The sequence below is a fragment of the Herbaspirillum camelliae genome (assembly GCF_001929405.1).
GTDB lineage: Bacteria > Pseudomonadota > Gammaproteobacteria > Burkholderiales > Burkholderiaceae_D > Herbaspirillum > Herbaspirillum seropedicae.
This window is the reverse complement of the sequence record NZ_KV880769.1, coordinates 4570346-4628016: the sequence shown is the minus strand read 5'-3', so window position 1 is coordinate 4628016 and position 57671 is coordinate 4570346. Positions and strand designations below refer to the sequence as shown.

Genomic DNA, 57671 nt, shown 5'->3' with positions numbered 1-57671 from the left:
TGGCCGGCTCGGCAGAATATTGCATCGCCATAGGGTCAACCACGTGCTCGGTCAGCACCGGTTCGCCCACGATGGGCACCCGCACGACCGACGAGCAGCGGGTGCCATAGTCGGGCGAGCGGATGAAGATGGGAGAGAGCATCCTTTCCTTTTCCAGCCCGATGCCGGTGTCGGGCAGGCGGCAGTCGTTGGCGCGGGTGGCGTCGGTCAACATCTCGAAGAAGGTTTCTTCCGGCGCTCCCTGGCACAGCAGGCTGGCGAACTGGGCCTTGGCGCGGGTGAGCTTGGGCCAGGGCGTGTCCAGCAGGGCGTTGGAGACGCCATAGACGCCATAGTCCAGCGGCTGGCCATTGCGCGGATCCTGCTGGCCGCGGTTGGAATACCACAGCATGGTGTCGCGATTGCCCAGCAACAGGTTGAAGCCGTTGTACTGCTGCGCTTGCGCTTCGATCTGGCGCAGATAGGCCTGGGGATCGAGGTTGCCGGCCAGGTAGTCGGCCACCAGCTGGCCACGGGTGGGCGCGTCCGTTCGTCGTTCCGAGGGCGCGCGCACATTGGTCAGCGCCGCAAAGCGCCCGTCACGCGTTACCCCCAGCCAAGTGCCGCCTCCTTGCAGGTCGCGCCCGGCGTAGATGTGCGGATGGTCTTGCCACCAGCCGGCATCGACAGCCGGGCGGGCATAGAACTCGTCACGGTTGGCCGCCATGATCAGCGGCATGCCGGGGATGACTTTCCAGGCGAAGATGATCAGGCACATGGCGCTACATCCTCGAACTGTTCGACGTGGCGCTCGCCGCTGATGAGCTCGGTGGCGCCTGAGTCCTCCAGGGCCTGCGCCAGGGTTCGCTTGAACGCGTCGGCTTGCGCCGGCGGGATGTCCGGGTAGATTTCCATCCAGGTCTGCAGGCCGTCCTGTTCGCCGGGGCGACGCTTGAGCGCGCCGGCGATTCCCAGGCGCGCCTGCAGCATCGCCTGCACCCCCTTGATCTTGCCGAACAGGCTGCTCGCGTGCGTGGTCCCGACCCGGTAATAAATGTAGAAATCCATGGATGCGTCCCTATGGCTGCGGGTGGCTGCTAGGCTGCGCGCCGCTTATTGCGGATCGGCCAGCTCATAGGGCAGGGCATGGAAGTGCAGCGCAGGGCCATCGGCCGCGCCCAGGTGGACGGCGTCCTCGGCGGCTGCCAGCTTCATTTCCACCAGGGCCAGGGCGTGGCCGTCATCGAGCGGCTCGGCATTGACTACCATGCCGCAGGGCTGGCCGGGATCGGCGGCGGCGAAGACTTCCTGGCCGGCACGGGCGGCGGCGCTGGCGATGGTGGCCAGCATGGTGCGACGCTTGAGCTTGCCCAGATACTGGCTGCGCGCCACGATTTCCTGGCCGGGGTAGCAGCCCTTCTTGAAATTGACGCCGCCGATCAATTCGAAATTGATCATCTGCGGCACGAACTGCTCCTGGGTGGCCGCGACGATGCCCGGCACACCTGCGCGGATTTCCGACAGACGCCAGGCCAGGCTGGCCGTCGGGGTGAGATGCTGGGCCAGCCTGGGCCAGGCGGCGGTAAGGGTGTCGACGGTGGCGATCCACTGATAGCGCGGGCTGCCGGCGGCGTCGGCCAGGCGGATCAGGGTGCCGTGGCTGTTGTCGATCTTGTCATAGGGGGCTGCCGGCAATACCGGGAACCACTCGGCCAGTGCGTTGGCAGTGGCCGGGCCAGCCAGGCCCAGCAGGCCGCGCTCGGTGCTGGCGTCAGCCAGTTTGGCCTTGGCGCGCATGACGAACATCTGCAGACGCTTCTGGATCGCTGGCTGCAGGCTGCGCGGCAGCTGCAGCCAGATGGCCTGGTCGTCGCGCCACATCAGCAAGGTGGCCAGCAAGCGCCCCTTGGGCGAGCAATAACCGGCCAGGCGCGCCGCGCCGGTGTCCAGATGCTGCACATCATTGGTGAGCTGGCCGTGCAGGAAGCTGGCGGCGTCCTCGCCGGTGACGGCGATCAGTCCCAGCGAGGTCAGCGGGGCCATGAAGCTTTCCAGGCTTTGCGGCGCCACCGCCGTGGGGCCGAAGCCGATCACGTCGGCATGGTCGTCACTGTCGGCCGCGAACTGGGCGCCTTGTTGCGCCAGGAAGTCGCGCCAGGCGGAGGGCGATGAAGTCATTTCGGTCATAGGAAATCTTTTACGGATTACATCTTGCCAGGTCGGTCTGTCCGGCAAATTAGGCAACTGTCGTGCCAGCGATTATCATTGATGCCTCGATTATAGTGATCTCCGAAAAAACGCGTCGGAGCAACAAGGATTTCGCCTCTGGTATGAAGAAGTTATTTGTGACATTGCTGGTGCTGGCCGCCCTGGTGGCCGGGGCCGGCTTCTACTGGTCCAAGCAGCCCATCGTGGACCCCAGCGGGCAGGTCATCGCCTTTACCATCACGCCGGGCGCCGGTGTGAACGGCGCGGCCCAGCAGATTGCCGCGGCCGGCGTGCCGGTCAACCCCGACCTGTTTGCCCTGTATGCGCGCTTGTCGGGCGAAGGCGCCCGCATCAAGGCCGGCAGCTACGAGATCAAGCCCGGCTACACGCCGCAGCGCCTGCTGCAGCAACTGGTGCGCGGCGAGTTCGCCCAGGAAGCGCTGACCGTCATCGAGGGCTGGACCTTCAAGCAGATGCGTAAAGCCATCGCCGAGCAGCCCGCGCTCAAGCACGATACCGCCACCTGGACCGACCAGCAGATCCTGGCCAAGCTGACCAACGAATATACCTATCCGGAAGGCCTGTTCTTCCCGGATACCTATCTCTTCGCCAAGGGCGCCAGCGACATGCAGGTCTACAAGCAGGCCTTTGCGCTGATGAGCAAGAAGTTGAACGAAGCCTGGGCCCGGCGCGACCTGTCGCTGCCGTACCGCACGCCTTACGAGGCGCTGATCATGGCCTCCATCGTGGAGAAGGAAACCGGCCAGAAGTCCGAGCGCGGCATGGTGGCGGGCGTCTTCGTCAATCGCCTGCGCACCGGCATGCTGCTGCAGACCGATCCCACGGTGATCTATGGCATGGGCGAGCGTTATCAGGGCAAGATCCGCAAGGTCGATCTGCTCACCGACACGCCCTACAACACCTACACTCGCGCCGGCCTGCCGCCCACGCCCATCGCCTTGCCGGGGGCGGCCTCGCTGGCGGCGGCCTTGAACCCGGACAAGACGGAAGCCTTATACTTCGTGGCGCGTGGCGATGGCACCAGCCATTTCTCCAGCAACCTCAACGAGCACAACCAGGCCGTCAACCGCTATCAGCGCTGAGGCCTGTTCTTGTCCCTTTACCGTTTTCATTGAGTAGCGATTCCTTCATGGCATCAGGCAAATTCATCACCTTCGAAGGCATCGACGGCGCCGGCAAGTCGACCCATATTCCTTTCGTCACGCAGTTGTTGCGCGAGCGCGGCCTGACTGTGGTCGCCACCCGCGAACCCGGCGGCACCGAGCTGGGCGAACGCCTGCGCGAGCTGGTCCTGCATCACAAGATGCACCTGGAAACCGAGGCCCTGCTGATGTTCGCCTCGCGCCGCGAACACCTGGCGCAAGTGATCGAGCCGGCGCTGGCGCGCGGCGACTGGGTCATCTCGGACCGTTTCACCGACGCCACCTTCGCCTACCAGGGCGGTGGCCGCAAGCTGGCGCTGGACAAGCTGGATCGCCTGGAGCAATGGGTCCATCCGCATCTGCAGCCGGACCTGACGCTGCTCTTCGATGTGCCGCTGGAAGTGGCGCGCGCGCGCCTGGATGCCGAGCGCACGCTGGACAAGTTCGAGCAGGAGAAAGCCGATTTCTTCGCCAACACCCGCGCCGAATACTTGCGCCGCGCTGCGCAGTTCCCGCAACGTTTCCGCCTGATCGATTCCACGCGTCCCATCGCCGTGATCCAGGAAGACCTGCGCGCCATCGTGGCCGCGCTGTAAGGGAGATCGCATGTCCTTGACTTCTTCCGACGTGTTGCTGCCCTGGCAGGGCGAGAGCTGGCGCCAGCTGCAACAATTGCGCGAACGGCTGCCGCATGCGCTGCTGTTCTATGGCGCCGCCGGCACCGGCAAGACGCAGTTCGTCGAAGCCTTCGCCAAGTCGCTGCTGTGTGAATCGCCCACGTCCGAGGCCCATGCCTGCGGGGTGTGCGCCTCCTGCAACTGGTTCTCGCAATCCAATCATCCGGACTACCGGCGCGTGCGTCCGGAAGTGCTGGACGACGAAACGGCCGATGACGAGGCTGGCGAAGAAAAGAAAACCGCCAAGGCCAGCAAGGCGCCTTCCAAGGACATCAAGATCGACCAGATCCGTGCGCTGGCCGATTTCATGAACGTGTCCACCCACCGTTCGGGCTTGCGGGTGGTGATGCTCTATCCGGCCGAGGCGCTCAATACCGCCGCCGCCAATGCCTTGCTCAAGACACTGGAAGAGCCGCCGCCGGGGACCATGTTCCTGCTGCTGTCCAATCGCCTGGATCGCTTGCTGCCGACCATTCTCTCCCGCTGCCGCAAGTTCGCCCTGACCGCGCCCGGCCATGACGAGGCGCTGGGCTGGCTCAAGCAGCAGGGCGTCAAGGACGCCGACGCCTGGCTGGCCGAGCAGGGCGGCGCTCCACTGGCCGCGCTGGAAGCGGCCCAGGGCGAAGGTCGTGAGGCGCTGGATGAATTGCTGCGCCATTTGGCGCAGCCTGGGGTGGACGGCGCCTTGCGCGCTGCCGACAAATTGCAGAAGACGCCCGCCGCCGATCTGGTCGGCTGGGTGCAGCGCTGGCTGTATGACCTGCTGTCGCTGAAGTCGGCCGGCGTGGTGCGTTATTACCCGCGCTATGGCAAGGAGCTGGGCCGGCTGGCCGAGCGGGTCGATGCGCTGGCCCTGTCCAAGGCTTTGCGCGGCATGGGCGATCGTCGCGCCATTGCCGACCATCCCTTGTCGGCCAAGCTCTTCATCGAGGAAATGCTGATCGATTACGCAGGCCTGTTCGACTGAAACCTTTCGCCCGCAGCACGCAAGATCGCCCGGTCCCCATGTCATGGGGCCGGGCGATTTGTCTTGAGCGCCGTGCTTAGAAGGCCACCGAGACCGAGGTGCTGAACGTACGCGGATTGCCCGCCACCAGATAGCCCGAGTTGGAGGCGCCGCCGGCAGACTGCCAGTAGTTGCGGTTGGCCACGTTGTCGATGGACGCGCGCAAGGTCACGGCGTGACCACCGATGTCGGTCAGGTAGCGTGCGCCCAGGTCATAGCGCACCCAGGACGGCACTTCCAGCTGGTTGGCTGCATCGACGTACTGGGTCGAGGTGTAGGTGGCACGGCCATTGAGGGTCAGGCCGCGCACGCCCGGCACATCGACTTCCAGGCCGGCATTGGCCTGCACGCGAGGCACGCCGATGGCGTACTTGCCGTTGTTGGCGCTGCCGTTGGTCTGCACCTGCTTGGCATCCAGGAAGGTCAGGCCCGACAGCAGGCGCACGCCCTTGGTCACTTCGCCATAGGCGGTCAGTTCCACGCCGCGGTTGCGCTGCTTGCCATTGGTGGATTCGATGTTGGTGAGCGCATCCTTATAGGACAGCGGCCGGTCGGTGGTGAAGAAGGCCGCGCCCAGGCCCAGGCCACCCAGTTCATACTTGACGCCGACCTCCTTCTGCTTGGATTTGTACGGGGCCAGCACCTGGCCATAGTTGGCTGCGGTGGTGTCGGTGATCTGCTTGCCTTGCTGCAGGCCTTCGATGTAGTTGCCGTACACGGACAGCGTCTTGCTCAGCTTGAAGACCACGCCTGCCATGGGCGAGGTGGCGCTCTGGTCGTAGTGGGCCGTGTTGGCCTGGGTGTTGTAGGCGTAGGTGTCCGACTTGAGCTGCTGCTGACGCACCCCTAACGTGACCAACAGACGGTCATCGTAGAAGCCCAGAGTGTCGGAGACCACGGCGCTGAGCAGATTGGTCTTGATGGTGGTCTGCGGATCAGCCAGGCTGTTGCCCAGCGAGGTCAGCGCAGGCTGGGCATAGTTGATCGGGTTGTACAGATTGGTGGCCAACGCGTAGGACGGCGAGAACCCATAGGCATTGCGCGAGTTGAGTGAATAGGCCGAGGCGGCGGCGACCAGCTTGTGCGAGACCGCGCCGGTCTGGAGGTGGGTGCGTACGCCCACTTCGCCGGTGGCCACGTCATCCTGGCGGGCATTGTCGAAACGGTAGGTGGCGGCGGCGCCGGTGCTGGCGTTGGTCACCCGCACGCCCGACAGCGAATTGTTTTCCGTTCCCTGGCGCGCGCCAAAGGCTGCCCAGGCGGTCGTGCTGGACGAGAGATCCCATTCGCCGCGTACGGTGCCGAAGAGGTCGCGCGCATTGGAATAAGACCAGGGCTGGCCGTAATTGGCGGAGCCGCTGGGCGCTGCGGGCAGGCTGGTCAGGCCGGCGCCGAGGGTGATGCTGGGGCGCACGTTGGACAGGTTGTTTTCCTGCAGCCCCAGGTCGGCCGAGAGGCGGAAATCATTGCCCCGGTAATCCACGCCCAGCGAGAACAGGTTGGTCTCGCGCTGTTCATTGGCCACACCCGTGCCGCCGGCATGGCGCGCGGCGTTGATGCGCACGCCCAGCCGGTCTTGCGGGCCGAAGCGGCGCGACACATCCAGGGCCGCGTATTTGCCGTTGCCTGATTCATAGCCCAGGGTGAGGTCGGTCAAGGGTTCATTGGCCGCCCGCTTGGGGACGATGTTGATGGTCCCGCCCAGGCCGGCGTCACCCGGTGTAGCACCGTTGAGGAAGGCGCTGGCGCCATAGAGCACCTCGACCCGTTCCATCATCTCGGAGGCCACATACTGGCGCGGCAGGATGCCGAACAGGCCGTTGTACATCAGGTCGTCCGAATTGGCGATGAAGCCGCGGATCATGTACGACTCCTGGAAGTTGCCGAAGCCCCGCGTGGTGCGCACCACCGGATCGTTCTTGAGCACGTCGCCCACGCCATGGGCCTGCTGGTCGGCGATCAGTTGCTGGGTGTAGGCGACCGAGCGCACCGGGCTGTCCAGGTTGTCGACGTTGCCCAGCACGCCCAGACGGCTGCCGCGTGCGACCTGGCCGCCGGCGAATTCGGCGGGCAGGCCATCGGCGGAGGCGTCGGCCGAGGCATTGACGGTGACGGTGGGCAAGGCTTGCTGGTCCTGGGTGGTGGCCTGGGCCAGGACTGGCAGCGGGGCGAGGAAGATCAGCGCCACAGCGGCGGCCAAGGGATGAAGCGTGAGCGGGGTAGAGGAAGTCATGGAAGGGTAAGGAAATCTCAACAACTGAAGGGGAACGTAAAAAATAGTAAATGCTAATGATTATCATTGGCATTAATTTGGCAATTTTACGTTACTTTTGAGAATCTGGCGCTTACCCGAAGAGATAGTTGCCTCACTGCGTGGGCCGTATAATCCCCGCATGTTTTCTTCTACCCGCCCGCGTTCGCCTGCCTCGCCGCTCCCGACCCAGCATGTGCTGCTGTCGCGCCTGTTCTGGCTGCGCTGGGCGATGGTGGCCGGGGAGTTGCTGGTGCTGGCGGGGGCGCATGGCTGGCTGCACATCGCGTTGCCGGTGCCGGAACTGCTGGCGTTGATCGGCCTGCAGACCCTGATAAACGGGGCAACCTGGTTGCGGCTGCGCTGGACACGGCCGGCTGAAGAGAGCGAGTTGTTCCTGCAATTGCTGCTGGATCTGGCGGTGCTGACCGCCCTGCTGTATTTTTCGGGCGGATCGACCAATCCCTTCGTCTCGTTCTACCTGCCCGCGCTGGCGGCCGGGGCGGCCAGCCTGGCCTGGCCGTATGCGCTGCTGCTGGCGCTGTGCGCGCTGGGAGCGTATTCCGGGCTGGTCTATGTCTATGAGCCCTTGCACATCCACGACCAGGGGCAGGCCATGGCTTATCACCTGGCCGGGATGTGGATCAATTTCTCGATTTCGGCACTGCTCATCACCTGGTTCGTCAGTCGTATCGCTGCCGCGGTACGTTCACGCGATACCGAGCTGGCGCGCGCCCGCGAGCGGCAATTGCAGAGTCAGCGCATCCTGGCGCTGGGGACCCAGGCGGCCGGCGCGGCGCATGCGCTCAATACGCCCTTGTCCACGGTCGCGGTGATCGCCGGGGAACTGCGCCGCGACATGGCCACCCAGCCGGCGCTGGCCGCCTATGACGAAGAGCTGCGCGTGGTCGAGGAGCAGATCGCCGTCTGCAAGGCGGCGCTGGAAAGCATGCGCCAGGACGCCGACGCCCAGACCCGCAATGAGGACAGCGCGCCCATCACGCCGTGGCTGACCACCTTGCTGGAGGGATGGCGATTGCGCCATCCCGCCGTCCTGCTCAGCGCCGAGGTGCATCAGCCCGGTTGGGTAGCGGCGCGCCTGGAAGACCTGTCGCAGATATTGCTGACTTTGCTGGACAATGCCGCGCATGCGGTGCGCGAGCGCGGGTCTGAGGGCCGGGTCAGCATCCGCATGCGCGCCGCCGATGAGCCCGCGGGCAGTCCGGCGCAAAAGGCGGCTATCATTGAGATCGCCGACAACGGCAGCGGGATCGCCCCCGAGCTGTTGCAGCGCCTGGGCCGCGCCCCGGTGGCCAGCAGTTCGGGCGGCGCGGGGATCGGCCTGATGCTGGCCTTTGCCAGCGCCGCGCATCTGGGTGGCAAGCTGCGCCTGCATTCCACGCCGGGGCAGGGTACTTGCGCGGAGTTGCGCCTGCCTCTGAGCGCCATGCCGAGTCCGGGTCCGGCTGATTGAGTTTTATATTTTTTATATCATTTGCAGATTTTTCGATGAGTGCAGCTTTCCTGATCCTCGACGACAACGACGTCTTTGCCGGCACCCTGGCCCGTTCGCTAGCGCGGCGCGGTTTTCGCGCAACCGTGGCGCACAGCGGCGAAGCGGCGCTGGAAGCGGCTCGCCGCGAACGTTTCGATTACGCCACCATCGACCTGCAACTGGAAAAGGATTCCGGCCTGCAATGGGTCTCGCCGCTGCGCCAGGCCCTGCCTCATGCGCGCCTGCTGGTGCTGACCGGTTACGCCAGCATTGCCACCACGGTGCAGGCGATCAAGTCCGGGGCCGACAACTACCTTGCCAAGCCGGCCAATGTGGATTCCATCCTCTCGGCGCTCAGCCACAGCGGTGACGGCGAGCAGGCTGCCGAGACGCCGCTGCCGGTGGAAGAGGCCTCGCCGCTGTCGCTGGAGCGGCTGGAGTGGGAGCACATCCAGCGGGTGCTGGCCGAGCACGAGGGCAATATCTCTTCCACGGCGCGGGCGCTGAACATGCACCGGCGCACCTTGCAACGCAAGCTCGCCAAGCGTCCCGTGGCGCGCTGAGGCAGGACAGCCGGGCGGCATGGCTTTACAATAGCGGCCATGTATATCGATTCCCATTGCCACATCAATTTCCCTGACCTGGCGGCGCGTCTGCCGGAAATCTTCGGCAAGATGGCCGAGAACCAGGTCAGCCACGCCCTGTGCGTGTCGGTGGACCTGCCCGACTTCCCGCAGGTGTTGGCGCTGGCCGAGCAGTATCCCCATGTCTATGCCTCCGTGGGCGTGCATCCCGATTACGAGGACACGCCTGAGCCCAGCGTTGATGAGCTGGTGCGCCTGGCCGACCATCCGCGCATCGTCGCCATCGGCGAGACCGGGCTGGACTACTACCGCCTGCAAGGTGACCTGGAGTGGCAGCGCGAGCGCTTCCGCACCCACATCCGCGCCTCGCGCGCCACCGGCAAGCCGCTCATCATCCACACCCGCGCCGCATCCGAGGACACCATCCGCATCCTGCGCGAAGAGGGCGCAAGCCCGCAAGCCGGCGGCGCGGCTGGCGTGATGCATTGCTTCACGGAATCCCAGGAAGTGGCCGACGCCGCCATCGAGCTGGGCTTCTACATCTCGTTCTCGGGCATCGTGACCTTCAAGTCGGCCAAGGACCTGCAACAGGTGGCCCGCACGATCCCGCTGGAGCGCATGCTCATCGAGACCGATTCTCCTTACCTGGCGCCGGTGCCTTTCCGGGGCAAGACCAATGAGCCCGGCTATGTACGGCATGTGGGCGAGTTCATCGCCGACCTGCGCGGCATTGCGGCGGCCGAGGTGGCGCGCCAGACCTCTGACAATTTCTTCAAGCTGTTCGGAATCAAGCCATGACCTTGCTGGAAAAGCTACGCCTGCGTTGCCGCGGCCTCGGCCGCATCGTTCTCTACACCTCGCTGCTGTTGCCGGGTGCCGCCCGGGCCGGGGCCTATGAGGAATACTTCCAGGCCATCCGCATGGACAACGTCTATTTCCTCAAGCAACTGATGCAGCGCGGCATGGGGCCCAACCTGATCGAACCCAAGCGCGGCTACACCGGCCTGATGCTGGCCATCCGCGAAGATTCGATGAAAGCCTTCGACGTGCTGGTCAATGCACCCGACGTCAATCTCGAAGCCCAGGCCACCAATGGCGATACCCCGCTGATGCTGGCCTCGTTCTACGGCAATGCACCGGTCGTCAAGCTGCTGCTGGCGCGTGAGGTCGAGGTCAACCGGCCCGGCTGGACGGCCTTGCACTACGCCGCCATCAACGGCAGTTCCGAGATCGTCAAGCTCTTGCTGGATGCCTCGGCCTATGTGGACTGCGAGTCGCCCGATGACAAGATGACCCCGGTCATGCTGGCCGCCATGCGCGGGCGTGTAGCCGCCGTGGAGGTGCTGCGCGACAATGGCGCCGACCTCAGCCTGAAGAACAAGGATGGCCTGACCGCCATGGACCTGGCCAAGCGCTACGGCCAGGATGGCGTGATCGACGTGCTGGCCCAGCCGCCGCGCCAGTAAGACGCCTGGGTGGCCGTCATTGGCCGCTGCTGCAATGAAGAAGTGAAAAGGTCCCGGCCACCTTGCGGTGAACCGGGACCTTGTCTATGGGGGATGGGCCAGGGGCAATCCGCTGATCAGGGAATCAGGATCTGCGGCCCCACATCCTTGATGTCCTTGGTGCCGGTCAGGGCCATGCTGACATCGAGTTCCTTGCGCATGATCTCCAGCATCTGCGAAACGCCTTCGCCGCCCATGGCGCCCAGGCTGTAGAGGAAGGCGCGGCCGATCATGGTGCCGCGCGCGCCCAGGGCCACGGCCTTGAGCACGTCCTGGCCAGAGCGGATGCCGCCGTCGAACCAGACCTCGATCTGGTCGCCCACGGCCTGGGCGATGGCCGGCAGGGCTTCGATGGACGACATCGCGCCATCGAGCTGGCGGCCGCCGTGGTTGGACACCACGATGGCGTCAGCCCCGCTCTGCACGGCCAGCTTGGCGTCTTCGACGTCGAGGATGCCCTTGAGGATCAGCTTGCCGCCCCATTGCTGCTTGATCCAGGCCACGTCGTCCCAGTTCAGGGTGGGATCGAACTGGCTGGCGGTCCACTTGGAGAGGGTCTGCACACCACCGGCACCTTCGCCGCCCTTGATGTGGCCGGCCAGGTTGCCGAAGGTCTTGCGCCCGCCCAGTGCGCGCAGCGCCCAGCCGGGCTTGCTGGCCAGGTCCAGCAGGGTTTCCAGGGTCAGCTTGGGGGGCACTGACATGCCGTTTTTCAGGTCCTTGTGGCGTTGGCCGAGGATCTGCAGGTCCAGCGTCAGCACCAGGGCCGAGCACTTGGCCGCCTTGGCGCGTTCGATGAGCGACTTCACGAAGCCGCGATCACGCATCACATAGAGCTGGAACCAGAACGGCTTGGTGGTCACGCTGGCCACGTCCTCGATGGAGCAGATGCTCATGGTCGAGAGCGTAAAGGGGATGCCGAACTTCTCGGCGGCAATGGCGCCCAGCATTTCACCGTTGGCCCATTGCATGCCGGTCAGACCGGTGGGGGCGATGGCCACCGGCATGGTGACGTCATGGCCGATCATGGTGGTGCGGGTGCTGCGTTCATCGACATTGATGGCCACGCGCTGGCGCAGTTTCAGCGCCGCCAGATCCTTGCTGTTGGCGCGATAGGTGCTCTCGGTGTAGGAGCCGCTGTCGGCGTAGTCGTAAAACGCTTTGGGGACCCGTTTCTTGGCGAGCAGGCGGAAGTCTTCGACACAGGTCATGACCGGCATATTATTTTCTCCGTAGATATCAAACGCGGCTGGATGCCGCCGGGCGATGGTCGGGCAGGCACGAACCGGAATCGGGACTGCTGAGCATTGCAGATTGCTCAGTATCCTAGTGCATCACCGCCACAGATGGGGTGAATCCCTTTACCGCCATCCATGAAAATTTTACGAGGGCTCAGCCTCAGCCCGCCAACTGCCTGGCCGCCGCCATGGCGCTGCGCACCGCACCTTCCAGTGTGGCCGGGTAGTCGCCGGCGACATAATCGCCTGCCAGCGCCAGCCCGGCGGGCAGGTCGGTGCTGTCGGGACGGACCAGGCCTGGCGTGCAGGCGAAGGTGGCGCGCTTTTCGGTGATGACCCGGCTCCAGCCCGGTGTCGCCAGGGCCGGATCGGCAAAGTCGCTGGCCAGTTGGCGGATGATGCCCTCGGTGAGTGCGGCCTGGCCATCGGTGATGGCCTGCCCGGCAGCGCTGACCACCACGGCCAGCAAACCCGCCTCGCCGCCCAGTTGCCCGCGATCGAAGACGAACTGGCCCCAGGCCTGGCGCTGTGGGTCGTCTGCCAGCGCCAGGAAGGGCGCCGGCAAGCGCACGCCCTGCGGGTAATGCAGGTAGCAGGTGGTGATCGGTTCGTGCTGCAGGCTCTCCAGCAGGCTGGTGTCATGCAGGCCTTGCAGGAGATGCGTGGCGGCCTCCGGGCCGGTGGCCAGCACCACGCCGGCGAATTCGCCCAGGCTTTCGCCGGCGCGGTCTTGCAGCCGCCAGGTGGTTGCCTGTTGGCCGGGCAGCAGGCGCGATACGGCCACGCCGGTCTGTACCAGGCCACCGCGCTTGCCGAGGAAGGCTGCGGCGGCGTCGGGCAGCAGGGCGCTCATGTCCAGCCGGGGGATGAGCATGTCGGAGGCGGCGCGGCGCGCACCCAGGCTGTCGCGCAGCACGTTCAGGAAGACTTGCGCTGACGCCCGTTCGGGCGGCGTGTTCAGGGCGGCGATGCAGAGCGGTCGCCACATCAGGCGGATCAGTCGTGGCGTCTGGTCAAAGCGGGCCAGCAACTCGCTCACGCTGCAGTCCTGGTGCAACTGCCAGCCCATCCAGCGCGCTGTGGTCGAAAAGCGCGCCAGCGCCATCTTGTCTTCCCGCGTGAGGCCCTTGGCGCGCAGCAGGGCCACGGCCACATGCCAGGGCGCAGGCAGGCGCGGCGCCACGAAGTCCATGCCCTCGGCGTTGCCTTGCAGCGGATAGCGCATCTGCAGGGGCAGGCGCAGCAAGGCGCTGGCGGGATCCACACCGACCTGCTTCATCAGGGCCAGGGTGGCGCGATAGGCGCCCAGCAGGATGTGCTGGCCATTGTCCACCACCCGCTCATCCAGCTCGACCCGGCGCGCACGACCGCCCAGGGTGCGCGCGGCCTCGAACAGGCTGACCCGGTGGCCGCCGGCCGCCAGCGCCACGGCGGCGGCGCAGCCGGCCCAGCCGGCGCCGATGACGGCGTAGTGGCGCGGGGCGTTGCTCATCGGACGGAAGGCTGGTCAGCCGAAGACATAGGTCTTCCAGGCCAGCCAGAGCTTGCGGATGGGCGTGAGCGAAATACGCTGGTGGAGGACGTGGTAGCCGTCACGGGCGATTTCGTCCAGCAGGGTGCGGTAGATGGCCGCCATCATCAGGCCGGGGCGCTGGGCCCGGCGATCTTCCCTGGGCAGCAAGGCGAAGGCTTCGTCATAGACGGCCTGGGCGCGCTCGACCTGGAACTTCATCAGCGCCTCGAAACGCTCGCTGTGGCGGGCGTTGAGGATGTCGGCAGCGGTCACATTGAATTGCTGCAATTCGTTGACGGGCAGGTAGATGCGGCCCTTGCGGCCATCTTCGCCGACGTCGCGGATGATGTTGGTGAGCTGGAAAGCCAGGCCCAGCTTCTCCGCAAAGAGCAGGGTACCGGGCTGGGTATGCCCGAAGATGCTGGCCGAGAGCACGCCCACCACGCCGGCCACGTGCCAGCAATAGCGCTGCAGGCCCGGATAGTCGAGGTAGCGGCTCTGGTCGAGGTCCATTTCCATGCCGTCGATGACGGCCTGCAGGTGCTCGCCCTTGAGCCCATAGGTCGCCACATGCGGATGCAGCGCCTTGGTGACCGGGTGGGTGGGCTGGCCTTCCAGCATGGCGGCGATCTCCTTGCGCCACCACATCAGCTTGGTGCGCGCCACCATGGAATCTTCGATCTCATCGACGGTGTCGTCGACCTCGCGGCAAAAGGCATACAGGGCCGTGATCGCCAGCCGGCGCTGCGGTGGCAGGAACAGGAAGCTGTAATAGAAACTGGAACCGCTGGCGGCGGCCTTCTGCTGGCAATATTCGTCTGGAGACATGGGTGGCGTGGCTGCGGTGGATGCGTGGCCGGAGCTGACTGGGCGGCAAAGTCCGGCAAAGGCGCTATGCTAGCCGAGTGTCCCCGACAGGGCAAATGTGTCAGGCCAGTGACAGATTGCCGTATTGCGGCTGCCCGCGTTGTCCATTAAGCTCAGAGCAGCAGAATTGCAGAAAACAAAGTCGCATGGCATCAAAAAGAGGTGAACCATGCCGATAATGGAGCAAGGTCGGAACAAGACCCCGAGCAGGATTGCAGTGGAGCAGGGCCGTAACAGCGCGCCAGCCGGACGATGCGGTGCAGCAAAATCGTCCGGATTGGCAAACCACAGGTGCATTGGAGGCTGGAGACATCATGGACAGACTGGAAATCTTTCGCAATATCGCCTCACAGGCCGGTCGTGGGGAGCTGGTATTCCCCGCCAACGTCAGCGCCTCGATCAAGCTGCAGAAGGCGCTGGCTGATCCGGATTGCCACCTGGAACTAGCGGCCAAGCTGGTGATGGCCGAGCCGCTGGTGTCGGCGCGCACGGTGGCCATTGCCAATTCGGCGGCCTACAACCGCTCCGGCGGCGAGATCAACAATGTGCGGGCGGCGGTGATGCGGCTGGGCTTCCGCACCCTCAACACCATCACCACCTCGGTCATCGTGCGCCAGCTCGGCCGCACCATCAACAATCCCGGCATGCGGATCAAGTCGGCCCAGTTGTGGGAGCATTGCGCCCACGTGGCCGCCACCGCCTACGTGCTTACCGCCAAGCTGACCAAGGCTGACCCTGAGACGGCCATGTTCGCGGGCATCGTGCATGAGGTCGGGGGCTTCTACCTGCTGTCGCGCACGGATGATTTCCCGGGTCTGCTCGACGGCGGCACCGAGGACTGGATGGAATACGGCGAAAAGATGATCGGTCGCGCCGTGCTCAAGAAGCTGGGCGTGCCCCAGCCGGTGGTCGATGCCATCGAATCTCTGTGGCACGGTGTGCGCGTGCTGCCGCCGCAGACCATCGGCGACGTGCTGCTGCTGGCCAAGGAGCTTTCGCCCGTGCCTTCGCCCCTGCAGCGCAGCGTCGTGGCCGAGGCGGGTGTGGGTGGCGAGAACCTGGTGGATGACTACATCGGCGATCATTCGCTGCGCGAACTGCTGGACGACTCCGAAGAGCAGATCCGCAGTCTCACTGCGGCCTTGCTGGTCTAAGGGCCGGGAGCAGGCTGCGCATCTTCGACGCTGTTCTACTACATCGTCAGGGCGCGCCAGCCTATGGCCAGCCAATCGGCCTTGCCCAGCTTGGGGCGATGGCCGAACACATCACCCTGGACGCGCTCGACGCGCGCCAGGATGCGCAATCCGCCTTGCACCACCAGACGCAGTTCCCAGCCGATGCGGCCCGGCAGGCGCTTGGCCAGCGGCGCGCCGGCGAGCATGAGTGCGCGGGCGCGTTCGACTTCAAAGCGCATCAACTGCTGCCAGCGACCGTCACAGCGACCGGCGGCAATATCCTCTGGCTTCACGCCGAAACGGGCTAAATCCTCCAATGGCAGGTAGATGCGTTGCTTTTGCCAGTCGATGGCAACATCTTGCCAGAAGTTGATCAATTGCAGCGCGCTGCAGATGGCGTCCGAGTCGCGCAGGTTCTCTTCACTGGCCGCGCCGTACAGATGCAGCATCAGCGCGCCAACCGGATTGGCCGAGCGCCGGCAATAGTCGAGCAGGTCGGTGTAGTGCGCATAGCGGGTGGTCACCACATCCTGGCAGAAGGCCGACAGCAAGTCGCGCAAGGGTTGCAGCGGCAGGTCGTGGCGGGCGATGGTTTGCCGCAGCCGTTCGAACATGGGCGTGGCGCAGGGCTGCTGCCGGGCGATCAGGTCCAGTTGCGCTTCGTAGGCGTGCAGGCTCGCCAGGCGTTCTTCAGGGGTGGCGTCGCCTTCGTCGGCGATGTCATCGGCGCTGCGGGCAAAGGCATAGATGTCGGCGACGGCCGGGCGCAGGCGGGCCGGCAGCAGCAGCGATGCGACGGGAAAGTTCTCGTAATGGTCCACGGCCATGAGGCGGCTCCTGCTTGAGGGCGGGGATCAGTCGAACTTGTCCTTGAGCAGCGCCTCGATGGTGGCGATGCGGGTTTCCACGGTCTCCAGCAGCGCCTTGGGCATGGCGCCGCCGGCATCGAGCTGGGCCGCCAGCGAGCGGGCGATGCCCATGGCGCCTTCAGTGAACTGCTTGCCATCCTTGGACAGGACGGCCGCCGCCGTGAAGAGGGTGGAGAACAGGATCTGGTCGGCCGTATTGTTCTCGATGAACTTGTTCAGGAGCGCGTTGTGGCTTTGTTTCAGGGCGTCGAATTCTTCCTGGGTGGGCATGGGGTCCTCGCATGGTGGAAATGGCTGGCGCAAGGGTGGCTCCCTCGCCATCGCCAGCAACGGCGCGGATTGTAGCAGTTCAGCACGCCGCTGCGCACAGGCGAGGCGCAATCGGCCCGGCTCGCGTGGATCGTTGCAAAAAAAGCCAGGATATGAAGTTTTCTCCGGTAGCCCCTTGCCGTGCCCACCGGGGGCAGCAGCCTCGGGAGCTGGTGAAGCAAATTGCAAAAAAACAGAAGCCGGCAGCGAGGTCTGACTCGCCACCGGCTTGCCTGGTGCTAGCCGTTCAATGCGGACTGGCCCCAATCTGCCCCGTCATCAATGGCTGGCCGCCAGCAAGACCTTGCCGTCGCCGCCCTGCGCCTGTGCCCAAGTGGTCTGGGTAGCCGAAGGCGGGGCGAAGCTGGCCATGGCTTGCACCAGCTTCTCGACATCGGTGTCCAGCAGGGATTTGCCATCGGCAGTCTTGATGCGCTCGATGTGGTTGTCGGTCGTCCCGGCAGCGCCGGCATACCAGTCCTTCACCGTCACCTGGTCGGTCGTGCCCAGCACCTTGATGCGCAGGTCCTGGCCGGCCTTGCTGAACCACAGATTGTCCTGCCGGGCGTCGGTGAAGCTGATGGTGTCGACATTGCCCTTGGTGGCATCGTGGTCGTAGACCGCATCCTGGCCGTCGCCCTTGGCGAAGCGATAGCTGTCGTTGCCAGACCCGCCGATGAGCAGGTCATTGCCCTTGCCGCCTGTGAGGACATTGGCTCCGCCATTGCCGGCCAGGATGTTGTCAAGGTCGTTGCCGGTGGCATTCACGTTCTGCCGGGAGAGCTTGACCGCCTGGTCGGTGGTCAGGGTGTCGGCCGAGGTGACATCGGTGGCGTAGCGCAATTGCCGCAGCGTGACGTAACGGCTCATGTCGTCCGCTCTGCCGCGTCCGGAGTCGGCAATGAAGAAGCCGGCAATCTGCTCGGTATCGACCGAGTAGGCCACCCCGGTGACCGTGATGCAGTGGTTGCTGCGGTTGTTGCTGGCCATGGGCATGTCCCAGAGCCGGCTGGCATTGACGCTCATGCCGACCGCCTTGCCCTCCTTGATGCTCCGGGCGACTGCCATTTCATCGAAGCCATGCGTGATGGTAGCGTCAAGACCGAAATCCTTGAGCAGGGCTTGCTGGCCCTCCGTGTAGGTACCGCCCCGGTGCTCCGGCAAGGGGTCGATGATATCGCAGAGCATTTCGTCGATGGCGCGGGTGACCACTTCCTTTTCCGTGAGGGGCCGGCCGGCCAGGACGCTCATGTTGGCCACGACCGTCTCGCCGCATGTGCCCAGGAAGCCGGGGACGGCATCGCCCTGCGCGTAGTCCAGCTGGTAGGACTTCGGCATGCCGTACACCAGCACGTTGACGCCATTGACCACCGCGCTCTGCGGCTTGGTGGCGTCGATCAGGACCAGGTTCTCGACATTGTCGGCAAGCGTGGTGCTGACCGTCGCATAGACCGTATCAATGCCTTCGCCCGCCTTCTCGACCACGCGGTCGCCTCTGTTGTCGACGTAATAGCTGTCATCGCCCTTGCCGCCGGTCATGGTGTCGGCACCGCCCAGGCCATCGAGGATGTTGTTGCGGTCGTTGCCGGTGAGTCGGTTGTTCTGCACATTGCCGGTGGCATCGAGGTTGTCTGCTTCCAGTGCCAGGTCCTGCTTGTCGTTGGCCAGGGCGATGTGCTTCCTGACCTTGACGCCGGGCAGTTTGTGTTGCGAGCCTTCGTCGTCGCCGAACGGGGCGGGAGCGGTGAAGCTGTCCAGATAGTGCGCTGCCAGTGCATTGCCACCGGATGCGGCAGGCTTTGCCGGTGCGGTCAGCCCGGTCTGGGCGGACAGCTTGCCATCGGCTGCGGCTTGATCCAGGGCGGCGCCGGCCCCTCCATTGGCCCTGTTGAAGGGCTTGATGGCGTCGTTGGTGGTGATGGTGACGGAGCCGCTGGCGTTGGTGCAATCGCGCAACGTCTGCAAGCTGATGTAGCGGCAAGTGTCGTTGGCGAAACCCCGGCCGGAATCGCTGATGTAGAAACCGTCCACCTCGCCGCTTTGTGCACCGTAGCCCACGCCGACGATGGCGATCATGTGATCGGTCATGCCGACGTTTTCCGGAATGTTCTTGGCCCAGAGCGTGCTGCCATTGACCGTGACGATGACGCCTTTGCCCGCGAGGATGCTACGTGCCACGGCGTTCTCGTCGAAGCCCTGCGCCAGCGTGGAGGCCAGGCCGAATTCCTTGAGCAGGATCAGTTCGTTTTCCGCACTGATGGCGCCGCGCTTGGTAGTGGATTTGCTGGTGGTATCGCACAGTTTTTCGGCGATGGCCTTGTTGACCACGTCCTTTTCCGTCACGGACATGCCGGCGATGGTGGCCAGGTTGGCGATGCAGACCTCGCCTGACGTGCCTTCATAGCGTGCGACCGCATCCCCTTGTTGGTAATCGAGACCATGGAAGGCAAAGGGATTGCCATAGGTCAGTACATCCGGACCGGTGATGAGCTTATGTTGCGGTTTGGCCGGGTCGGCCATCCTGGGATCCTCGGGCAGCGCCAGCTTCTTGATCGGATCGACCGTATAAAAACCCGAGCAACCGGACTGGAAGTGCGCGGCCTTGTCCAGTTCGCTCAGTGAAACGTAGCGTGCAGCATCGCCGGACCGTCCGCGTCCCGAGTCGACAATATAGAAGCCTTGCAGGGCACCGGTATCGGCCGCATAGACAGCGCCGGTCAGGTTGATCATGTGATTGACGTTGATCAGTTCCAGCAATTTCTTGTCCAGATCGGCACCCCACAGCGCATAGCCGTTCACGCCCATGAGCACACCTCTGCCCTCCTTGATGAGGGCGGCCAGCTTGTTGGGATCGTAGTCCGTGATGGCCTCGACGGGCATGCCATAGCTTTCCAGTAGCAGGCGCTGCAGCCCGGAGACGGTACCGCCGCGCCGGCCGGGATCGGAGCTGACGGTGTCGCACCAGCCGTTGTTGATGGCTCTCTGGACTACGTCCTTTTCGGTCACATCCCGACCGGCGATCATGAGCAGGTTGGCGATGCTGGTTTCTGAACAGGTGCCCATGTAGCCCGGGACGGCATCGCCCTGGCAATAGTCCAGATCTTGGTAGGACTTCGGGTTGCCGTAGACCAGCACGTCCTTGCCGTCGATCTTGTCCCGCTGTGCCGGCATGGTGGTCGCTGCCGCCGGCTTGTCGGTGCTGGCGGGCTTGAGGCTGGCCGGGGCAGCGGTGGTGGGCTTGCTGATGCTCACCGGCGGTGTGGCAGCGGCCTTGGTGCTGGCAGCCGTGGGCGTGATGGCCGGTTTGACACTGGCGGGTGGCTTGACGCTGATAGGTGGGCTGCTGACCGCAGGGGTAACGTCAACATGCTTGTCGCGGGTGACTGGAGTGACACTGACCGGTTTGTGGGTGTCCGCTGGCGGATGTGGGATGGCTGCTGCAGGTTTGCTGGGCTTGCCCGGCTGCAGCCCGCCCGCGTGGGCGGCGCCCGGATTGTCCGATGACTTGAACAGCTTAACGGCGGGCGAGATCGGTGAGAAAACCACTTTGAAGACGCTGCCGGTTCGAATGCTCACAAAGCGCTCATCGATGCGTGTGATGATGGGATCGGGGAGGCTGGAAGTTGAGCTGCCTTGGTTCCGCGTGGAGGATGATGTTGACACGATTTCCCTTTCAAGCGCCGTTGCGGCGATCGCGTTCGGGGAAAGTCTGCGCAGGTAGCGTCTCCCCCCGGGGACGTTTTATTTGCAGCGCTGGCTGTCCCGGACACTGCGTGGAATGCGCATTGCCGGAGCAGGCCAGACGCCGCAAGATTGCTGTATGAATTTGTAGTCCCGCGACGATTCAATAGGATTGAATTACTTCGGTAAATCGCACAAAAGTGCCGTTGGTCGGTTGGCAAGTCATAAGCAGAGGGTGAAGTGCCAACGTGAGACAACTGAAGGTCATTCAAACCGGTGAGGGTGATGTTTTGATGGGAAGTGAGCGGAGATGAGAAATTTTTCACCCCGGAGCGCTGGCGCTGTAAAACTGGAGGAGGGGGCTGCTTCAGCGCGCGGTCACCGCATCCGACGCGGATTGGCCCAGGCGCTTGAACAAGGCACGCCGAGACCGGGTAGGTAGCGGCAGCCATGACGGCAAACCTTGGTTTTAAACGGATTGTCTGGTGCGAGGAGGGGGACTCGAACCCCCACACCATTGCTGGCGTCAGGACCTAAACCTGGTGCGTCTACCAATTTCGCCATCCTCGCTGAAGGTGTCGGGCATCGGTGCGAAAGCAGTCTGGCAGCGGGCTTGCCGCAGAGTTGCCGCTACCGATGCAGGTAGCATTTTGTCAAAGCGCGCCATTGTACTGCAAGCCGTTGACCCTGTGGGCGTTTTTCTGTGCGGCTCATGTCAGGAGAGTCTGGAGAGATTCGCGCAGCCGGTCATCGGTAGTACCATGCCGCCTCACTGTTCAACACACTCAGCAGGAAGCGGGAAGCGCATGACACTGTATCGTCACTACAAGGGTGGTATCTATGAATATATCGACGAGGCCATCCTGGAGGCTGACCTCACGCCCATGATCGTCTATCGCGCCGCCGATGGCCGGCTGTGGCTGCGTCCGCGTGAGGCTTTCTTCGAGATGGTGGAGGTCGATGGCAAGCAGGTGCAGCGCTTCCAGAAAATCGAAGACTGAGCAGGCTGTCTCTATCTTCATGGCCGGGAGCGCAAGCTGAACAATGTGCGCTCTGGCCGGTCTATCTCATCCGTTCACCATTCCCGGGCATTTCCATGAAACCTCAAGCACGCGCCCTGGTCGGGGCCATCCTGTCTGCCGTCAGCCTGACGGCGGTCCTTCCGCAATCCGCTTCGGCCGAGGAGCTGGCCGACGTCAGCACGGCCTTCCGCTGGCTGGGCAAGAACGACCGCGTGGTCATCGAAGCCTATGACGACCCCAAGGTGGTCGGCGTGACCTGCTACGTTTCCCGCGCCCGCACCGGGGGCGTGAAGGGCACGGTGGGGCTGGCCGAGGACAAGTCCGAGGCCTCTATCGCCTGTCGCCAGGTCGCGCCCAGCCTGCAGTTCAAGGACAAGCTGCCGGTGCAGGAAGATGTGTTCAGCGAGCGCATGTCCATCCTCTTCAAGCGCCTGCATGTGGTGCGGGTGGTTGATGCCAGGCGCAATACCCTGGTCTACCTGACCTATTCGGACAAGCTCATCGACGGCAGCCCCATGAACGCGGTGACGGCCGTGCCGGTGTCGCCGGCCACGCCCATTCCGGTGAAGTAGCAAGAAATTCTCTAAATTCTTTACGTGGCGGCGCGGCTGGGCGGCAGCTCAGCCGCCTCGCTGCGGCTTGGTGATCCGCGCCAGGCCTGGCGGAGCAGCCTGTAGCGGGTTTTTGCCGGTGTTTGCAGCCTGGCAAGGCCAATTTTGGACTATCGGCGCTTTTTCCGTATAAAATAGCGAGCTTTAGCGCGGCCGGGCAGGGCGCTTGTCGTCTGCAGTCATCCATCTGGGTTGATTGGGACGTGGCGGAAACGCTCCGGCTTACGGAATTCTTAACATTTGGACGATTTAAATGGCAACTGCTGTCGAAACCCTGAGCAAACTCGAACGTCGTATGACCCTGTCTTTCCCGCTGGCCGATGTTCAGGCTGAAGTGGAAAAGCGCCTGAAGGTGCGTGCCCGTACCGCCAAGGCGCCGGGTTTCCGTCCGGGTAAAGTGCCGATGAAGATGGTTGCCGCCCAGTTCGGCTACCAGGTCGAAACCGAAGTCCTGAACGACAAGGTCGGCCGTGCCTTCAACGACGCCGCTGTCGAAAACAACCTGCGCGTGGCAGGCTTCCCGCGCATCGAACCCAAGACCAGCGAAGAAGCCGGTGAAGGCAAGCTGGCCTTCGACGCCACCTTCGAAGTCTATCCCGAAGTGACCCTGGGCGACCTGTCCGGCGCCGAAGTCGAGAAGACCATCGCTGCTGTCTCCGACGCTGAAATCGACAAGACCATCGACATCCTGCGCAAGCAACGCGTGCACTACCACGTCAAGGGCGAGCAAGGCGCGCACGGCGACGGCGGTGCTGACCAGTCGGCCCAGAACGGCGACCGCGTGACCGTGGACTTCGTCGGCAAGATCGACGGCGTGGAATTCCAGGGCGGCAAGGCCGAAGCCTTCCCGTTCGTGCTGGGCGAAGGCCGCATGCTGCCGGAATTCGAAGCCGCCACCATCGGCCTGAAGGTCGGCGAATCCAAGTCCTTCCCGCTGGCCTTCCCCGAGGATTATCACGGCAAGGACGTGGCCGGCAAGACCGCTGAATTCACCATCACCGTCAAGAAGATCGAATGGGCGCACATGCCTGAAGTCGATGCAGTCTTCGCTCAGTCCCTGGGCATCGAAGACGGCGATCTGACCAAGATGCGCGAAGACATCAAGAAGAACCTGGAGCGCGAAGTCACCGCCCGCACCAAGGCCAAGACCAAGGACAGCGTCATGAACGCCCTGATCCAGGCGTCGGAACTGGAAGTGCCCAAGGCCCTGATCGACCAGGACGTCGAGCGCCTGTCCGAAATGGCCCGTCAAGACATGGCCCAGCGCGGCATGGACCCCAAGGTCATGCAACTGCCCAAGGAACTTTTCACCGCCCAGGCCGAGCGCCGCGTGCGCCTGGGTCTGATCCTGGCTGAAGTGGTCAAGCAGAACAAGCTGGAAGCCACCGAAGAACAGGTCAAGGCCCAGATCGAAGATTTCGCCCAGAGCTACGAAGATCCGCAACAAGTGCTGAAGTACTACTTCTCCGACCGCCGCCGCCTGGCCGAAGTCGAAGCTCTTGTTTTGGAAGAAAACGTCGTCAACTACGTTCTCGGCAAGGCCAAGGTCTCGGAAAAGCCGGTTTCGTTCGATGAACTGATGGGTAATCAGGCGCAAGCGTAATCCGGTTTTCTCTAGTAGTATCAGAAAACTCTTACGCTTAAGGATGCATACATGACTGGTCTGATGAAGCAATCTGCACTGGATACCCAAATGCTCGGCATGGTGCCGATGGTGATCGAACAGAGTGGTCGGGGCGAGCGCGCCTACGACATCTATTCGCGCCTGCTGAAGGAACGCATCATTTTCCTGGTCGGACCGGTCAATGATGCGATGGCCAACCTGATCGTGGCCCAGCTGCTGTTCCTGGAAAGCGAAAACCCGGACAAGGATATTTCCCTGTACATCAACTCGCCTGGCGGTTCGGTTTCGGCCGGCATGGCGATCTTCGACACGATGCAGTTCATCAAGCCGCAGGTGTCGACGCTGTGCACGGGTCTGGCCGCCTCCATGGGCGCTTTCCTGCTGGCCGCTGGCGCCAAGGGCAAGCGTTTCTCGCTGCCGAACTCGCGTATCATGATTCACCAGCCTCTGGGCGGCGCCCAGGGCCAGGCATCGGATATCGAGATCCAGGCGCGTGAAATCCTGTACCTGCGTGAACGTCTGAACACCATCCTCGCTGAGAAGACCGGCCGTAGCGTCGAGCAGATCAGCAAGGACACCGATCGCGACAACTTCATGTCGGCTGACGCCGCCGCGGAGTATGGCCTCATCGATAAGGTGCTGACTGAGCGTGCTTGAGCTGTTGGCAAGCTCAGCGTCGTAAGAACGCGAAAAAATGCCCGAACGATATTCCGTTCGGGCATTTTTTTTGTCTTTTCTCGCTATTTTTTGACGAAATCGGCACAGAGCGGCTTTTTGGCTTCTGTTTGCTTGATAAACGGCACCCGCAGTGACATATAACGGTCATATTGCAGTCCTGTGAAGCATTGTGGGGCAGCAATCATGACCAGGCCGTGACGAATCCGGATTTCGCGGGTATGATCGGGTCGTAACTTCTATCCTAGTAGCTCTATGTCTGAGAAAAAATCCTCCAGCGGCGAAAAACTGCTTTACTGCTCCTTCTGCGGCAAGAGCCAGCATGAAGTCAAGAAGCTCATCGCCGGTCCTTCGGTCTTCATCTGCGACGAATGCATCGACCTGTGCAATGACATCATCCGCGACGAGGCCGCCAGCGTGGAAAACGTGGCCGGCGCCAAGTCGGACCTGCCCACGCCCCAGGAAATCACCGAACTGCTGGACCAGTATGTGATCGGACAGGCTACGGCCAAGCGCATCCTGTCGGTGGCGGTGTACAACCACTACAAGCGCCTGAAGCACCTCGGCAAGAAGGATGATGTCGAGCTGGCCAAGAGCAACATCCTGCTGGTCGGCCCCACCGGCTCCGGCAAGACCCTGCTGGCGCAGACCCTGGCGCGCATGCTCAACGTTCCCTTCGTGATCGCCGATGCGACCACGCTGACCGAAGCCGGCTATGTCGGCGAGGACGTGGAAAACATCATCCAGAAGCTGCTGCAGAACTGCAATTACGAAGTCGAGAAGGCCCAGAAGGGCATCGTCTACATCGACGAGATCGACAAGATTTCCCGCAAGTCCGACAACCCCTCGATCACCCGCGACGTGTCTGGCGAAGGCGTGCAGCAGGCCCTGCTGAAGCTGATCGAAGGCACCATGGCGTCGGTGCCCCCGCAAGGCGGCCGCAAGCATCCGAATCAGGACTTCGTGCAGATCGACACGACCAACATCATGTTCATCTGCGGCGGCGCATTCGATGGCCTGGCGCGGATCATCTCCGACCGTTCCGAAAAGAGCGGCATCGGCTTCTCGGCCAGCGTGAAGAGCCAGACTCAGAAGAGCAATTCGGAAGTGCTGCTCAACGCCGAGCCGGAAGACCTGGTCAAGTTCGGCCTGATTCCCGAGTTGGTGGGCCGTCTGCCGGTGATTGCAACCTTGAACGAGCTGGACGAGGAAGCGCTGATCCAGATCCTGATCGAGCCCAAGAACGCGCTCATCAAGCAGTACGCCAAGCTGTTGCAGATGGAAGGCGCCGAGCTGGAGATCCGTCCCGCGGCCATGCACGCCATCGCCAAGAAGGCGCTGGCCCGCAAGACCGGCGCGCGCGGCCTGCGTTCCATCCTGGAACACGCTCTGCTGGATGTGATGTATGAACTTCCGAGCGAGCAGAACGTGGCCAAGGTAGTGGTCGATGAAAACACCATCACCAATGGCGCCAAGCCGCTCTTGATCTATCATGACCAGCCGAAGGTGTCGGGCGGCTGATTGCCCGGCGACTGAAGGAAAAGCAGTAGAGGAAGGCATCCGCTTTGGATGCCTTCCGGTAGCAAGAAGCCACCACGAAGTCCGGTCACCGCAAACACGGTAAAATAAACCGGCGCACATTATCTGGCTTCCATCGAAAAGCCACCCGGAGCTAGCTTCGCGTGTGGCTTTTTTATTTTGTTGCGATCATGACAACGCGCAGCCGGTGAATTTTTAGTCAGCCGGACTTGTGTTTTGGTCACTCGTGCCAACATCATTCACAGTACTTATTGATAAGGCCCGCCATGACGACTCCGATACTTACAGAACAATCGCAATTGCCGCTGTTGCCCTTACGGGATGTGGTTGTCTTCCCGCATATGGTGATTCCGCTCTTCGTCGGCCGCCCGAAGTCGATCAAGGCGCTGGAAGCGGCCATGGAGCAGGGCAAGAGCATCATGCTGGCGGCGCAGAAGGCGGCCGCCAAGGATGAGCCCTCGGCTGAAGACATCTACGAAATCGGCTGCGTGGCCAACATCCTGCAGATGCTGAAGCTGCCCGACGGCACCGTGAAGGTGCTGGTCGAAGGTGCGCAGCGCGCACGCATCCATCACATCAGCGAACTGGACACCCACTTCGTCGCCGACCTGACCCCGGTGGAATCCGAGCAGGGCGATGATGCCGAAGTCGAAGCCATGCGTCGCACCATCGTGCAGCAGTTCGACCAGTACGTGAAGCTGAACAAGAAGATCCCGCCCGAGATCCTGACCTCGCTGGCTGGCATCGACGACGCCGGTCGCCTGGCCGACACTATCGCCGCGCATCTGCCGCTGAAGCTGGAGCAGAAGCAGGTGATCCTGGAGATCTTCAACGTCGCCAAGCGTTACGAGCACCTGCTCGGCCAACTGGAAGGCGAACTCGATATCCTGCAGGTGGAAAAGCGCATCCGTGGGCGCGTCAAGCGCCAGATGGAAAAGTCGCAGCGCGAGTACTACCTGAACGAACAGGTCAAGGCCATCCAGAAGGAACTGGGCGAAGGCGAAGACGGCGCCGATCTGGAAGAGCTGGAAAAGAAGATCGCTGCGGCCAAGATGCCCAAGGAAGCCCTGGAAAAGGCCCAGTCCGAGCTGAAGAAGTTGAAGCTGATGTCGCCCATGTCGGCTGAGGCCACCGTGGTGCGCAACTACATCGACACCCTGGTGGCGCTGCCCTGGAAGAAGAAGTCCAAGGTCAACAATGATCTGACCAACGCCGAGAAGGTGCTGGAAGGCGATCACTATGGCCTGGAGAAGGTCAAGGAACGTATCCTGGAATATCTCGCCGTGCAACAGCGCGTGGATAAGCTGAAGGCGCCGATCCTGTGCTTCGTCGGTCCGCCGGGCGTAGGCAAGACCTCGCTGGGCCAATCCATCGCCCGCGCGACGAACCGCAAGTTCGTGCGCATGGCCCTGGGTGGCGTGCGTGACGAGGCCGAGATCCGCGGTCACCGCCGTACCTATATCGGTTCCATGCCGGGCAAGATCCTGCAGAGCCTGTCCAAGGTCGGCGTGCGCAATCCGCTGTTCCTGCTCGATGAAATCGACAAGCTGGGCATGGATTTCCGTGGCGATCCGTCGTCGGCCCTGCTGGAAGTGCTGGATCCGGAGCAGAATCACACCTTCTCCGACCACTACATCGAAGTCGACTTCGACCTGTCGGACGTGATGTTCGTGGCGACCTCGAACTCCTTCAACATCCCGCCGGCGCTGCTGGACCGGATGGAAGTGATCCGCCTGTCGGGTTACACCGAGGACGAGAAGACCAGCATTGCGCAGCGTTACCTGCTGCCCAAGCAGATCAAGAACAACGGCCTGAAGGAAGGCGAGATCAGCGTGGCCGAATCGGCTATCCGCGACATCATCCGCTACTACACCCGTGAAGCCGGCGTGCGCTCGCTGGAACGCGAAGTCTCGAAGATCTGCCGCAAGGTGGTGAAGCTCTTGCTGCTGAAGAAGCAGGAAAAGAAGGTCACCGTCACTTCGCGCAATCTGGACAAGTTCCTGGGTGTGCGTCGCTTCGACTTCGGCATCGCCGAGAAGGAAAACCAGATCGGCCAAGTAGTTGGCCTGGCCTGGACCGAGGTGGGTGGCGACCTGCTGACCATCGAAGCGGTGAACATGCCCGGCAAGGGCCAGATCATCCGCACCGGTACGCTGGGCGATGTGATGAAGGAGTCGATCGAAGCTGCACGCACCGTCGTTCGCAGCCGTGCCCGCAAGCTCGGCATCAAGAACGAAGTGTTCGAGAAGAGCGACATCCACATCCACGTGCCGGAAGGTGCGACGCCCAAGGACGGTCCGTCTGCCGGTATCGCCATGACGACGGCGCTGGTGTCCATCTTCAGCGGCATCCCGGTGCGCGCTGACGTGGCCATGACGGGTGAAATCACCCTGCGCGGCGAAGTGCTGCCCATCGGCGGTCTGAAGGAAAAGCTGTTGGCGGCGCATCGCGGCGGCATCAAGACCGTGCTCATTCCCGAGCAGAACGTGAAGGATCTGGCCGAGATTCCGGACAACGTGAAGAACAAGCTGGAGATCATCCCGGTGCGTTGGATCGACAAGGTGCTGGAAGTCGCCCTGGAACGGCAGCCGGTGCCCCTCAGTGAAGACGAGGCGATCGTCGAAGCGGCGGTGGCACCCAAGGAAGGGGCGACGGACCCGGTCGTGAAGCATTGAGCTTATCCTTCATCTTCGTCTCAGTAGTAGTGAAGAGCGCCTCCTTGGAGGCGCTTTTTTCTTATATGCTGGGGTTCCCCAAGGTTTTGTTGACCAAGCGATAAAGAAGCTCACTGAAAATCGCGGCATAGGCCGCAAACTCGCTTGACACCTGGGTTAGCGGCTTGTTTAATACGCGCTGCGGAATTTTTCCGCAAGGCAAGTGACGGTGAGGGGGCTCTGTCGTTTGGTCGCACGCTGTCACTTGAAATGAAATCAAACAATTACTTGTTCGAGGGGCGTAAGTGAATAAAGGCGAACTGATTGAACACATTGCCGGCGAAGCAGACATTTCCAAGGCAGCCGCGGGACGTGCAGTAGACGCATTCATTGGTGCAGTAAAGACCACGCTGAAGAAGAATGGCACGGTGACGCTGGTGGGTTTCGGCACTTTCGCCGTGGGCAAGCGCGCAGCCCGCACCGGCCGCAATCCGCAGACTGGCGCAGCGATCAAGATCAAGGCAGCAAAGGTTCCGAAATTTAAAGCTGGCAAAGCTTTAAAAGATGCTATAAAATAATGTTCTTTCGTTGCTGAGGTAACAATGCAGCGAGACTGTTAAGGTTGCCGGGCGCTTAGCTCAGTTGGTAGAGCGGAGCCCTTACAAGGCTTAGGTCGGGAGTTCGAGCCTCTCAGCGCCCACCAGCATCTTGCGGTCAGCACCAGTTTAGGAGCGGTAGTTCAGTTGGTTAGAATACCGGCCTGTCACGCCGGGGGTCGCGGGTTCGAGCCCCGTCCGCTCCGCCAAATAAAATGCCCTGTTCGCAAGAACAGGGCATTTTTGTTTTTGCGCAGCAAAAACTGCGGAGCGGAGGGAGCCGCCTGCGCGGCTCCCGGCGGGGCGAGAAGGGAATCGCTTGCAAGCGATTCCGCGGCCTGCGCTTGTGTAGGAGAGCCCCTGCCGCTGCGCCAGAAAAAACGCCTCGTTCGCAAGAACGGGGCGTTTTTGTTTTTGCGTAGCAGAAGCTGCGTCCAGCCGGGTCCTTGATCCAGGGCTGATCCTCCACGCAATCCTTTCGGGACGGCGGCCATCTCGCACGCAACAACCAGCGCCCCCGGATCAGGACGAAAAAAAACGGTGTACTTCTTCATGAAGTACACCGTCCACCCCCTCCGGTTTCCCCGGTATTGCGTATAGCTGATGTTGTAATCCCCGCCTTGCCTGGGCGTCAAGGTGCAGTGCGATAGCGGCGCCGTGATCCTTGCGTCAAAAGCGCGCCAGGCCTGGCATCAGCCATTCATTGATTCAGTAGGTCAGTGTCACGGTCACGGTATCCGAATAGGAGCCGGCCAGCGGTGTCTGGGCGGCCGGGATCTGGCCGTACACGGTCAGGGTCTGGGCCAGACCGCTGCCGGTGCCGGTCAGGGTGTCGGTGCCGATGGTCGAGCCCCAGTTGCTGCTGCGGGCCGAGTCACGGTACAGGGCATAGTTCAGGGTGCCGCCGCCGGACGCGCTCATCTTGCGGTTGCCTACCGTAGCACCGGTGCCGGTGCCGGCATCCAGACCCACGTTGTAGGCAGTGCCGTTGGTGCACTGGACGGTGATGCTGCCGGTCTGGTTCACCACGGTCTGGTTGTAGGCACCGAAGGCGATCGAAGAACCCACCACGGTGCAGGAAGCCACCACTGAAGCGCTGATGGTCAGGGAGGCGCTGGCCGTTGCTGCGAAAGAAGCTGGAGCGGCGCAGGTCAGGGTAGCGGCAGCCACGCAAGCGGCGATGAAGCGGTTTTTCTTGGTAACGAACATGTTGGTTCTCCTGATGTCTGGCTGCCCCGTTCGCGCCCCTTGCGTGAACTTCCCTGTGCAGCTGGTATGGAGACACTTTAGCGGCAGGGCCGAGGAGACAACATCCGGGTATTCCTTAAGAACCTGCCAATACTCCTCGGGAAAAACCTGATGCGTGGCAAACATGCAGCAGACCTGTCCTCTGTGCCACGCTTCAGTAGGTGATGAGGATGGTAAGCGTATCCAGGTAACTACCCGCCTTCACATTCTGGCTGCCGGGCACCCGTCCATAGACGGTGTAGTGCTTCACCACCGGCGTGAGCACCTGCAACAGGTAGCCGTCGGTGATGAAGCTGGTGCCGGAGGAACCGTCACCCCAGATGCTGCTGCGGGCCGCATCGGTATAGACCTGATAGTTCAGGCTGGTAGCCCCACTGAGCATCTTGCGCTGCGTCAGTGCGCCGCTGTTGCCGCTGCTGAGCTTGACCGTGTAGGCCATCAATAGCGACACCGTCGCCTGGCAGGTCACGCTGATGCTGCCGGCGTTGTCGATGGTGGCGCTGGATTGCGGATCGTAGAGGCCGAAGGAGACCGGACTGGACGACGCCGAGCATACCTGCTGCGCACCCGCAGGCGTCTAGGCGGCCAGCAGCAGGGCCAGTATCGCGGCGCTGGCGATTCTCATGCGGGCTCCCTGGCAAAGACGACATTCATCGGCACACCACCACTTCATTGGCCATCCCCCCCTCGGTGCGCACCGGCGGCACCAGCGTGGCATGGCACTGGTCGCCGGAGGGCAGCAATACATCCAGCGTATTGAGCGGCGCCAGCTCTTGCAGATAGCTCACGCCATCGTAGCCCACGGGTGCCTGCAGGCCCGTTTCCCTGACCCGGATGCTTGACCCGATCGGGATATAGTTGCCGGTCGCATCCTTGAGGGTGAGCGTCACGTCCGAGGCGCGCCGTGCATTGAAATGGACGATGACGCCGGAGCGATCACGCGGCTTGACGTACTGGTCGGACTGATCCAGTTGCAAGGTCAACGGCAGGTCCAGGACGTCCACCGAGATCTTGTTGACATCGTAGGCGCGCAGGTCGGTCAGCAGCAACTGACCATTGTCGTCGGTGCGTCCGGCGTAGCGGTTCTCGTTGTAGATGCCGACATTCTTCACGCCGCTGGCATTGACCACGGCGAAGCTGTCGTCGATCCAGTCCGAGGCGAAGACGCCGCCATCCATGAAGGCCAGCGCGCCGCGCGCACCCAGGCGCTGGCTGGAAATGGTGCCGCCCTGTGAGACGCCAGCGCTGAAGCTGCCGACGCGGCTCTTGTAGTTCACCTGGGCCAGGCGTTGCTGATAACTGCCTTCAGTGTCCTGCAACTGCCAGCCGAGGTCGCCGATGGCGACCGTGGAACGGCTGGCCTGCAGCGAGGCGGTGCGTTGGCCATTGTTGTTGTTCACGCTGGCGCCGACCACATCGCGCCCGCCCAAGGGAATGATGAGGCCCACCGAGACGCCATGGCCGCTGTTGCGGAAATCCCGGTAGCCGGTCAGGTACATGCTGGCCGTGCTGCCTAGCGACTTGAAGTAGGTGAGCGTCAAGGTCTCACTGTCGGCCAGGCCCGTGGTGCCGAGGTCGGTGAACAGCAGCGGGCTCTTGCTGCGCGCATACGCCATGCTCAAGGAGCCAGCGCTGCCCAGGTTCATGCCCAAGGTGGCCACGGTGGCGCTGCGGGACACGGGCGCACCCTGAAGGGCGCCAATGTCCTGGTAGTCGCGGGTGGCCTGGGTGCGGCTGAGCGACAGGCTCAGGGGATCGGCGTTGCGTTCGATCGCCAGCGAGAGCTGCTGGCCCGAGCCGCTGGCCGCGCTGCTGGCCGATAGCGCCGAAGCCAGCACGGCGCGGTTGCCCAGGTTGAAGACGGCGCCGCCGCCCCCCAACCTCAGGTCGTGCATGGCTTCGGCGTGACCCTCCAGAGTCAGCCAGTCGCTCACGCCGTGGCGCGCTGTTCCCGACAGCGCGAATTGTCCATAGTCATTGCTGCGCAGCCCGTAATTGCGGCGCACCCAGCCGCCTTCGGCCGAATAGGAGGACAAGCCGGGCTTGAGAAGCCGGTCCGTTGCGTAGAAATTCACCGTGCGCAAGGTCTGCCGTCCCAGCTCATCGGTCACCGCCACGGCAATCTGCCCCGCGCCGCTGGCAATGGGCGGCTGGCGGATTTCAAACGGGCCGGGCGGCACCGGCTGCGACAACTGGCGCACGCCATTGACGAACAGGTCGACCGTCGACGGCACCACCGTTTCCCCGCCCAAGGAGGGCGTAGGGAAGCGCACCAGGTCGGGACGCAGGTTGAAATCCGAGGCGTACTGGAATCCCCCGAGCCGCACCGAGCGGCTCCACGCCAGGCTGCTGTTGATGACGTCGCCCAGGCGGTAACGCGTGAGGCTGGCCGGCTGGGAATAGGTCAAGGTGCTTTCCAGTCGCGCCGAGACGCCGCCGCTGTTGCCGGTGTAGCCCAGGGCGCTGGAGCTCACGACAGCGCTGCCGGAGAACCAGCGCGCATCGAACAGTCCGCCCAGCGCGTGCTGGCCCTGGCCGGAGCTGGCCAGCACGTCGTAGTTCAGCACGGCGCCCTGTGCACCGGGCGAGAGCGCCACTCTGGCCGTGGCGCTGTTGGCTTCGATGTCGGTGATGTTCATGAAACGCGGTGCAATCTCCAGGTTGACCTTGGCGGCAGCTTCGTCGAGCTGGATGCGCGAGGCCAGGGCGCGGATGGCGATGAGCTCGTCATCTCCGCCGTCCACGCGCAGGTTCAGGCTGCGCAGCTCTGCGGCGCTGGCATACAGCTCCCGCTGGCGGCGCGTGAATTGCGCCACCAGGTTGGTGTCGCGCCCGTTGATGGCGACCTCCAGCAACAACAGCTCGTCGCCCGGTTCAGCGGCCCAGCCCGGCAGGCAGGGCAGCAGCAGGATCAAGGGCAGCAGCCAGAGCGGCAGGCGTCTCAAGGCGCAACGGTCAGTTCGGCATCAATCGGCCCGGCATCGCTGTTCGCAGTCAACTTGACTTTGCTGCCAGCGGCCAGCGGGGTCTCCGTGTCGATCAGGTACTGGCGGGTGAGCCCTGCCAGGGTGTAGGGATTGCCACCGGCCGGGGCGTTGATCTTCTTGCCGTTGGGTAGCGTCAGGGCCAGGTCCAGCAGGCGGGCGCGGCGATTGCCGCTGTTTTGCACCATCAGCCGGGCTGGCTTGCCTGCGTGTAACTGGTAGTCAAGCTGAAGTTTAGGAGTCGCGGTGGCCGCAATGAACACCGGCATGGAAATGCGGAACTTGAAACTGATGAGCGCTCCCTCGCTGCTGGAGGGGATCTCATCGATCAGCAGCCGAAAGGCAATCTCGCTGGCGCCGGCGGCCTGGCGGGAGACCACCCGGATGACTTGCGAAGCGCCGGGCGCGAGGTTGAACACCGGCGGGCTGATGATCAGGTTCTGGGTAGGCTGCAGCTCATCCTTGCTGTCGACCTGGGTCCATTCGTAGGCCCGGATCTGCAGCGAGACATTGTGATTGTCGTTGTTGACGATTTTGATCACCCCTGCGGTGCGCGCAGAGGAGAGCTCGAGCACCACCGGTGCAATCTCGAAATTGGATGCCTGCGCGGGCTGGAGGGCCCCCGCTGTCGCCAGGCAGGCCAGGACGCAATATCGGACGCAATACTCGGCGCAGGAACGCCACAGGGAAGCGGATCTCGTCACGCTGCGAAATCTCCAATCGGGTTGTCAGCTCTTCGTCAGTTCTTGGTAGAGTAAAGGCAAACGTAAGTTAAGTAATAGTCAAAGTTGCGCTTGAACCACAATATTTGCGCAAAAATTAACTATTGACTTGAGCCGGCGTGACTTGAGGTAGCCTTGCCGAGGCAGCAAGGCACAGCACTGCGGCAGCGCGCAGTTCAGTAGGAGAGGGTGATGGAGACGACGTCGCTATAGGCGCCGGCACGGGGCGACTGACCTGCCGGGACGTAGCCGTAGACCGGGAAGCTCTGGGCGTTGCCGGTGCCGACCCCGGCGACGGCGGCGCTGCCCGTGTTCCAGGCCGTGGTGCGGGCGGCGTCCTGGTAGAGGCCGTAGTCGATCCAGCTGGCGCCGTCAGCGCTAGCCATCCTGCGATTGGCCGTGCCGGTCGCGCCCTGGTCCAGGCCCACGGTGTAGCTGGTGCCGTTGGAGCAGGTGACGCCGATCTGGGCGTTTTGCTGCAGGGCGCTGGAGCGATACACGCCAAACGGCAGCGCCGCACTCTGGACGCTGCATTGCTGGGTGACGATGGCGGAAATTTCCAGATTGCCGGTCGGAGCGGCCGCCAGCGCGTTGCCGATCCCAGCCAGCGGCAGGGCAGCAAGAAGCAACAGGAGCGGGGACGTCTTCATGGTCATACTGCTTGGTTATATTGCTGATATGCAGGCGGTTGGCATCAGGAAAAACTTGATACTATTATAGAATTAATTCGAATAAAGACCTCGTGAAAGTGCCGGCAAACCACACTTTCATTTGAAAATTTAAATGAAGTTAAGGCAATTTGCTGACTAATTGCAAACATATTGCCTAATTTCGCGGGCGGCGGTATCGGCCAGTCGCACCCGGCAAGAACAGAGGTAGATGCGCGGCCTCGGTCGCGCGGCACGGTCATCGGGGGATTTCATCGCAGTCCCGGCTCAGCACAGGCAGACGCCATGTGTTTGCGTTCTCGGTAACCAGGTTTCAAGAAAATGACGTAACTGGATCAGGAAAGGGACCAAGCGCGGCAATGCCGGAACCGCTCTCGCCAGCATTCCGGGACATCGAGGAACTTGCAGATGCCTGTGCTGCGCGGCGACCGCAACGGCGGTGCAGGGCAGGCTGCGGAACCTCACGCTGTCGGAACTTGCTGCCAATTCGAACATGCCGATCACCAAACAAAGCCAGCTGGCGCGCGCCAGCACCGGCATCTTCTTCCTGCTGGCCTTGCTGCTGTCCATCGGAGTGGCGGGCTTCTCCTATCACAGCGTGCGCGACTTCGAGCAGCGCGCCGTGTGGCTGCAGCATACCCATACCGTGATCAATGTCCTGGAAGAAACCAATTCCGCCTTGCGCGAGACCGTGGGCAACTCGCGTGGCTATGTCCTGTCGGGCAACGAAGAGTACCGCACCAGCTTTGAAGCGGGAGTACGGCACGTGCAGGCGTTGATGCAGGACCTGCGCCGGCTCATGAGCGATAACGAGCGCCAGCTCGAGCTGCTGGACAGTACCGATGAACTGGTCAGCCAGAGGCTGGCGTTGTCGCGCGAGATCCTTGATTTGAAGCCGGAGCAGGCGCGTGAACGGGTGCTCGAAGGCAAGGCCCTCAGCGACGAGATCCGCAGACGGTTTGCCGAGATGAAAGGCAATGAAAACGCCTTGCTGGCCAAGCGTTCGCAGGACACCAGCGCCAGCGCCGACCTCACCATCTTCATGGTCGTCAGCGGCAGCCTGCTCAGCATGGCCCTGCTGGTGCTGGTCTACAGCAAGCTGCGCCGCGAGATGGATCGTCGCATCGATGCGCAGCAGCGCGCCCAGGCCTATTCCGACGAGATCGAAGACCTCTACAACAACGCCCCCTGCGGCTACCACTCGGTGGACGAGAGCGACAAGAAGATCATCAAGATCAACGACACCGAATTGAAGTGGCTCGGTTATACCCGCGAACAGGTGGTGGGCCGCATGACCCATACCGACCTGCTGGCCCCGGCCAGTGCCGAGCGCTATCTGCGCGAACTGCAGCCACAGTTCATGTTGAAGCGCGAGATCAGCGGCATCGACCTCAATTACCGGCGCGCCGATGGCAGCGAATTCACCGCGCTGGTCAACGCCACTGCCGTTCCTAGCCGCGACCGCAGCAAGCTCATCAGCCGCACCGTCATCTACGACATCTCGGACCGCAAGCGCGCCGAAGAAGAGATCGAGGCCCTCAATGCCGACCTCAAGCGCCAGGCCCTGCACCTGCACAGCGTCAACAAGGAGCTGGAAAGCTTTTCCTATTCGGTCTCGCATGACCTGCGCGCACCGCTGCGCGCCATTTCCGGTTACGCCATGATCCTGGAAGAAGATTACGCCGACGCCATCGACGAGAAGGGCCGCGAGCAATTGCAGGTGATCCGCCGCAATGTGCGCAAGATGGATGAACTGATCAACGACCTGTTGAAGCTGGCCAAGTCGACCACCGGAGAACTCACGCTGGAACGTTTCTCCATGGACGATGTGGTGGGACAGGTGATTGCCGGATTGCGCCGCGAAAATCCCAATGTCCGGTTCGATGTGCCGCCTCTGGAGGGCGCGGTGGCCAATCGCGGGCTCATTACCCAGGTGTGGGAAAACCTGCTCAGCAACGCCGTCAAGTTCAGCAGCAAGAGCGAGCAGCCAGCGGTGCGCGTGAGCATGCAGGTGGAGCCGGAGGAATACATCTACGGCATCCATGACAATGGGGTCGGCTTTGACATGCGCTACGCGCACAAGCTCTTCGGCACCTTCCAGCGCCTGCACCGCCAGGAAGAGTATGCCGGCACCGGCATCGGCTTAGCGCTGGTACAGCGCATCGTGATCCGCCACACCGGCCGGGTGTGGGCGCAGAGCAAGCCCGGCGAAGGCGCCAGTTTCTACTTTTCGCTGCCGCGCAAGGGCCTCTCGCCCAGCCTGGTGGAGCGTCGCGAGGCCGGCAGCGGATCATCCACCTTCACCAATGAGGCCGCACGTCCATGAGTATTCCGCTGCGAGTGCTGTTTGTCGAAGACATGGAAGAAGACGCCTTCCTGATGGTGCGCGAACTCAAGCGCGGCGGCTTCGAGCCCGCCTGGGAGCGCGTCGACGACGAGCAGGCGCTGCTGGCCGCCTTGCAGGCCCAGCCCTGGGACATCGTTATCTCCGACTATTCCATGCCCATGTTTAGCGGCGTGGAAGCCTTGAAACTGGTCAAGGCGCACAACGACCAGACCCCCTTCATCATCGTCTCCGGCGTGATCGGCGAGCAGACGGCGGTGGAGGTCATGAAGGCCGGCGCCCAGGATTATTTCCTCAAGAGCGCCATCGGTCGCCTGCCGCACGCGGTGGACCGCGAGCTGCGCGACGCCCAGGCGCGGCGCAAGCAGCGCGCCAGCGCTCAGGCCCTGCGCGAGATGCAGGCGCGCTTCAATGCCTTCATGAATGCCGCGCCGATGCCGACCTGGATCAAGGATGCGCAGCTGCGCTACAGCTACGTCAATCCGGCGCAATCGGCCTTCTACGGCATGACTCCGGGCGACATGGATGGCCTGACCGACCTTGAACTCATGAGCAGCGGCGCGGCCGCCGCCTCGCAGGAAAATGACCGCAAGGTGCTCGATGAGAAGTGCGAACTGCACACTCAGGAAACCGTGTTCGATCACAACCACAATGCGCGCATCCTCGACGTGGTGCGTTTTCCCATCAGCGGTGAAGGCAAGGGCGACATGGTGGCCGGGCTGGCCATCGACGTCACCGAGCGCGAACAGTCGCGCCGCGACCTGGAGCTGGCCATCCAGCGCCAGCAGCTGCTCTCTTCGCGCGTCATCGAGGTGCAGGAGCGCGAGCGCCAGCACCTGGCGCGCGGCCTGCATGATGACGTCGGGCAGTCGCTCACCGCGCTGAAGATCAATCTGGAAACCATCAAGAAGATGGGCTCCCTGGAAGGGCCGTCGCTGCAGAACGGCATCGACATCGTCACCGCCGTGCTGGCCCAGGTGCGCAGCCTCTCGCTGGACCTGCGCCCGCCGCAGCTGGACAACCTGGGACTGATCGCCGCCCTGCGTTCCTATGTGGAGCAGAAGTCCAAGCTGGCCAACGTCAACGGCTGGTTCGAGAGCAGCGGTCACGACGAACAATTGCACCACGACATCGAAAACACCGCTTTTCGCATCGTGCAGGAAGCCGTCACCAATATCCTGCGCCACGCCCGCTGCCAGAACATCTGGGTCAAGATCGACCGCCAGCACGACCAGGTCTACCTGAGCATTCGCGATGACGGTAAAGGTTTCGACATCGAACGCGCGCGCAGCAACGCCATTTCCGGCACCAGCTTCGGCCTGCTCAACATGGAAGAGCGGGCCGTGCTGGTGGGCGGTTCCATGGATATCACTTCAGCGCCTGGCGCAGGGACGGAAATCGTCATGCACCTGCCGGTCGCCCCCATTGTCAGGAGGATATAAATGCTTACTCGAATCATGCTGGCCGACGACCACGCGCTGGTGCGCAGCGGTATCAAGGCATTGCTGACGGCCATGCCAGGGGTGGAGGTGGTGGGCGAGGCCTCCGACGGGGCCGAGGTCATCGAGATGATTCCCCAGCTCAAGCCCGACCTGGTGCTGCTCGATATCGCCATGAAGGGGATGAACGGTCTGGAAGCCTTGCGCCGCCTGCGCGGCGAGTATCCGACCATCCGTTTCCTGATGCTGTCCATGTATGGCAGCGAGGAATACGTGATGCAGGCCTTGAATGCCGGCGCCAATGGCTATCTGTTCAAGGATTCGGCCGCAACAGAACTGGAGAAGGCGCTCTATGAGGTCAAGCATGGCCGCCAATACCTCGATTCGCATATCTCCCGCGAGGCGCTGGACAACTACATGAAGCGCGTGGCCCAGAACGGCACGCCGGTGGAAGTGCTCACGCCGCGCCAGCGCGAAATCCTGCAATTGATTGCCGAAGGCAACAATACCAAGGAGATCGCCTACCAGTTGAACGTCAGCGCCAAGACCATCGAGACCCATCGTGCGCAACTGATGGAACGGCTGGATATCCGCGACGTGCCGGGCCTGGTGCGCTATGCCATTCGTACCGGCATTGCCACTCCGGACAAGTGACGGCAAAGTGGCTTTAGGGAAAAATCTGATTTTTTTTGAAATCGACTGTGCAATAATCCTCGGACGGGGCGGAAAGCGGCATCGGTACTAGTGTTCAAGCCAAGTGCGGTTGCCACAAAAATGTTGCAGGGCAGCGAAAGCGGGCCAGTCGTGTCGCCGCTGCAAAAACGGGGGTGGACAGGAGCACGGAACGCAATAGGGCGGCCGTAGTGGTCAGACCAATATCAATAAGTTCCGGCTTGAAATTTATCGAAGAAAGCGATCCATCCATGGATATCGAGCAATACGACATCATCCTTGTTGACGACAGCCCCGAAGTGGCCGAGCTGACGCGCCTGGCGCTGGGCAGTCGCAAGCTGGCCGACAAGCTGACCTGGTTTGCCGATGCCGAGCTGGCCGAGGAGTTCTTTTTCCAGGGCGAATACGCCCAGCGCCGCGACCTGCATCCCTACCTGATCCTGCTGGACCTGAACCTGCCGCTGATGAGCGGCCATGATTTCCTCAAGATCATCAAGTCCAATGCCGCCACCTCGCATATCCCGGTGGTGATGTTCTCGTCCTCGGACGACCAGCGCGACATCAACCAGAGCTATGAGCTGGGCGCCAATGGTTACGTGGTCAAGTCCACCGATCCCAAGGAATTCATGGGGACCGTGGTCGATACCGGCATCTACTGGCGCAATCGCAACCGTCCGGCGCGCAACGAAGAGGGCGCGGGGGCGTGAGTGCAGCACCAGCACAGCCTTGAGCTGTGCTGCGGTATCTGCAAATACCCGCAGCTATCCGCAACTATGTGCAACTATCCGCAAGCAGCACAAAAACAGAAGCGCGGCCCGGGCCGCGCTTTTTTTCGTCCATCTGCCGGTGGGCCGCTGGGCCGCAGTGATGTCAGCCGGGAAACTGCCGCAATCCTTCCAGGTCGTTGATGGTGATGCTGCCGTAGTCGACCTTGAGCAGACCGGCCTTTTCCAGCACCTGCAAGGCCTGGTTGGCGCGCTGGCGCGAGGTGCCGGAAAGATTGCCGACTTCTTCCTGCGAAATCTGCAGGTTCAGCCCGATGCCCGGATTGAGGTAGGGATTGAAGAGCGCCGCCAGGCAACGCGCCACCCGCGCATCCGGCTCCAGCATGCGGTCGTATTCCACCAGCGAGATGAACAGGGCCAGGCGCTCGTTCAATTGCGTGACCAGGAAGCGGTTGAAGGGGATGCTGTTGTCCAGTAGCCAGATGTAGGTCGCCTTGGGCATGTAGAGCAGTTCACTCTCGCGCAGCGCCACCACGTCATACTTGCGCGGTTCGTCCTTGAGCAGCGAGCCTTCGCCCAGCCAGCCGCCGTTGGCCATGCCGGCGAAGGAAACGGTCTTGCCTTCGGGAGAGACGCTGCTCATCTTCAGCAATCCCTCGTGCACGCCGATCCAATGCGTGACCGCATCGCCCTTGCGGCAGACATAGCCGCCGGCGGGAATCTTGCGGCTGACCACTTCCGTCTCGACCCGCGCCAGTTGCTCCTCGGTCAGTGCCTGCGCCCAGATGCTCTTGGCGAGCATGCGTCGTATTGATGTCTCCATGATGATGCGTCGCAATATCGAAAGTTTTGTCAATTGTCGGTGAGATGACATCTACTGGCAATAACAGTCTCTACTATCATCGCAAAAAAGGGCTGGATAAAAACCCAGACCCACTACAGAGACAGGACAGCTGGCATGCCCGACATAATGACTGCCGCAGTAAGAGCAGCGTAAGCCTGGCAGCACAGACTGATCCGACACCGGGTTCGTTTCCTCACGCAAGAGAGTGAATGAGACGGATCTTTCGAACCTGCACAAGAAGGTGGGAAGATGGTGGAGACGAGACAAGACAAGCAGGCCGCGACCTTTCCGCGGCTGTTGCTGGCGCATGCCCGGCAACGTCCCGAGCGGGCCGCCTTCCGCGAGAAGGACCTGGGCATCTGGCAGACCACGAGCTGGCGCCAGGTGGCCGAGGAAGTCCGCAGCTTTGCCTGCGGCCTGGCGGCCCTAGGCTTCAGGCGCGGCATGAGCCTGGCCATCATCGGCAACAACTGTCCACGCCTGTACTGGGCCATGAGCGCCGCGCAGGCCCTGGGCGGCATGCCCGTGCCGTTGTACCAGGACGCCCCGGCGGCCGACATGGCCTATGTGCTCGCCGACGCCAACGTCGACTTCGTCATGGCCGAAGACCAGGAGCAGGTCGACAAGGTCTTCGAGATCAAGGAAAGCCTGCCGCGCATTGCCCACGTCATCTACGACGACGAGCGCGGCATGCGCAACTACCATCAGCCCGAGCTGCTCTCCTTTGCCCGCGTGCAGGAACTGGGCCGGGCCTACGAGCGCGCGCATCCGGATTTCTTCGACCAGGAAATCGCCGCCGGCTCGCCCGACGACGTGGCCATCATTCTCTATACCTCCGGCACCACCGGCAAGCCCAAGGGCGTGTGCCATTCGCACCGCGCGATGATCACCACGGCCACCACGCTGGTGGAGTTCGATCATCTCGATGAGAACGACGACATCCTCTGCTACCTGCCGCTGGCCTGGGTGGGCGACTTCCTGTATTCGTTCGCGCAGCAGCATGTGGCCGGCTTCTGCCTGAACTGCCCGGAGTCGCCCAACACAGTGATGACGGACCTGCGCGAGATCGGCCCGACCTATTACTTCGCGCCGCCACGCGTCTACGAAAACATTCTCACGCAAGTGATGATCCGCATCGAGGACGCCGGCTGGCTCAAGCGCAAGATGTTCCATGGTTTCATGAAGGTGGCGCGCCGGGTCGGCATGCGCATCCTCGATGGCAAGCCGGGCGTGTCGCTGGTGGATCGTCTGCAATACGCCATCGGCGACCTGCTGGTTTATGGACCGCTGAAGAACGTGCTGGGCATGTCGCGCCTGCGCGTGGCCTATACCGGCGGCGAGGCCATCGGGCCGGACCTGTTCGACTTCTATCGTTCGCTGGGCATCAACCTCAAGCAGCTCTATGGTATGACCGAGACCTGCGTGACGGTCTGCATGCAGCCCTCCGGTGACGTCAAGCTCGATAGCGTGGGGCGGCCGATGAAGGGCGTGGAAGTGCGCATCGACGACAACGGCGAAGTGCTGGTGCGCTCGCCCGGACTGATGAAGGAATATTTCAAGCGACCCGACGCCACCGCCGAGGCCATCGATGCCAACGGCTACTTCCATACCGGCGACGCCGGTTTCTTCGACAGCGATGGTCACCTGAAGATCATCGACCGCGCCAAGGATGTCGGCAAGATGGCCAGCGGCAGCATGTTCGCGCCCAAGTACATCGAGAACAAGCTCAAGTTCTTCCCCTTCATCAAGGAAGCCGTGACCTTCGGCAATGGTCGCGAGCAGTGCATGGCCTTCATCAACATCGACATGGATGCGGTGGGCAACTGGGCCGAACGGCGCAACCTGGCCTATAGCGGCTATACCGACCTGGCCGCCAATCCCGCCGTCTATGCGCTGCTGCGCGAATGCGTGGAAAAGGTCAACGCCGACCTGGCCGCCGATCCGCTGCTGGCCGATTCGCAGATCCATCGCTTCCTGATCCTGCACAAGGAGCTCGATCCCGACGATGAAGAGCTGACCCGCACCCGCAAGGTCCGGCGCGGTTTCATCGCCGAGAAGTACGCGGTGCTCATCGAGGCGCTCTACGCCGGGCACACATCGCAGTACATCGAGACCCAGGTCAAGTTCGAGGATGGCCGCCACGGCATGATCTCGGCCGACCTGAAGATCGCCGAGGCCAAGACCTTCAAGACGCTGCAAAGCGCCGCCTGAGCAGCACGCAGTCCCATCCCGGACGCACTACTGAGCGCCCGGCCAGCAGCGTAGCCCGACCAGACCATCGCTGAATGAACACGACCATGAAACGACACCTGTCTTCCGAAATCCTGCCCTCGGGCCTGCCGCCCGTGGCCAGTCCCGATGACCAGGCGCCTGCGGTGGCCGCCAATGGCCGCCGCATCGGCGAGGTCATCCTGGACCTGCAGAACATCTCGCTGTCCTTCGGCGGCGTGAAGGCCTTGACCGATATCTCCTTCGACGTGCGCGAACACGAGATCCGCGCCATCATCGGCCCCAATGGCGCCGGCAAGAGCTCGATGATCAACGTCATCAACGGCGTCTACCATCCGCAGAAAGGACGCATCTTCTATCGCGGCCAGCCGCGCGCGGGCATGCATCCCAGCGCCATCGCCCGCCAGGGCATCGCGCGTACTTTCCAGAACATCGCGCTCTTCAAGGGCATGACGGTGTTGGACAACATCATGACCGGGCGCAATACCAAGATGCGCTCGGGCCTGCTGTCCAATGCGATGTGGTGGGGTGCAGCCCGCAACGAAGAGATCGAGCACCGCCGCAAGGTGGAGCAGGTGATCGACTTCCTGGAGATCCAGCACATCCGCAAGACCCCTGTGGGACGCTTGCCCTACGGCCTGCAGAAGCGCGTGGAGCTGGCGCGGGCGCTGGCGGCCGAACCGCACATGCTGCTGCTGGACGAACCCATGGCCGGCATGAACGTGGAAGAAAAGCAGGACATGTGCCGCTTCATCCTCGACGTCAATGACCAGTTCGGCACTACCATCGTGCTGATCGAACATGACATGGGCGTGGTCATGGATATCTCGGACCGCGTGGTGGTGCTGGACTACGGCAAGAAGATCGGCGACGGCACGCCCGACGAGGTCATGGCCAATGAGGATGTGATCAAGGCTTACCTTGGGACTTCCCACTGAAGGCGGCCCGCTTCGGAAAAGCAACAACAATATAAAAAATAAAAACGATATGGACATGGCAGGCAAGGAGACGACATGCAATTCTTCCTCGAAGTCACCCTGAGCGGCTTGCTCTCGGGGCTGATGTATTCCCTGGTGGCGCTGGGCTTCGTGCTGATCTACAAGGCCTCGGGCGTGTTCAATTTCGCCCAGGGTGCGATGGTGTATTTCGCCGCCCTGGCGGTGGTGGGGCTGATGGAAAAGGGCATGCCGATGTGGGCCGCCATCATCGGGGCCTTCGTAGTGATGATCCTGGTGGGCCTGGCCACGGAGCGCTTCGTGCTGCGCAAGCTGGTGAACCAGCCGCCGATCACGCTCTTCATGGCCACCATCGGCCTGACCTTTTTCCTGGAAGGCCTGGGCCCCTTGCTGTTCGGCAGCGAGGTGCGGCCTATCGACCTGGGCATTGTCGATGAACCGATCCAGTCGGTGATGGACAGCATCGGGATCGGTCTTTCCAAGTTCGACCTCTTTGCCTCCGGCATGGTGGTGGCGCTGGTGGCGGCGCTGGCGCTGTTCTTCCAGAAGACCAAAGTGGGCCGCGCCTTGCGTGCGGTGGCCGACGATCATCAGGCGGCGCTGTCGCTGGGCATTCCGCTGCAGCACATCTGGGCCGTGGTGTGGGGCGTGGCCGGGTTCGTGGCGCTGATTGCCGGACTGCTGTGGGGCTCGCGCAATGGCGTGCAGTTCGCGCTGACCATGACGGCGCTGAAGGCCTTGCCGGTGCTGATCCTGGGCGGCTTTACGTCGATTCCCGGAGCGATCGTGGGTGGGCTCATCATCGGCGCCTCCGAGAAGCTGGCCGAGATCTACATTCCGCCGGTGATGCAGGACGCCTTCGGCGGCAACTTCGGCGGCATCGAGGGCTGGTTCCCGTATGTGTTTGCGCTGCTGTTCCTGCTGGTGCGGCCGGAGGGACTGTTTGGCGAGCGGCATATTGACCGTGTATGAAGAGGCGCTGCTTTCAACGTTGGAAATATGGATGGGTTGGTTGGAACAGATGATGCCCAGACAACCGTTCGTCCTGAGTAGCGGCAGAGCCGCGTATCGAAGGCGCGCAGACGGTTGTGTGGGCGACGAGCGCAGGAGAGTCTTCGATACGGCCCTGACGGACCTACTCAGTCCGAACGGTATGAGATGGATCAGGCAAGTGCAGGGACAGGAACAAGGAGAACGCAATGCTGTACCGTGAAGCAGGACAATTCAAGACAAGCTACATCGCCGACAGCCAGATCTTCCCGATCCGCCAGGATCGCATCATCTTTACGCTGTTCATGGTGTTCGCCTTCGTGGGCGTGCCCTTGCTGGGCAGCGAATACTGGTTCTCGGCCATCCTGGTGCCCTTCCTGGTATTTGCCCTGGCCGCCCTCGGCCTGAACGTACTGACCGGTTACGCTGGCCAGCTCTCGCTGGGCTCGGCGGCCTTCATGGCGGTGGGCGCCTATGCAGCCTACAACTTCCAGTTACGCGTGGAGGGCATTCCCATCGTCGCCACGCTGCTGCTCTCGGGTGGCTGCGCGGCGCTGGTGGGTGTGCTGTTCGGGCTGCCGTCGCTGCGCATCAAGGGCTTCTATCTGGCCGTGGCCACGCTGGCGGCGCAGTTCTTCGTGGTGTGGGCGCTGACCAAGTTTCCCTGGTTCTCCAACAATTCTTCCTCGGGCGTGATCAGCACACCCAAGATCGATTTCTTCGGCATCGCCATCGATACCCCGGTGCGCAAGTATCTCTTCGTGCTGGCCGTGGTGAGCGTACTGGCGCTGGTGGCCAAGAACCTGGTGCGTTCCAGCACCGGACGCGCCTGGATGGCCGTGCGCGACATGGACGTGGCCGCTGAAGTGATCGGCATCCCCTTGATGCGCACCAAGCTGACCGCCTTTGCGGTGAGCTCCTTCTACTGCGGCGTGGCCGGCGCACTGTATGCCTTCTGCTACCTGGGGTCGGTGGAGCCGGACGGCTTCTCGCTGGACCTGTCCTTCCGCATCCTGTTCATGATCATCATCGGCGGTGTGGGCAGCATCCTCGGTTCCTTCCTGGGCTCGGCCTTCATCCTGCTGCTGCCGATCTTCCTCGACAACGCGCTGCCGCCGCTGGCAGCGCTCTTGCACCTGCCTTTCACCAATGCCACCGTGTCGCACATCCAGATGATGGTGTTTGGCGCGCTGATCATCTTCTTCCTGATCGCCGAGCCGCACGGACTGGCGCGACTGTGGCAGATCGCCAAGGAAAAACTGCGCCTGTGGCCGTTCCCGCACTGAGCGCCGCAGCAAGCAAGGAGCTAGGAGGAGGCCGGAGCATCGGCGTCCGATAAAAGTCGGCAACGACAACATAAAGGAGACGAGACCATGAAGAGCATCAAGCATCTGCGGCAGTTGCTATTGGCCACCGCCTGCGCCGCCAGCCTGCTGTCGGCGGCGACCCCGGCGCTGGCGCAGGCCAGCGACCAGTTCATCGCCATCCCCAGCTACCGGGTCGGACCTTACGGCACCAACGGCCAGTCGTATTACGGCGGTTACGTCGATTACCTCAACTACGTCAACATCAAGGAAGGCGGCGTCAATGGCGTCAAGCTGTCCTGGGAAGAATGCGAGACCGAGTACAACAACGCCAAGGGCGTGGAGTGCTACGAGCGCATGAAGAACAAGAACCCGGTCACCCACGGTACCGCCATCAACCCCATGGCCACCGGCATCTCCTATGCCTTGATCGACAAGACCGCCGAAGACAAGGTGCCGCTGGTGATGATCGGCTATGGCCGTACCGATGCGGTGGATGGTTCGGTGTTCCCGTATGCCTTCCCGCTGGTGACGACCTACCAGATGCAGGTCTCGGCCATCGTCAAGTACCTGGCCGGCAAGAACAATGGCTCGCTGGCGGGCAAGAAGATCGTCTTCCTCTATCACGACTCGGCCTATGGCAAGGAACCCATCGTGGCGCTGCAGGCGGAATCCTCCATCGGCAAGTTCAAGCTGGTGGAAATCCCGGTGGCGCACCCTGGCAACGAGCAGGGCGCGCAGTGGCTGCGCATCCGCCAGGAGAATCCGGACTACGTGATCTTCTGGGGCTGGGGCGTGATGAACCAGACCGCGCTGAAGGCGGCGCAGAAGGTCGGCTATGCGCGTGACAAGATCGTCGGTTCCTGGTGGGCCGGTTCGGAAGAAGACACCATCCCTGCTGGTGAAGCCGCCAAGGGCTACCTGTCGGCTACCTGGAACGTGGCCGGCAAGGATGTGCCGGTGATCGCCGACATCGACAAGGTGGTCTATGGTGCGGGCAAGGGCAACATGCAGGACAAGAACAAGCTCGGTTCCATCCTCTACAACCGTGGCGTCTCGGCGGCCATCGCCACCGTGGAAGCGGTGCGCACAGCCCAGGGCAAATATGGCAAGGGCAAGGTCATGAGCGGCGAGCAGGTGCGCTGGGGCTTTGAAAACCTCAACATCACCGATGCGCGCCTCAAGGCCCTGGGCGCGACCGGCCTGCTGCCGGAGATCAAGACTTCCTGCGACAACCATGAAGGTTCCGGCAAGGTCAAGATCCAGCAATGGGATGGCAGCAAGTGGGTGCTGGTATCGGACTGGATCGAGGGCAACAAGAACCTGATCCACCCGCTCTTCAAGGCGTCTGCGGCGAAATACGCAAAAGAAAAAGGCATCACTCCTGCCTGCATGAAGTAGGCGCTTGCGCCGGCGGCTCTGCTCGTCTCCCACGGCCGCCGGTGCTTTTTTGGGAATGCGAATGACCATGAATGCCACACCGATCCAGACCAGTGCTGCTGTCCCTTCCGCTGCCCCGGCAACGGTGGCCAAGGCGCTGGCCATCAACAACATCGAAGTGATCTATGACCACGTGATCCTGGTCTTGAAGGGCGTCTCGCTGGACGTGCCCGAGGGCAAGATCGTGGCGCTCCTGGGCGCCAATGGCGCGGGCAAGAGCACGACCTTGAAGGCCATCTCCAACCTGCTGCACGCCGAGCGCGGCGACGTGACCAAGGGCAGCATCGAGTTCCGCGGCGAGCGCGTGGACCGCATGACGCCCAATGACCTGGTCAAGCGCGGCGTGATCCAGGTGATGGAGGGGCGGCATTGCTTCGGCCATCTGACCGTCGAAGAAAACCTGCTCACCGGCGCCTACACGCGCGGCATCAGCAACGCAGAGGTGAAGCACGAACTGGAAAAGATCTACGATTATTTCCCGCGCCTGAAGGTGCGCCGCAAGTCGCAGTCCGGCTATACCTCGGGCGGGGAACAGCAGATGACGGCCATCGGCCGCGCCATGATGGCCAAGCCGTCCATGATCCTGCTGGATGAACCCTCGATGGGCCTGGCCCCGCAGATCGTCGAAGAGATCTTCGAGATCGTCAAGGACCTGAACAGCAAGGAAAAGGTCTCCTTCCTGCTGGCCGAGCAGAACACCATGGTGGCGCTGCGCTATGCCGACTTCGGCTACATCCTCGAAAACGGGCGTGTGGTGATGGAAGGTGCAGCCAGCGAACTGGCCGATAACGAAGACGTCAAGGAGTTCTACCTCGGCGTCTCCGGGGCTGGCCGCAAGAACTTCCGCGACATGAAGTTCTACCGCCGCCGCAAGCGCTGGCTGGCGTAAGGGGAGGGCGACATGTCCGATCCCAGACAGGTAGCGGCTGAACTGGATGCGCTGGAGCGGCGCGATCCACAACAGCGTGAAGAACAGTTGATGCACGCGCTGCCGCAACTGCTGGCGCGCGCGCAAAGCGCTGCGGGCTGGGCGCGCATCCTTGGGGGTGTCGATGCGGCGGCTATCAGCTCGCGTGCGGCCCTGGCGCAGTTGCCGGTCACGCGCAAGTCCGACCTGAAGGAACTGCAGACCCGCGAGCGTCCCTTCGGCGGCTTGAATGCCACGCCCACGCGGCAGTTGCGGCGGCTCTTCGTCTCGCCCGGCCCGATCTTCGATCCGGAAGGCCACGGCGCTGACTGGTGGCGCTTTGCCAGTCCGATGAAGGCGCTGGGACTGCAGGCCGGACACATCCTGCAGAACTGCTTTGCCTATCACTTCACGCCGGCGGCCTTCATGGTCGAGGGCGCGGCGGCCCGGCTGGGCTGCGCGGTGATTCCGGCCGGCATCGGCCAGACCGAATTGCAGGTCAATGCGATGGCGGCCCTCAAGCCCGATGCCTACGTGGGCACACCCTCGTTCCTGAAGATCATCATCGAGAAGGCGCAGGAAATGGGCGCGGATATCACCAGCGTGCAGCGCGCCCTGGTCAGCGCCGAGGCGCTGCCGCCGTCGCTGCGCAACTGGTTCCATGAACATGGCGTGCCGCAGGTGCTGCAGCTCTATGCCTCCGCCGATATCGGCAACATCGCCTATGAGACCATGAGCGAAGGCGCGGTGCATCCGGGGATGGTGCTGGACGAAGCGCTGATCCTGGAAATCGTGCGGCCTGGCACTGGCGACCCGGTGGCCGAAGGCGAAGTGGGCGAGGTGGTGGTGACGTCCTTCAATCCCGACTATCCGCTGATCCGCTTCGGCACTGGCGACCTGTCGGCGGTGGTGCCGGGCGTCTCTCCCTGCGGGCGCACCAATACCCGCATCAAGGGCTGGATGGGACGCGCCGACCAGACCACCAAGGTGCGCGGCATGTTCGTGCATCCTTCGCAGGTGGCCGACGTGCTGCGGCGGCATGCCGATGTCTTGCGGGCGCGGCTGGTGGTCTCCGGCGAGATGGCCAATGACATCATGACCCTGCATTGCGAAGTGGGTGATCCGGAAAATCCCGCCATCGACGTGGGCGCGCTGGCTGGCAGCCTGCGCGAGGTGACCAAGCTGCGGGGCGATGTGTTGCTGGTGGCTCCGGGTAGCTTGCCCAATGACGGAAAGGTCATCGAAGATGCGCGCAAGTACGAATAGCCATGCCGTCGACATCGCTTGTACCACCCACACCCGTTCGGACTGAGTAGCGGCGCTGCCGCGTATCGAAGGCGCTGCGGCGGTTGCGCCTCATGTGCGCCTTCGATACGGCCCTGGCGGGCCTACTCAGTCCGAACGGTAGGTGGTTGAGCGGAAAATGGCGGGTAGATGAATATCGAGGTTGGGAATCAGGCTTTCAAGGCGATTTGCGCTTGTGAATGTGAAGCTTCGCGCATAAAATCGGAAACGGAACATCAGTTCCAACGTCGCTCGGACGGTTCCGGGCGCTTACGTGAAAGACCTCCATGACGCAATCCGCCGATTCGCGCGATCCCTCGCGCACGCCTGACGCTTCCGCTGTTTCTTCTTCCCCCGCCGTTTCTCCCGACGCCTTTCCGGTCAGCTTCCCGCGCATCGAACGCCTGCCGCCCTACGTCTTCAATATCACCGCCGAACTGAAGATGGCGGCTCGCCGTCGCGGCGAGGACATCATCGACATGTCCATGGGCAACCCCGATGGCCCCACGCCGCCGCATATCGTCGAGAAACTGGTGGAAGTGGCGCAGCGCCCCGATACCCACGGTTATTCCTCCTCCAAGGGCATTCCGCGCCTGCGCCGCGCCATCGCGCACTGGTACCGCAGTCGCTACGAGGTTGATTTCGATCCCGACGGCGAAGCCATCGTCACCATCGGCTCCAAGGAAGGCCTGGCGCACCTGATGCTGGCCACGCTCGACAAGGGCGACACCGTGCTGGTGCCCAATCCCAGCTATCCCATCCACATCTATGGCGCGGTCATCGCCGGCGCCAATATTCGCTCGGTGCGCATGAGCCCGGGCGTGGACTTCTTCGACGAGCTGGAACGCGCCGTGCGCGAGAGCTACCCCAAGCCCAAGATGATGATCCTGGGCTTCCCCTCCAACCCGACCGCGCAATGCGTGGAGCTGGAGTTCTTCGAGCGGGTCGTCAAGCTGGCGCGCGAACACCAGATCCTGGTGGTGCATGACCTGGCCTACGCCGACATCACCTTCGATGGCTGGAAAGCCCCGTCCATCATGCAGGTGCCGGGCGCGCGCGAGGTCGCGGTGGAATTCTTCACGCTCTCCAAGAGCTACAACATGGCCGGCTGGCGGATCGGCTTCATGGTCGGCAATGCGCGGTTGGTGGCGGCGCTGGCGCGCATCAAGAGCTATCACGACTATGGCAGCTTCACGCCGGTGCAGGTGGCGGCCATTGCGGCGCTGGAGGGCGACCAGTCTTGCGTGGAAGAGATCCGCGCCAATTACGAAAGACGGCGCAATGTCCTGGTCAAGGGCCTGCACGAGGCGGGCTGGATGGTCGATGTGCCCAAAGCGTCCATGTACATCTGGGCGCGCATTCCCGAACCCTATCGCCAGTTCGGCTCGCTGGAGTTCGCCCGCATCCTGCTGGAACAGGCCAAGGTCTGCGTCTCGCCCGGCATCGGTTTTGGCGAATACGGCGACGAGTACGTGCGCTTTGCCCTCATCGAGAATGAGTCGCGCATCCGCCAGGCCATCCGCGGCATCAAGGCCATGTTCAAGAGCGCCAAGGGAGGCTGAGCGCGCTGTGACCCGCCTGCGCAGCCTGGAACTGTGCAGGCGTGGGCGTAGTCTGACTCGTACCTTCACCCGATGATTTTCTTAGATGATGAAAAAAATAATACTCGCCAGTCTCGTAGCGCTCAGTGCTGCAGCGGCCCTCGCTCCCGTTGCTCAGGCGCAAGTGTCGGTCAACATCAACATCGGCGCACCGCCGCCGCCGCGCGCTGAACCGCTGCCGCCGCCACGCCATGGTTTCGTCTGGGTGCCGGGCTACTGGGACTGGGACGGTTATCGTCATTTCTGGCGCGAAGGCCAGTGGGTGCGCGAGCGCCCCGGTTACGTCTATTCCCAGCCGGTCTGGCGTCAGGGTCCGCATGGCTGGGAGCTGGATCGCGGCGGCTGGCGCGGTGGTCCGCCACCGGGGCGCGGGCCGCATCATGAGGACTGGGATGACCATGGTCCAGGGCCAGGCCCGGGCCCGGGTCGCGATTGTCCGCCAGGCCATGCACGCAAGGGTGAGTGCTGATCTTCCTGCGCTGATCTGATTTATCCGATCCAGCAAGAACGGCCGCGACGTCGATGACGTGGCGGCCGTTTCTTCATGGCGGCATGGGGAGCGTCAGGTCTTGTCCATCAGGGCGGAGATGGCGAAGGAAACGATGCCTGCCGTGATGCAGAACACCGCCAGCCGGTAATGCGGGACGAACTTGAGCACGAACGGCATCAGGAAGTACAGGACGACGGCGATCAGGATGCTGGTGATGAGTCTTTTCATTGTCTTGGCGGTGAAGGTTTTTATGCTGGCGTAATGATAGTGCGATTTGCGCCGGCATGCCGCATTCAACGTGCCGGACGGGTGGGTGAGGGAGGTGGCGTGGGCGCGACCGCCGGGGCTGGCGTTGCAGCCGGCAGCGGCTTGGCGCCCGGCGGCAGGTTCTCGTCGGCCGGTTCATCGCTGCGGCCGCCGCCGTGGGCATTGAAGAAATCCACGACGGTACGCGAAGCATCCATGTTCTGCGAAGACTTGCCGCCATTGACGATGGGTATGACCGCGCCCGGCCAGGCGTGGCCGCCGCCCTTGACTTCGTAGAGCACCACGGACTGCGGATCGGTCTTGCTGCGATAGGTGTATTGCCGGATGGTGGTGCCATCGTTGGCGCTATCGGGGATGTCGGTCACGGCAGGACGCGGCTCGGCGCCATTGGCCTTGACCCAGGTCTCGATGGTGCGGGCCACCGAGATGCGCGGCAATTGCGACACTTCCTGCTTGCCGATCCCACCCAGGAAGGGAATGAAGGGATCTTCGCTGCCATGGATGTGCAACACCGGCATGGGTGCTTTGACCGTCTCTGGCGACACATCCAGCACCGCGCTGACGACCGCCACCGCCTTGAACAGTCCGGGCGCCTCGGCGGCCATGCGATAGGCCATCATGCCGCCATTGGACACGCCCACCAGATAGACCCGTTGCGGGTCCGCCAGCCCATCCTTGGCCAGCTTCTCGACCAGTGCGCGCAGGAAGGCCACGTCATCGACCTTGTGCATCTGGGCATAGCCGCAGCAGCCGCCGGAATTCCAGGTGCGGGCGTCGATGGCCAGGCCAGTGCCGTTGGGGTAGACGATCATGTAGCCGGCCGCCTCGGCGATCTCGGTCAGGCCGGTGGCGCGCGCCATGAGCGAACCGCTGGAACCGCTGGCGTGCAGGGCGATGATCAGCGGACGGGCTTCGCCCACGCTGGTGCGTTCAGAGAAATAGGCGCGCGAGAGATTGCCTACACGGATGGTCTTGAGCGACAGATCGACCGCCTGGGCCGGGGACAGCGCCGCTGCGCCCAGTGCCAGGCCCAACAGGCAGGCCATCCTCCCGCGCCGGTACAGCCGCACCAGGCGCGGCATGGGGCCGAGAAGGTGGAAAGGACGCAGGCGGGACAGCAGGCGGATCGTCATAGGCAGGCGCTGGGGCGTTGGCAGGATATTGTCGCCATGTTAACGCGAGGGCCGCCCCGGCGCAAAGCGATTTACACCCTGCGCCGCAGGGCTGGCAGGGTCGGGTCTAGCCGCGTGCCGGAATGTTCAGGCCGCGCACCACAGCTGGCCGCGCCACGAAGGCCTCCAGCGCCCGCGCCACATGCGGGAAGTCCTGGAAGCCCACCAGGTCGGCGGCTTCATAGAAGCCGATCAGGTTGCGGATCCACGGGAAGGTGGCGATGTCGGCGATGGAGTAGGCGTCGCCGCCCAGCCATTGGCTCTGCGCCAGGCGCTTGTCCATCACGCCCAGCAGGCGCTTGGACTCGTTGACATAGCGGTCGCGCGGACGCTTGTCCTCGTATTCCTTGCCGGCAAAGCGATGGAAGAAGCCCAACTGGCCGAACATCGGGCCCACACCGCCCATCTGGAACATCACCCACTGGATCACCTGGTAGCGCGCGGCGGCATCGGCGGGGAGGAACTGGCCGGTCTTCTCGGCCAGGTACAGCAGGATCGCGCCCGACTCGAACAGGGGCAGCGGCTGGCCGCCAGGACCATTGGGATCGATGATGGCGGGGATCTTGTTGTTCGGGTTCAGCGACAGGAACTCCGGCGACATCTGGTCATTGGTCTCGAAGCTCACCAGGTGGGCTTCGTAGGGCAGGCCGGTTTCTTCCAGCATGATCGAGACCTTCACGCCATTGGGCGTGGGCAGCGAATAGAGCTGGATGCGGTCAGGGTGCTGGGCCGGCCATTTCTGGTCGATGGCGAAAGAGGACAGGGCGTGGGGCATGAGGGTTTCCTAGGCAGCAGAAAATTGGGGATCGAATTCCTGCGCGAATTTCTCGAACACCTCCACCGTCACCGGACGGCAGAAGAAATACCCCTGGTAGGCATGGCACCCCGCATCGGCCAGGAAGCTGCGCTGGGCGTCGGTTTCCACGCCTTCGGCGATGACGCCCAGGCCCAGGCTCTGGGCCAGGTTGACGATGGTCTTGGCAATCGAGGCGTCGTTGGGGTCGATGAGGACATCGCGCACGAAGGACTGGTCGATTTTAAGCTGATTCAGCGGCAGCCGCTTGAGGTAGGACAGCGAGGAGTAGCCGGTGCCGAAATCGTCCAGCGAAAACTCCACGCCATAGGCCTTCAGGGCAAACATCTTCTGGATGATGTCTTCGACGTTGTCCACCAGCAGGCTTTCGGTCAGCTCCAGCTTGAGGCGGCGCGGATTGGCGCCGGTGCGCTCGATGGTGTCCAGCACCGTCTGCACGAAGTCGGGCTCGCGCAATTGCGGCGCGCTGACGTTGACGGCAATGCTCAGGTCGGCCATCTGCGGGTGCGTAGCCCAGGTGGCCAACTGGCGGCAGGCGGTTTCCAGCACCCAGTTGCCCAGCGAGAGGATCAGGCCGGTCTCTTCGGCCAGCGGGATGAAATCGCCCGGCGGCACCATGCCGCGCTGCGGATGCTGCCAGCGCACCAGCACTTCGGCGCCGGTGACGCGACCACCTTCGACCACCTGCGGCTGGTAGTGCAGCAGCAACTGGTTGCCGTCGATAGCCTTGCGTAGGCCCGCTTCCAGGGTGGCGCGTTCCAGCACGGCGGTCTGCATGGCCGGGTCGAAGAAGCGCAGGGCGTTGCGGCCGGTTTCCTTGGCCTTGTACATGGCCAGGTCGGCCTGTTTCATGAGCTCATCCACCGAGGCCGCGCGACCCAGGAAGACGGTGGCGCCGATGCTGGCGGTGGTGCGGTATTCGACGTCGTCGAGCTGGTAGGTCGAGCCCAGCGCCGTGAGGATCTTCTCGCCGATGGCGCGGGTCTGGGTGGCCGCTTCCTGCTGCAGCTCGTTGAGGCCTTCGAGCACCACCACGAATTCGTCACCGCCCACGCGCGCCACGGTATCGTTTTCACGCACATTGGCCAGCAGGCGCTGGGCGACCTGTTTCAGGAGGGTGTCGCCCTTTTCGTGGCCGATGGTGTCGTTCAAGGTCTTGAAGTGATCCAGGTCGATGAACAGCAGGGCCGCGCAGGTCTTGGTGCGCAACGAGAGGGCGATGGCCTGCTTGAGCCGATCCAGCAGCAGGGTGCGGTTAGGCAGACGGGTCAGGGCGTCGAAGAAGGCCAACTCGCGGATGCGCTCCTCGGCCAGCTTGCGGTCGCTGATGTCGTGATGGGTGCTCACGTAGTGGGTGACCTGCTGGTCCTTGTTCTTCACCGCCGAGATGGTCAGCCATTCGGGATAGACCTCGCCGTTCTTGCGACGGTCCCAGATCTCGCCCTGCCACTTGCCGAAGCGGCGGATGCTCTCGCGCATCTCCTGGAAGAAAGCCGGACCGTGACGGTCCGAGCGCAGCAGGTTGGGGTGCTTGCCGACGATCTCTTCGGCGCTATAGCCAGTGATCTCGGTGAAGGCCTTGTTCACGCGCAGGATCTTGCTGTTGGCGTCGGTGATGAGCATGCCCTCGCGCGAATCGAAGGCCACTGCCGAGATGCGCAGCTCGGCCTCGATCTGCTTGCGATCGGTGATGTCGCGGCTGCTGGTGCGAAAACCGGTGAAGCGGCCCTGGGCATCATGGATCGGTGCGCACGACAAGGCCAGCCAGAACACCGAGCCATCCTTGCGCACGCAGCGCAGTTCGACGTCTTCACGCTTCTGGCCGTCCATGCAGCGGGCCAGTTCGGCGCGGATGCGCGGCTCGTCTTCAGGGTGGGCAATGGTGCCGATGAAGTCGTCCATGACCAGGCATTCCTCCACCGTGTAGCCGGTGTAGTCCAGCACCGCGTGGTTGATCCAGCGTGGCCGTCCATCCAGGCCCCACCAGACTTCCCAGTTGACGGTGCAATCGGCGATGGCGCGGAACTGTTCTTCGCTGGCGCGCAGCTCGGCCGTCATCTTCTGCGCCAGCCGCACCGCCCGCACCCGGCTCGATACCATCAGCCAGGCCAGCAGGGCCAGGCTCAGGCTCATGGCAATGCCGGTGGTGGCGATGAGGGGTTCGGCATTGCGTCCGAATTGCGCATGGAAGGCGGCGTTGGTGCGCAGCGTCAGGGTCCAGTTGTGGTTGCCCACGACCAGGTATTCATCGGCCGACAGGCGCGTTGCCTGCGGCGCTTCGTCGTGCTGGCGCGACTGGTAGAGCAGGGCCTCTGGCGTAGCCTGTACGCCGTCGTAGAGGGAAAAGACGATGGTGTGCGAATTCTCGCCATAGAGGCTGGCGATGACGTCGCTCATGCGGAAGGTGGCGTGGACCCAGCCGACCAGGCTGGCGCGCCGTTGTGCGATGGTGGTCGGGCGCTGGCCGCGCTCATAGAGCGGCAGGTACATCATGAAGGTGGGATAGCGCTGGCCATCGGCGGCCAGCACCTCGACCTTGCCGGAGATGGTGGCCATGCCGGAATCCCTTGCCTTTTCCATGGCGCTGCGGCGCACCGGATCGGACCACTGGTCAAAGCCGAAGGGCAAGCGGTTGCGCCCCACATAGGGTTCGCGCAGCACGGTCGGGGCATAGGCGCTGCGTTCGCCAGCGGGCAGGATCTGGTAGCCGCCCTCCAGGCCTTGCCGCTCCATGCGCGCCAGATGTGCAGGCAAGGCCGCAGCCGGCACCCATTCTTCCACCGCGATGGCCTGGATGCCGGAGAAATTGGCGTCCAGGTTGAGCGCCTGGACGTAGTCGCGGAACTGGTTGCGGTCGATCGCGCCAGTGGCCGCTACCAGGCCCTGTACGCCATGCAGCATCTGTTCGTAGGACGCCATGCGCTGTTCGATGCGGCTGACCGTCTCGCGCAGCACCGAGGCGAATTGGGTGTGCAGTTCCTTGTTGGCGGCTTCGCGCTCGTGGTTCCAGGCGGTCCAGGTCACACCCAGGCCGGTGACCAGGATCACCAGCGGCAGCAGGATCAGGCGTATCCAGTTCACGGCTTGCTCTGGAACTGAACCATGGAGGCCGCCAGTTCTGCGTTGAAGTATTTCTGGAAGATGCGCAGCACCGTGCCATCGGCCAGCATCCCATCGACCAGGGCGCGCCACTTGTCCTGCTCGGCGGGCGACAAGGCCTTGCGCGACATGATCAGGCCATGCGGCACCGAAGGATCATCGAAGCTGATGATGGTGGTGGCCTCGCGGATGCGCTTTTCCTGGACTACGGGATAGTCGAAGGGCTCCATG

Annotated in this window: 48 protein-coding genes, 3 tRNA genes and 1 pseudogene (2 of these 52 running past the window's edge); 30 read left to right on the top strand and 22 right to left on the bottom strand. The window is 63.0% G+C overall.

Annotated elements, in window-relative coordinates; translation table 11 throughout:
• The 3 genes in view from BGK68_RS20670 to ygfZ are tightly spaced (at most 45 nt apart) and all read right to left on the bottom strand, a layout consistent with a single transcriptional unit that may run on beyond the window.
• On the bottom strand, window positions 1-757 hold the 5' portion of the coding sequence (locus BGK68_RS20670; RefSeq protein WP_075258624.1) for an NRDE family protein. Its footprint begins 74 nt before the window's first position; only the first 757 of its 831 coding nucleotides appear in the window; its start codon is at window positions 755-757; the stop codon falls past the left edge of the window.
• The gene (locus BGK68_RS20665; protein ID WP_075258623.1) at window positions 748-1047 is read right to left on the bottom strand and encodes a DUF4936 family protein; all 300 of its coding nucleotides are present in this window, start codon (window positions 1045-1047) and stop codon (window positions 748-750) included. Before BGK68_RS20665 ends, BGK68_RS20670 begins: the two co-directional genes overlap by 10 nt.
• A 45-nt stretch (window positions 1048-1092) precedes the next feature.
• Window positions 1093-2166 (bottom strand): CAF17-like 4Fe-4S cluster assembly/insertion protein YgfZ, encoded by a 1074-nt coding sequence (ygfZ, locus tag BGK68_RS20660; RefSeq protein ID WP_075258622.1) that lies wholly within the window; start codon window positions 2164-2166, stop codon window positions 1093-1095.
• Between the two features lie 143 nt (window positions 2167-2309).
• On the opposite strand from ygfZ, the gene mltG reads away from it, so the two are divergent.
• Genes mltG through BGK68_RS20645 form a run of 3 tightly spaced genes read left to right on the top strand, consistent with a single transcriptional unit; the run spans window position 2310 to window position 4994 of the window.
• Window positions 2310-3290 (top strand): endolytic transglycosylase MltG, encoded by a 981-nt coding sequence (gene mltG, locus BGK68_RS20655; RefSeq protein ID WP_075258621.1) that lies wholly within the window; start codon window positions 2310-2312, stop codon window positions 3288-3290.
• A gap of 47 nt (window positions 3291-3337) precedes the next feature.
• Entirely contained in the window at window positions 3338-3946 is a 609-nt protein-coding gene (gene tmk / locus BGK68_RS20650) for a dTMP kinase (protein ID WP_075258620.1), read from the top strand.
• 10 nt (window positions 3947-3956) lie between these two features.
• Window positions 3957-4994 carry a DNA polymerase III subunit delta' gene (locus BGK68_RS20645; protein ID WP_075258619.1) on the top strand — a complete coding sequence of 346 codons (1038 nt, stop codon included), beginning with the start codon at window positions 3957-3959 and terminating at the stop codon, window positions 4992-4994.
• Window positions 4995-5070: 76 nt separating this feature from the next.
• Here BGK68_RS20645 and BGK68_RS20640 read toward each other — a convergent pair whose 3' ends face one another.
• On the bottom strand, window positions 5071-7266 hold the full coding sequence (locus BGK68_RS20640; RefSeq protein WP_075258618.1) for a TonB-dependent receptor: 2196 nt from the start codon (window positions 7264-7266) through the stop codon (window positions 5071-5073).
• 160 nt (window positions 7267-7426) lie between these two features.
• Between BGK68_RS20640 and BGK68_RS20635 the strand changes: the two genes are divergently transcribed.
• The 4 genes from BGK68_RS20635 to BGK68_RS20620 are packed head-to-tail and all read left to right on the top strand — an operon-like array spanning window position 7427 to window position 10829.
• On the top strand, window positions 7427-8758 hold the full coding sequence (locus BGK68_RS20635) for a sensor histidine kinase (protein WP_075258617.1): 1332 nt from the start codon (window positions 7427-7429) through the stop codon (window positions 8756-8758).
• 35 nt (window positions 8759-8793) lie between these two features.
• A complete protein-coding gene (locus tag BGK68_RS20630) occupies window positions 8794-9342 on the top strand; it encodes a response regulator transcription factor (protein WP_069374121.1) in 549 nt (182 codons plus the stop codon).
• A 39-nt stretch (window positions 9343-9381) separates the two neighbouring features.
• The gene (locus BGK68_RS20625; protein ID WP_075258616.1) at window positions 9382-10161 is read left to right on the top strand and encodes a TatD family hydrolase; all 780 of its coding nucleotides are present in this window, start codon (window positions 9382-9384) and stop codon (window positions 10159-10161) included.
• Window positions 10158-10829: an ankyrin repeat domain-containing protein gene (locus BGK68_RS20620; protein WP_075258615.1), complete on the top strand. Its 672-nt coding sequence runs from the start codon at window positions 10158-10160 to the stop codon at window positions 10827-10829. The genes BGK68_RS20625 and BGK68_RS20620 overlap by 4 nt, the downstream gene beginning before the upstream one ends.
• Window positions 10830-10945: 116 nt before the next feature.
• Here BGK68_RS20620 and BGK68_RS20615 read toward each other — a convergent pair whose 3' ends face one another.
• The 3 genes from BGK68_RS20615 to hpnD all read right to left on the bottom strand — a co-directional run bounded on the left by BGK68_RS20615 (window position 10946) and on the right by hpnD (window position 14447).
• A complete protein-coding gene (locus BGK68_RS20615) occupies window positions 10946-12088 on the bottom strand; it encodes an alpha-hydroxy acid oxidase (protein WP_013234568.1) in 1143 nt (380 codons plus the stop codon).
• 178 nt (window positions 12089-12266) lie between these two features.
• The gene (gene hpnE, locus BGK68_RS20610) at window positions 12267-13598 is read right to left on the bottom strand and encodes a hydroxysqualene dehydroxylase HpnE (RefSeq protein ID WP_075258614.1); all 1332 of its coding nucleotides are present in this window, start codon (window positions 13596-13598) and stop codon (window positions 12267-12269) included.
• 15 nt (window positions 13599-13613) lie between these two features.
• The gene (hpnD, locus tag BGK68_RS20605) at window positions 13614-14447 is read right to left on the bottom strand and encodes a presqualene diphosphate synthase HpnD (protein WP_075258613.1); all 834 of its coding nucleotides are present in this window, start codon (window positions 14445-14447) and stop codon (window positions 13614-13616) included.
• 353 nt (window positions 14448-14800) lie between these two features.
• Here hpnD and BGK68_RS20600 point away from each other — a divergent pair, with 353 nt between their 5' ends.
• Window positions 14801-15640 (top strand): HDOD domain-containing protein, encoded by an 840-nt coding sequence (locus BGK68_RS20600; protein ID WP_013234565.1) that lies wholly within the window; start codon window positions 14801-14803, stop codon window positions 15638-15640.
• Between the two features lie 38 nt (window positions 15641-15678).
• Here BGK68_RS20600 and hpnC read toward each other — a convergent pair whose 3' ends face one another.
• From hpnC to BGK68_RS20575, 4 genes are all read right to left on the bottom strand, one after another.
• The gene (hpnC, locus tag BGK68_RS20595) at window positions 15679-16488 is read right to left on the bottom strand and encodes a squalene synthase HpnC (RefSeq protein WP_075258612.1); all 810 of its coding nucleotides are present in this window, start codon (window positions 16486-16488) and stop codon (window positions 15679-15681) included.
• 27 nt (window positions 16489-16515) lie between these two features.
• Complete coding sequence (locus BGK68_RS20590) at window positions 16516-16800, bottom strand: hypothetical protein (protein WP_075258611.1); 285 nt, start codon at window positions 16798-16800, stop codon at window positions 16516-16518.
• Between the two features lie 318 nt (window positions 16801-17118).
• A complete protein-coding gene (locus tag BGK68_RS28420; RefSeq protein ID WP_233149369.1) occupies window positions 17119-20415 on the bottom strand; it encodes a calcium-binding protein in 3297 nt (1098 codons plus the stop codon).
• 588 nt (window positions 20416-21003) lie between these two features.
• Window positions 21004-21090, bottom strand: a tRNA-Leu gene (locus BGK68_RS20575).
• A 236-nt stretch (window positions 21091-21326) separates the two neighbouring features.
• On the opposite strand from BGK68_RS20575, the gene BGK68_RS20570 reads away from it, so the two are divergent.
• The 9 genes from BGK68_RS20570 to BGK68_RS20530 all read left to right on the top strand — a co-directional run bounded on the left by BGK68_RS20570 (window position 21327) and on the right by BGK68_RS20530 (window position 29450).
• On the top strand, window positions 21327-21521 hold the full coding sequence (locus BGK68_RS20570; RefSeq protein WP_075258608.1) for a DUF1653 domain-containing protein: 195 nt from the start codon (window positions 21327-21329) through the stop codon (window positions 21519-21521).
• Window positions 21522-21616: 95 nt separating this feature from the next.
• A complete protein-coding gene (locus BGK68_RS20565; RefSeq protein WP_075258607.1) occupies window positions 21617-22114 on the top strand; it encodes a CreA family protein in 498 nt (165 codons plus the stop codon).
• 292 nt (window positions 22115-22406) lie between these two features.
• Window positions 22407-23756, top strand: coding sequence for a trigger factor (tig, locus tag BGK68_RS20560; RefSeq protein WP_075258606.1), 1350 nt, complete (start codon window positions 22407-22409; stop codon window positions 23754-23756).
• Window positions 23757-23807: 51 nt separating this feature from the next.
• Window positions 23808-24434: an ATP-dependent Clp endopeptidase proteolytic subunit ClpP gene (gene clpP / locus BGK68_RS20555; protein WP_075258605.1), complete on the top strand. Its 627-nt coding sequence runs from the start codon at window positions 23808-23810 to the stop codon at window positions 24432-24434.
• A gap of 273 nt (window positions 24435-24707) precedes the next feature.
• Window positions 24708-25973, top strand: a complete 1266-nt coding sequence (gene clpX, locus BGK68_RS20550; RefSeq protein ID WP_075258604.1) for an ATP-dependent Clp protease ATP-binding subunit ClpX — start codon at window positions 24708-24710, stop codon at window positions 25971-25973.
• Between the two features lie 284 nt (window positions 25974-26257).
• Entirely contained in the window at window positions 26258-28666 is a 2409-nt protein-coding gene (gene lon / locus BGK68_RS20545; protein ID WP_013234555.1) for an endopeptidase La, read from the top strand.
• 284 nt (window positions 28667-28950) lie between these two features.
• A complete protein-coding gene (locus BGK68_RS20540) occupies window positions 28951-29223 on the top strand; it encodes an HU family DNA-binding protein (RefSeq protein WP_041310791.1) in 273 nt (90 codons plus the stop codon).
• A gap of 49 nt (window positions 29224-29272) precedes the next feature.
• A tRNA-Val gene (locus BGK68_RS20535) sits at window positions 29273-29348 on the top strand.
• A 25-nt stretch (window positions 29349-29373) separates the two neighbouring features.
• Window positions 29374-29450 (top strand) — tRNA-Asp (locus tag BGK68_RS20530).
• 499 nt (window positions 29451-29949) lie between these two features.
• On the opposite strand, the gene BGK68_RS20525 is transcribed toward BGK68_RS20530, so the two are convergent.
• The 5 genes and pseudogenes from BGK68_RS20525 to BGK68_RS20505 form a co-directional block, all read right to left on the bottom strand.
• On the bottom strand, window positions 29950-30450 hold the full coding sequence (locus BGK68_RS20525; RefSeq protein WP_075258603.1) for a Csu type fimbrial protein: 501 nt from the start codon (window positions 30448-30450) through the stop codon (window positions 29950-29952).
• Between the two features lie 193 nt (window positions 30451-30643).
• A pseudogene (locus BGK68_RS20520) lies at window positions 30644-31063 on the bottom strand (Csu type fimbrial protein); the annotation flags it as partial.
• Between the two features lie 76 nt (window positions 31064-31139).
• Window positions 31140-33434 carry a fimbria/pilus outer membrane usher protein gene (locus BGK68_RS20515; protein ID WP_075258602.1) on the bottom strand — a complete coding sequence of 765 codons (2295 nt, stop codon included), beginning with the start codon at window positions 33432-33434 and terminating at the stop codon, window positions 31140-31142.
• The gene (locus BGK68_RS20510; RefSeq protein WP_233149368.1) at window positions 33431-34177 is read right to left on the bottom strand and encodes a fimbrial biogenesis chaperone; all 747 of its coding nucleotides are present in this window, start codon (window positions 34175-34177) and stop codon (window positions 33431-33433) included. The genes BGK68_RS20515 and BGK68_RS20510 overlap by 4 nt, the downstream gene beginning before the upstream one ends.
• Window positions 34178-34371: 194 nt before the next feature.
• Complete coding sequence (locus tag BGK68_RS20505) at window positions 34372-34851, bottom strand: Csu type fimbrial protein (RefSeq protein ID WP_083657859.1); 480 nt, start codon at window positions 34849-34851, stop codon at window positions 34372-34374.
• A gap of 505 nt (window positions 34852-35356) precedes the next feature.
• On the opposite strand from BGK68_RS20505, the gene BGK68_RS20500 reads away from it, so the two are divergent.
• From BGK68_RS20500 to BGK68_RS20485, 4 genes are all read left to right on the top strand, one after another.
• Window positions 35357-37189: a sensor histidine kinase gene (locus tag BGK68_RS20500; RefSeq protein WP_075259924.1), complete on the top strand. Its 1833-nt coding sequence runs from the start codon at window positions 35357-35359 to the stop codon at window positions 37187-37189.
• Window positions 37186-38649, top strand: a complete 1464-nt coding sequence (locus BGK68_RS20495; protein WP_075258600.1) for a hybrid sensor histidine kinase/response regulator — start codon at window positions 37186-37188, stop codon at window positions 38647-38649. The genes BGK68_RS20500 and BGK68_RS20495 overlap by 4 nt, the downstream gene beginning before the upstream one ends.
• Complete coding sequence (locus BGK68_RS20490; RefSeq protein ID WP_008329401.1) at window positions 38650-39300, top strand: response regulator; 651 nt, start codon at window positions 38650-38652, stop codon at window positions 39298-39300. It begins immediately after the preceding gene.
• A 269-nt stretch (window positions 39301-39569) separates the two neighbouring features.
• A complete protein-coding gene (locus BGK68_RS20485) occupies window positions 39570-40025 on the top strand; it encodes a response regulator (protein ID WP_075258599.1) in 456 nt (151 codons plus the stop codon).
• A 163-nt stretch (window positions 40026-40188) separates the two neighbouring features.
• Here BGK68_RS20485 and BGK68_RS20480 read toward each other — a convergent pair whose 3' ends face one another.
• Window positions 40189-40845: a Crp/Fnr family transcriptional regulator gene (locus BGK68_RS20480; protein WP_231944313.1), complete on the bottom strand. Its 657-nt coding sequence runs from the start codon at window positions 40843-40845 to the stop codon at window positions 40189-40191.
• A gap of 291 nt (window positions 40846-41136) precedes the next feature.
• Here BGK68_RS20480 and BGK68_RS20475 point away from each other — a divergent pair, with 291 nt between their 5' ends.
• From BGK68_RS20475 to BGK68_RS20430, 9 genes are all read left to right on the top strand, one after another.
• Window positions 41137-43098 (top strand): AMP-dependent synthetase/ligase, encoded by a 1962-nt coding sequence (locus tag BGK68_RS20475; RefSeq protein ID WP_075258598.1) that lies wholly within the window; start codon window positions 41137-41139, stop codon window positions 43096-43098.
• A 74-nt stretch (window positions 43099-43172) separates the two neighbouring features.
• Window positions 43173-44054, top strand: a complete 882-nt coding sequence (locus BGK68_RS20470) for an ABC transporter ATP-binding protein (protein ID WP_075258597.1) — start codon at window positions 43173-43175, stop codon at window positions 44052-44054.
• 75 nt (window positions 44055-44129) lie between these two features.
• Window positions 44130-45044 (top strand): branched-chain amino acid ABC transporter permease, encoded by a 915-nt coding sequence (locus BGK68_RS20465; protein WP_075258596.1) that lies wholly within the window; start codon window positions 44130-44132, stop codon window positions 45042-45044.
• A gap of 227 nt (window positions 45045-45271) precedes the next feature.
• Window positions 45272-46348 carry a branched-chain amino acid ABC transporter permease gene (locus tag BGK68_RS20455; RefSeq protein WP_075258594.1) on the top strand — a complete coding sequence of 359 codons (1077 nt, stop codon included), beginning with the start codon at window positions 45272-45274 and terminating at the stop codon, window positions 46346-46348.
• 87 nt (window positions 46349-46435) lie between these two features.
• Window positions 46436-47767, top strand: coding sequence for an ABC transporter substrate-binding protein (locus BGK68_RS20450; protein WP_198937238.1), 1332 nt, complete (start codon window positions 46436-46438; stop codon window positions 47765-47767).
• A gap of 67 nt (window positions 47768-47834) precedes the next feature.
• Window positions 47835-48695, top strand: a complete 861-nt coding sequence (locus tag BGK68_RS20445) for an ABC transporter ATP-binding protein (protein ID WP_085943924.1) — start codon at window positions 47835-47837, stop codon at window positions 48693-48695.
• A 12-nt stretch (window positions 48696-48707) separates the two neighbouring features.
• Window positions 48708-49979, top strand: coding sequence for a phenylacetate--CoA ligase family protein (locus tag BGK68_RS20440; RefSeq protein WP_075258593.1), 1272 nt, complete (start codon window positions 48708-48710; stop codon window positions 49977-49979).
• Between the two features lie 305 nt (window positions 49980-50284).
• Window positions 50285-51559: an alanine transaminase gene (alaC, locus tag BGK68_RS20435; RefSeq protein ID WP_075258592.1), complete on the top strand. Its 1275-nt coding sequence runs from the start codon at window positions 50285-50287 to the stop codon at window positions 51557-51559.
• 88 nt (window positions 51560-51647) lie between these two features.
• Window positions 51648-52067: a hypothetical protein gene (locus BGK68_RS20430; protein WP_407645733.1), complete on the top strand. Its 420-nt coding sequence runs from the start codon at window positions 51648-51650 to the stop codon at window positions 52065-52067.
• 93 nt (window positions 52068-52160) lie between these two features.
• Here BGK68_RS20430 and BGK68_RS28075 read toward each other — a convergent pair whose 3' ends face one another.
• The 5 genes from BGK68_RS28075 to BGK68_RS20410 form a co-directional block, all read right to left on the bottom strand.
• Complete coding sequence (locus tag BGK68_RS28075) at window positions 52161-52316, bottom strand: hypothetical protein (protein WP_198937237.1); 156 nt, start codon at window positions 52314-52316, stop codon at window positions 52161-52163.
• A 65-nt stretch (window positions 52317-52381) separates the two neighbouring features.
• Window positions 52382-53488 carry an alpha/beta hydrolase family esterase gene (locus tag BGK68_RS20425; RefSeq protein ID WP_233149367.1) on the bottom strand — a complete coding sequence of 369 codons (1107 nt, stop codon included), beginning with the start codon at window positions 53486-53488 and terminating at the stop codon, window positions 52382-52384.
• A 106-nt stretch (window positions 53489-53594) separates the two neighbouring features.
• Entirely contained in the window at window positions 53595-54302 is a 708-nt protein-coding gene (locus BGK68_RS20420; RefSeq protein WP_013234535.1) for a glutathione S-transferase N-terminal domain-containing protein, read from the bottom strand.
• Window positions 54303-54311: 9 nt separating this feature from the next.
• On the bottom strand, window positions 54312-57422 hold the full coding sequence (locus BGK68_RS20415) for a bifunctional diguanylate cyclase/phosphodiesterase (RefSeq protein ID WP_075258590.1): 3111 nt from the start codon (window positions 57420-57422) through the stop codon (window positions 54312-54314).
• On the bottom strand, window positions 57419-57671 hold the 3' portion of the coding sequence (locus BGK68_RS20410; RefSeq protein ID WP_075259920.1) for a substrate-binding periplasmic protein. Its footprint extends 620 nt past the window's final position; the window shows 253 of its 873 coding nt (coding positions 621-873); its start codon lies beyond the right edge, outside the window; the stop codon is at window positions 57419-57421. The genes BGK68_RS20415 and BGK68_RS20410 overlap by 4 nt, the downstream gene beginning before the upstream one ends.

Bases quoted from the DNA above. Each gene is read 5' to 3' on its own strand.
- clpP (WP_075258605.1), top strand. From the start codon at position 23,808: ATGACTGGTCTGATGAAGCAATCTGCACTGGATACCCAAATGCTCGGC.
- BGK68_RS20625 (WP_075258616.1), top strand. From the start codon at position 9,382: ATGTATATCGATTCCCATTGCCACATCAATTTCCCTGACCTGGCGGCG.
- mltG (WP_075258621.1), top strand. From the start codon at position 2,310: ATGAAGAAGTTATTTGTGACATTGCTGGTGCTGGCCGCCCTGGTGGCC.
- tmk (WP_075258620.1), top strand. From the start codon at position 3,338: ATGGCATCAGGCAAATTCATCACCTTCGAAGGCATCGACGGCGCCGGC.
- BGK68_RS20525 (WP_075258603.1), bottom strand. From the start codon at position 30,450: ATGTTCGTTACCAAGAAAAACCGCTTCATCGCCGCTTGCGTGGCTGCC.
- BGK68_RS20635 (WP_075258617.1), top strand. From the start codon at position 7,427: ATGTTTTCTTCTACCCGCCCGCGTTCGCCTGCCTCGCCGCTCCCGACC.
- BGK68_RS20495 (WP_075258600.1), top strand. From the start codon at position 37,186: ATGAGTATTCCGCTGCGAGTGCTGTTTGTCGAAGACATGGAAGAAGAC.
- clpX (WP_075258604.1), top strand. From the start codon at position 24,708: ATGTCTGAGAAAAAATCCTCCAGCGGCGAAAAACTGCTTTACTGCTCC.
- BGK68_RS20455 (WP_075258594.1), top strand. From the start codon at position 45,272: ATGCTGTACCGTGAAGCAGGACAATTCAAGACAAGCTACATCGCCGAC.
- ygfZ (WP_075258622.1), bottom strand. From the start codon at position 2,166: ATGACCGAAATGACTTCATCGCCCTCCGCCTGGCGCGACTTCCTGGCG.
- BGK68_RS20620 (WP_075258615.1), top strand. From the start codon at position 10,158: ATGACCTTGCTGGAAAAGCTACGCCTGCGTTGCCGCGGCCTCGGCCGC.
- BGK68_RS20420 (WP_013234535.1), bottom strand. From the start codon at position 54,302: ATGCCCCACGCCCTGTCCTCTTTCGCCATCGACCAGAAATGGCCGGCC.
- BGK68_RS20440 (WP_075258593.1), top strand. From the start codon at position 48,708: ATGTCCGATCCCAGACAGGTAGCGGCTGAACTGGATGCGCTGGAGCGG.
- BGK68_RS20500 (WP_075259924.1), top strand. From the start codon at position 35,357: ATGCCGATCACCAAACAAAGCCAGCTGGCGCGCGCCAGCACCGGCATC.
- hpnD (WP_075258613.1), bottom strand. From the start codon at position 14,447: ATGTCTCCAGACGAATATTGCCAGCAGAAGGCCGCCGCCAGCGGTTCC.
- BGK68_RS20480 (WP_231944313.1), bottom strand. From the start codon at position 40,845: ATGCTCGCCAAGAGCATCTGGGCGCAGGCACTGACCGAGGAGCAACTG.
- BGK68_RS20490 (WP_008329401.1), top strand. From the start codon at position 38,650: ATGCTTACTCGAATCATGCTGGCCGACGACCACGCGCTGGTGCGCAGC.
- BGK68_RS20505 (WP_083657859.1), bottom strand. From the start codon at position 34,851: ATGACCATGAAGACGTCCCCGCTCCTGTTGCTTCTTGCTGCCCTGCCG.
- BGK68_RS20470 (WP_075258597.1), top strand. From the start codon at position 43,173: ATGAACACGACCATGAAACGACACCTGTCTTCCGAAATCCTGCCCTCG.
- BGK68_RS20665 (WP_075258623.1), bottom strand. From the start codon at position 1,047: ATGGATTTCTACATTTATTACCGGGTCGGGACCACGCACGCGAGCAGC.
- BGK68_RS20450 (WP_198937238.1), top strand. From the start codon at position 46,436: ATGAAGAGCATCAAGCATCTGCGGCAGTTGCTATTGGCCACCGCCTGC.
- BGK68_RS20425 (WP_233149367.1), bottom strand. From the start codon at position 53,488: ATGACGATCCGCCTGCTGTCCCGCCTGCGTCCTTTCCACCTTCTCGGC.
- BGK68_RS20445 (WP_085943924.1), top strand. From the start codon at position 47,835: ATGAATGCCACACCGATCCAGACCAGTGCTGCTGTCCCTTCCGCTGCC.
- BGK68_RS20645 (WP_075258619.1), top strand. From the start codon at position 3,957: ATGTCCTTGACTTCTTCCGACGTGTTGCTGCCCTGGCAGGGCGAGAGC.
- lon (WP_013234555.1), top strand. From the start codon at position 26,258: ATGACGACTCCGATACTTACAGAACAATCGCAATTGCCGCTGTTGCCC.
- BGK68_RS20590 (WP_075258611.1), bottom strand. From the start codon at position 16,800: ATGCCCACCCAGGAAGAATTCGACGCCCTGAAACAAAGCCACAACGCG.
- BGK68_RS20640 (WP_075258618.1), bottom strand. From the start codon at position 7,266: ATGACTTCCTCTACCCCGCTCACGCTTCATCCCTTGGCCGCCGCTGTG.
- BGK68_RS20570 (WP_075258608.1), top strand. From the start codon at position 21,327: ATGACACTGTATCGTCACTACAAGGGTGGTATCTATGAATATATCGAC.
- alaC (WP_075258592.1), top strand. From the start codon at position 50,285: ATGACGCAATCCGCCGATTCGCGCGATCCCTCGCGCACGCCTGACGCT.
- BGK68_RS20465 (WP_075258596.1), top strand. From the start codon at position 44,130: ATGCAATTCTTCCTCGAAGTCACCCTGAGCGGCTTGCTCTCGGGGCTG.
- hpnE (WP_075258614.1), bottom strand. From the start codon at position 13,598: ATGAGCAACGCCCCGCGCCACTACGCCGTCATCGGCGCCGGCTGGGCC.
- tig (WP_075258606.1), top strand. From the start codon at position 22,407: ATGGCAACTGCTGTCGAAACCCTGAGCAAACTCGAACGTCGTATGACC.
- hpnC (WP_075258612.1), bottom strand. From the start codon at position 16,488: ATGGCCGTGGACCATTACGAGAACTTTCCCGTCGCATCGCTGCTGCTG.
- BGK68_RS20475 (WP_075258598.1), top strand. From the start codon at position 41,137: ATGGTGGAGACGAGACAAGACAAGCAGGCCGCGACCTTTCCGCGGCTG.
- BGK68_RS20615 (WP_013234568.1), bottom strand. From the start codon at position 12,088: ATGCCGGTCATGACCTGTGTCGAAGACTTCCGCCTGCTCGCCAAGAAA.
- BGK68_RS20630 (WP_069374121.1), top strand. From the start codon at position 8,794: ATGAGTGCAGCTTTCCTGATCCTCGACGACAACGACGTCTTTGCCGGC.
- BGK68_RS20430 (WP_407645733.1), top strand. From the start codon at position 51,648: ATGAAAAAAATAATACTCGCCAGTCTCGTAGCGCTCAGTGCTGCAGCG.
- BGK68_RS20600 (WP_013234565.1), top strand. From the start codon at position 14,801: ATGGACAGACTGGAAATCTTTCGCAATATCGCCTCACAGGCCGGTCGT.
- BGK68_RS20485 (WP_075258599.1), top strand. From the start codon at position 39,570: ATGGATATCGAGCAATACGACATCATCCTTGTTGACGACAGCCCCGAA.
- BGK68_RS28075 (WP_198937237.1), bottom strand. From the start codon at position 52,316: ATGAAAAGACTCATCACCAGCATCCTGATCGCCGTCGTCCTGTACTTC.
- BGK68_RS20565 (WP_075258607.1), top strand. From the start codon at position 21,617: ATGAAACCTCAAGCACGCGCCCTGGTCGGGGCCATCCTGTCTGCCGTC.